This window comes from Mesorhizobium sp. B2-4-7 (genome assembly GCF_006442685.1).
In the GTDB taxonomy this organism is placed as follows: Bacteria; Pseudomonadota; Alphaproteobacteria; order Rhizobiales; family Rhizobiaceae; genus Mesorhizobium.
In genome coordinates, this window is record NZ_VFVH01000004.1 from 227,756 (window position 1) to 284,414 (window position 56,659).

Annotated in this window: 53 protein-coding genes, 1 tRNA gene and 2 pseudogenes (2 of these 56 cut by a window edge); 34 read left to right on the plus strand and 22 right to left on the minus strand. The window is 64.1% G+C overall.

The genetic code is table 11. The features are described from left to right. Positions 1–108, plus strand: the final stretch of a protein-coding gene (locus FJ946_RS14325; RefSeq protein ID WP_140564890.1) for a ligase-associated DNA damage response exonuclease. It extends 903 nt beyond the left edge of the window; 108 of the gene's 1,011 nt are visible here — the last part of the coding sequence; the start codon falls outside the window, past its left edge; the stop codon is at positions 106–108. A 4-nt stretch (positions 109–112) separates the two neighbouring features. After that, complete coding sequence (locus FJ946_RS14330; RefSeq protein WP_140564892.1) at positions 113–1,714, plus strand: cisplatin damage response ATP-dependent DNA ligase; 1,602 nt, start codon at positions 113–115, stop codon at positions 1,712–1,714. Between the two features lie 24 nt (positions 1,715–1,738). Here the strand turns inward: FJ946_RS14330 and FJ946_RS14335 are convergent, their stop codons facing one another. Then, positions 1,739–2,890, minus strand: a complete 1,152-nt coding sequence (locus FJ946_RS14335; RefSeq protein ID WP_140496901.1) for a hypothetical protein — start codon at positions 2,888–2,890, stop codon at positions 1,739–1,741. Between the two features lie 363 nt (positions 2,891–3,253). On the opposite strand from FJ946_RS14335, the gene FJ946_RS14340 reads away from it, so the two are divergent. Continuing rightward, a tRNA-Thr gene (locus FJ946_RS14340) sits at positions 3,254–3,329 on the plus strand. 27 nt (positions 3,330–3,356) lie between these two features. Here the strand turns inward: FJ946_RS14340 and FJ946_RS14345 are convergent. Together FJ946_RS14345 and FJ946_RS14350 are read right to left on the minus strand one after the other, a co-directional pair. Next, a complete protein-coding gene (locus tag FJ946_RS14345) occupies positions 3,357–4,055 on the minus strand; it encodes a hypothetical protein (RefSeq protein ID WP_140559695.1) in 699 nt (232 codons plus the stop codon). Then, entirely contained in the window at positions 4,052–4,690 is a 639-nt protein-coding gene (locus FJ946_RS14350) for a hypothetical protein (protein WP_224618235.1), read from the minus strand. Before FJ946_RS14350 ends, FJ946_RS14345 begins: the two co-directional genes overlap by 4 nt. A gap of 213 nt (positions 4,691–4,903) precedes the next feature. Between FJ946_RS14350 and FJ946_RS31135 the strand changes: the two are divergent. Beyond that, positions 4,904–5,039 (plus strand): annotated as a pseudogene (locus FJ946_RS31135) (IS630 family transposase); the annotation flags it as partial. A gap of 10 nt (positions 5,040–5,049) precedes the next feature. Here FJ946_RS31135 and FJ946_RS14355 read toward each other — a convergent pair. Then, positions 5,050–5,871 carry a membrane-anchored protein gene (locus FJ946_RS14355; RefSeq protein WP_224671420.1) on the minus strand — a complete coding sequence of 274 codons (822 nt, stop codon included), beginning with the start codon at positions 5,869–5,871 and terminating at the stop codon, positions 5,050–5,052. Between the two features lie 543 nt (positions 5,872–6,414). Between FJ946_RS14355 and FJ946_RS14360 the strand changes: the two genes are divergently transcribed. The 9 genes and pseudogenes from FJ946_RS14360 to FJ946_RS14395 all read left to right on the plus strand — a co-directional run bounded on the left by FJ946_RS14360 (position 6,415) and on the right by FJ946_RS14395 (position 11,605). Further along, positions 6,415–6,603, plus strand: coding sequence for a DUF2158 domain-containing protein (locus tag FJ946_RS14360; RefSeq protein ID WP_140496939.1), 189 nt, complete (start codon positions 6,415–6,417; stop codon positions 6,601–6,603). 304 nt (positions 6,604–6,907) lie between these two features. Continuing rightward, on the plus strand, positions 6,908–7,351 hold the full coding sequence (locus FJ946_RS14365) for an EF-hand domain-containing protein (RefSeq protein ID WP_140547746.1): 444 nt from the start codon (positions 6,908–6,910) through the stop codon (positions 7,349–7,351). A gap of 44 nt (positions 7,352–7,395) precedes the next feature. Further along, entirely contained in the window at positions 7,396–7,938 is a 543-nt protein-coding gene (locus FJ946_RS14370; protein ID WP_140564894.1) for an RNA polymerase sigma factor, read from the plus strand. Continuing rightward, positions 7,931–8,077: a hypothetical protein gene (locus FJ946_RS30770; protein WP_181165287.1), complete on the plus strand. Its 147-nt coding sequence runs from the start codon at positions 7,931–7,933 to the stop codon at positions 8,075–8,077. The genes FJ946_RS14370 and FJ946_RS30770 overlap by 8 nt, the downstream gene beginning before the upstream one ends. Further along, positions 8,070–8,519, plus strand: coding sequence for a hypothetical protein (locus FJ946_RS14375; RefSeq protein ID WP_140556767.1), 450 nt, complete (start codon positions 8,070–8,072; stop codon positions 8,517–8,519). The genes FJ946_RS30770 and FJ946_RS14375 overlap by 8 nt, the downstream gene beginning before the upstream one ends. After that, positions 8,516–8,965: a periplasmic heavy metal sensor gene (locus tag FJ946_RS14380; protein WP_140556769.1), complete on the plus strand. Its 450-nt coding sequence runs from the start codon at positions 8,516–8,518 to the stop codon at positions 8,963–8,965. Before FJ946_RS14375 ends, FJ946_RS14380 begins: the two co-directional genes overlap by 4 nt. Positions 8,966–9,072: 107 nt before the next feature. Continuing rightward, positions 9,073–9,369 (plus strand): hypothetical protein, encoded by a 297-nt coding sequence (locus FJ946_RS14385; RefSeq protein ID WP_140556771.1) that lies wholly within the window; start codon positions 9,073–9,075, stop codon positions 9,367–9,369. A gap of 168 nt (positions 9,370–9,537) precedes the next feature. Then, positions 9,538–9,771 (plus strand): annotated as a pseudogene (locus tag FJ946_RS14390) (hypothetical protein); the annotation flags it as partial. Positions 9,772–9,865: 94 nt separating this feature from the next. Beyond that, entirely contained in the window at positions 9,866–11,605 is a 1,740-nt protein-coding gene (locus FJ946_RS14395; RefSeq protein ID WP_246673030.1) for a sulfatase-like hydrolase/transferase, read from the plus strand. A 15-nt stretch (positions 11,606–11,620) separates the two neighbouring features. Here FJ946_RS14395 and FJ946_RS14400 read toward each other — a convergent pair whose 3' ends face one another. The 5 genes from FJ946_RS14400 to FJ946_RS14425 all read right to left on the minus strand — a co-directional run bounded on the left by FJ946_RS14400 (position 11,621) and on the right by FJ946_RS14425 (position 18,537). Next, a complete protein-coding gene (locus tag FJ946_RS14400; protein WP_140564895.1) occupies positions 11,621–13,204 on the minus strand; it encodes an indolepyruvate oxidoreductase subunit beta family protein in 1,584 nt (527 codons plus the stop codon). Continuing rightward, entirely contained in the window at positions 13,197–15,350 is a 2,154-nt protein-coding gene (locus FJ946_RS14405; RefSeq protein ID WP_140564897.1) for an indolepyruvate ferredoxin oxidoreductase subunit alpha, read from the minus strand. Before FJ946_RS14405 ends, FJ946_RS14400 begins: the two co-directional genes overlap by 8 nt. Before the next feature lie 45 nt (positions 15,351–15,395). After that, the gene (locus FJ946_RS14410; protein ID WP_140496955.1) at positions 15,396–15,878 is read right to left on the minus strand and encodes a MarR family transcriptional regulator; all 483 of its coding nucleotides are present in this window, start codon (positions 15,876–15,878) and stop codon (positions 15,396–15,398) included. Continuing rightward, positions 15,878–17,449, minus strand: coding sequence for an NAD(P)/FAD-dependent oxidoreductase (locus FJ946_RS14415; RefSeq protein ID WP_140556773.1), 1,572 nt, complete (start codon positions 17,447–17,449; stop codon positions 15,878–15,880). Before FJ946_RS14415 ends, FJ946_RS14410 begins: the two co-directional genes overlap by 1 nt. Positions 17,450–17,745: 296 nt before the next feature. Further along, positions 17,746–18,537, minus strand: a complete 792-nt coding sequence (locus tag FJ946_RS14425; RefSeq protein ID WP_140496959.1) for a cyclase family protein — start codon at positions 18,535–18,537, stop codon at positions 17,746–17,748. A 118-nt stretch (positions 18,538–18,655) separates the two neighbouring features. On the opposite strand from FJ946_RS14425, the gene FJ946_RS14430 reads away from it, so the two are divergent. From FJ946_RS14430 to FJ946_RS14495, 13 genes are all read left to right on the plus strand, one after another. Further along, on the plus strand, positions 18,656–20,230 hold the full coding sequence (locus FJ946_RS14430) for an NAD(P)/FAD-dependent oxidoreductase (RefSeq protein WP_140564900.1): 1,575 nt from the start codon (positions 18,656–18,658) through the stop codon (positions 20,228–20,230). A 112-nt stretch (positions 20,231–20,342) separates the two neighbouring features. Beyond that, positions 20,343–21,872 (plus strand): ABC transporter substrate-binding protein, encoded by a 1,530-nt coding sequence (locus FJ946_RS14435; RefSeq protein ID WP_140564902.1) that lies wholly within the window; start codon positions 20,343–20,345, stop codon positions 21,870–21,872. An 89-nt stretch (positions 21,873–21,961) separates the two neighbouring features. After that, positions 21,962–22,969 carry an ABC transporter permease gene (locus FJ946_RS14440; RefSeq protein ID WP_140564904.1) on the plus strand — a complete coding sequence of 336 codons (1,008 nt, stop codon included), beginning with the start codon at positions 21,962–21,964 and terminating at the stop codon, positions 22,967–22,969. Then, a complete protein-coding gene (locus FJ946_RS14445) occupies positions 22,962–23,810 on the plus strand; it encodes an ABC transporter permease (protein ID WP_140496967.1) in 849 nt (282 codons plus the stop codon). Before FJ946_RS14440 ends, FJ946_RS14445 begins: the two co-directional genes overlap by 8 nt. After that, entirely contained in the window at positions 23,807–24,685 is an 879-nt protein-coding gene (locus tag FJ946_RS14450; RefSeq protein WP_140513068.1) for an ABC transporter ATP-binding protein, read from the plus strand. The genes FJ946_RS14445 and FJ946_RS14450 overlap by 4 nt, the downstream gene beginning before the upstream one ends. Continuing rightward, positions 24,678–25,514: an ATP-binding cassette domain-containing protein gene (locus FJ946_RS14455; RefSeq protein ID WP_140559702.1), complete on the plus strand. Its 837-nt coding sequence runs from the start codon at positions 24,678–24,680 to the stop codon at positions 25,512–25,514. The genes FJ946_RS14450 and FJ946_RS14455 overlap by 8 nt, the downstream gene beginning before the upstream one ends. A gap of 80 nt (positions 25,515–25,594) precedes the next feature. Further along, on the plus strand, positions 25,595–26,194 hold the full coding sequence (locus FJ946_RS14460) for a VOC family protein (protein WP_140496973.1): 600 nt from the start codon (positions 25,595–25,597) through the stop codon (positions 26,192–26,194). 139 nt (positions 26,195–26,333) lie between these two features. Then, entirely contained in the window at positions 26,334–28,628 is a 2,295-nt protein-coding gene (locus FJ946_RS14465; protein ID WP_140564905.1) for a bifunctional salicylyl-CoA 5-hydroxylase/oxidoreductase, read from the plus strand. Continuing rightward, positions 28,625–29,398: an SDR family NAD(P)-dependent oxidoreductase gene (locus FJ946_RS14470; protein ID WP_140564906.1), complete on the plus strand. Its 774-nt coding sequence runs from the start codon at positions 28,625–28,627 to the stop codon at positions 29,396–29,398. Before FJ946_RS14465 ends, FJ946_RS14470 begins: the two co-directional genes overlap by 4 nt. After that, a complete protein-coding gene (locus tag FJ946_RS14475; RefSeq protein WP_140496979.1) occupies positions 29,392–29,862 on the plus strand; it encodes a MarR family transcriptional regulator in 471 nt (156 codons plus the stop codon). Before FJ946_RS14470 ends, FJ946_RS14475 begins: the two co-directional genes overlap by 7 nt. After that, the gene (locus tag FJ946_RS14480; RefSeq protein WP_140496981.1) at positions 29,859–30,671 is read left to right on the plus strand and encodes an enoyl-CoA hydratase family protein; all 813 of its coding nucleotides are present in this window, start codon (positions 29,859–29,861) and stop codon (positions 30,669–30,671) included. The genes FJ946_RS14475 and FJ946_RS14480 overlap by 4 nt, the downstream gene beginning before the upstream one ends. Before the next feature lie 231 nt (positions 30,672–30,902). Further along, positions 30,903–32,051, plus strand: a complete 1,149-nt coding sequence (locus tag FJ946_RS14490) for an acyl-CoA dehydrogenase family protein (protein ID WP_140496983.1) — start codon at positions 30,903–30,905, stop codon at positions 32,049–32,051. Positions 32,052–32,108: 57 nt separating this feature from the next. Further along, complete coding sequence (locus tag FJ946_RS14495) at positions 32,109–32,504, plus strand: RidA family protein (protein ID WP_140496985.1); 396 nt, start codon at positions 32,109–32,111, stop codon at positions 32,502–32,504. A gap of 71 nt (positions 32,505–32,575) precedes the next feature. Here FJ946_RS14495 and FJ946_RS14500 read toward each other — a convergent pair whose 3' ends face one another. Then, entirely contained in the window at positions 32,576–33,688 is a 1,113-nt protein-coding gene (locus FJ946_RS14500) for an LLM class flavin-dependent oxidoreductase (protein WP_140564907.1), read from the minus strand. 125 nt (positions 33,689–33,813) lie between these two features. Here FJ946_RS14500 and FJ946_RS14505 point away from each other — a divergent pair, with 125 nt between their 5' ends. The 4 genes from FJ946_RS14505 to FJ946_RS14520 all read left to right on the plus strand — a co-directional run bounded on the left by FJ946_RS14505 (position 33,814) and on the right by FJ946_RS14520 (position 37,985). Further along, positions 33,814–34,587: an HpcH/HpaI aldolase/citrate lyase family protein gene (locus tag FJ946_RS14505; RefSeq protein WP_140496989.1), complete on the plus strand. Its 774-nt coding sequence runs from the start codon at positions 33,814–33,816 to the stop codon at positions 34,585–34,587. Positions 34,588–35,026: 439 nt separating this feature from the next. Further along, the gene (locus FJ946_RS14510) at positions 35,027–35,824 is read left to right on the plus strand and encodes an ABC transporter substrate-binding protein (protein ID WP_140496991.1); all 798 of its coding nucleotides are present in this window, start codon (positions 35,027–35,029) and stop codon (positions 35,822–35,824) included. A 158-nt stretch (positions 35,825–35,982) separates the two neighbouring features. Beyond that, complete coding sequence (locus FJ946_RS14515) at positions 35,983–36,657, plus strand: amino acid ABC transporter permease (protein ID WP_140556801.1); 675 nt, start codon at positions 35,983–35,985, stop codon at positions 36,655–36,657. Between the two features lie 47 nt (positions 36,658–36,704). After that, positions 36,705–37,985 (plus strand): cysteine desulfurase-like protein, encoded by a 1,281-nt coding sequence (locus FJ946_RS14520; RefSeq protein WP_140523731.1) that lies wholly within the window; start codon positions 36,705–36,707, stop codon positions 37,983–37,985. Between the two features lie 234 nt (positions 37,986–38,219). Here FJ946_RS14520 and FJ946_RS14525 read toward each other — a convergent pair whose 3' ends face one another. The 5 genes from FJ946_RS14525 to FJ946_RS14545 all read right to left on the minus strand — a co-directional run bounded on the left by FJ946_RS14525 (position 38,220) and on the right by FJ946_RS14545 (position 43,480). Next, a complete protein-coding gene (locus FJ946_RS14525) occupies positions 38,220–39,050 on the minus strand; it encodes a dipeptide ABC transporter ATP-binding protein (RefSeq protein WP_140556803.1) in 831 nt (276 codons plus the stop codon). Further along, positions 39,047–39,904, minus strand: coding sequence for an ABC transporter ATP-binding protein (locus FJ946_RS14530; RefSeq protein ID WP_140564908.1), 858 nt, complete (start codon positions 39,902–39,904; stop codon positions 39,047–39,049). The genes FJ946_RS14525 and FJ946_RS14530 overlap by 4 nt, the downstream gene beginning before the upstream one ends. Positions 39,905–39,906: 2 nt before the next feature. Further along, entirely contained in the window at positions 39,907–40,761 is an 855-nt protein-coding gene (locus FJ946_RS14535; protein ID WP_181165298.1) for an ABC transporter permease subunit, read from the minus strand. Between the two features lie 70 nt (positions 40,762–40,831). Continuing rightward, positions 40,832–41,839 (minus strand): ABC transporter permease subunit, encoded by a 1,008-nt coding sequence (locus FJ946_RS14540; protein WP_140497004.1) that lies wholly within the window; start codon positions 41,837–41,839, stop codon positions 40,832–40,834. A 48-nt stretch (positions 41,840–41,887) separates the two neighbouring features. Then, positions 41,888–43,480 carry an ABC transporter substrate-binding protein gene (locus FJ946_RS14545; protein WP_140497006.1) on the minus strand — a complete coding sequence of 531 codons (1,593 nt, stop codon included), beginning with the start codon at positions 43,478–43,480 and terminating at the stop codon, positions 41,888–41,890. A gap of 448 nt (positions 43,481–43,928) precedes the next feature. Between FJ946_RS14545 and FJ946_RS14550 the strand changes: the two genes are divergently transcribed. Further along, entirely contained in the window at positions 43,929–46,022 is a 2,094-nt protein-coding gene (locus FJ946_RS14550; RefSeq protein ID WP_140564909.1) for a long-chain fatty acid--CoA ligase, read from the plus strand. Positions 46,023–46,030: 8 nt separating this feature from the next. Next, a complete protein-coding gene (locus FJ946_RS14555; protein ID WP_181167619.1) occupies positions 46,031–46,777 on the plus strand; it encodes a methyltransferase in 747 nt (248 codons plus the stop codon). Here FJ946_RS14555 and FJ946_RS14560 read toward each other — a convergent pair. Both FJ946_RS14560 and pgi read right to left on the minus strand, forming a co-directional pair. After that, positions 46,751–47,473: an HAD family hydrolase gene (locus tag FJ946_RS14560; RefSeq protein WP_140497010.1), complete on the minus strand. Its 723-nt coding sequence runs from the start codon at positions 47,471–47,473 to the stop codon at positions 46,751–46,753. The two genes, FJ946_RS14555 and FJ946_RS14560, sit on opposite strands and share 27 nt — an antisense overlap. 5 nt (positions 47,474–47,478) lie before the next feature. Beyond that, complete coding sequence (pgi, locus tag FJ946_RS14565; RefSeq protein ID WP_140564910.1) at positions 47,479–49,122, minus strand: glucose-6-phosphate isomerase; 1,644 nt, start codon at positions 49,120–49,122, stop codon at positions 47,479–47,481. A gap of 260 nt (positions 49,123–49,382) precedes the next feature. Here pgi and FJ946_RS14570 point away from each other — a divergent pair, with 260 nt between their 5' ends. Further along, on the plus strand, positions 49,383–50,876 hold the full coding sequence (locus tag FJ946_RS14570; protein WP_140497014.1) for a PLP-dependent aminotransferase family protein: 1,494 nt from the start codon (positions 49,383–49,385) through the stop codon (positions 50,874–50,876). Positions 50,877–51,069: 193 nt separating this feature from the next. After that, on the plus strand, positions 51,070–52,656 hold the full coding sequence (locus FJ946_RS14575; protein ID WP_140523717.1) for a trimethylamine methyltransferase family protein: 1,587 nt from the start codon (positions 51,070–51,072) through the stop codon (positions 52,654–52,656). A gap of 23 nt (positions 52,657–52,679) precedes the next feature. Here FJ946_RS14575 and FJ946_RS14580 read toward each other — a convergent pair whose 3' ends face one another. From FJ946_RS14580 to FJ946_RS14600, 5 genes are all read right to left on the minus strand, one after another. Next, positions 52,680–53,078 (minus strand): hypothetical protein, encoded by a 399-nt coding sequence (locus tag FJ946_RS14580; protein ID WP_140497299.1) that lies wholly within the window; start codon positions 53,076–53,078, stop codon positions 52,680–52,682. Between the two features lie 107 nt (positions 53,079–53,185). Next, a complete protein-coding gene (locus tag FJ946_RS14585) occupies positions 53,186–53,569 on the minus strand; it encodes a VOC family protein (protein WP_140513038.1) in 384 nt (127 codons plus the stop codon). Between the two features lie 19 nt (positions 53,570–53,588). Next, positions 53,589–54,980 carry a chromate efflux transporter gene (chrA, locus tag FJ946_RS14590; protein ID WP_140497020.1) on the minus strand — a complete coding sequence of 464 codons (1,392 nt, stop codon included), beginning with the start codon at positions 54,978–54,980 and terminating at the stop codon, positions 53,589–53,591. Continuing rightward, on the minus strand, positions 54,977–55,795 hold the full coding sequence (locus FJ946_RS14595) for a sulfurtransferase/chromate resistance protein (RefSeq protein ID WP_140497022.1): 819 nt from the start codon (positions 55,793–55,795) through the stop codon (positions 54,977–54,979). Before FJ946_RS14595 ends, chrA begins: the two co-directional genes overlap by 4 nt. 242 nt (positions 55,796–56,037) lie before the next feature. Next, positions 56,038–56,659: the 3' end of an IlvD/Edd family dehydratase gene (locus tag FJ946_RS14600; RefSeq protein ID WP_140497024.1), read on the minus strand. It continues 1,184 nt past the right edge of the window; only the last 622 of its 1,806 coding nucleotides appear in the window; its start codon lies off the right edge, out of view — the gene reads right to left on this strand; the stop codon is at positions 56,038–56,040.

A 56,659-nucleotide genomic window follows, 5' to 3' on the forward strand; every position in this document is an offset into this window, starting at 1 on the left:
ATCTGGGTGACACACGGCCGCGAGGAGGCGCTGGTGCGCTGGTGCGAACTCGAAGGGATCGCGGCGCGGCCACTGCATCTGGTGGGGTATGAGGACGAGGGCGATTGATGGCATGAATCGCTTCGCCGAACTGCTCGACCGCCTTGTGCTGACGCCGTCGCGCAACGGCAAGCTGACGCTGCTGACTGATTATTTCCGCAGCGTCGAGGATCCCGATCGCGGGCTGGCGCTGGCTGCCATCACCGGCGATCTCAACATCGCCGCGATCAAGCCGGCGATGCTGCGCATGCTGGTGACCGAACGCATGGACCCGGTGCTGTTCGGCTATTCCTACGACTATGTCGGCGATCTCGCCGAGACCGTGTCGCTGGTCTGGCCGCAGACGCCCGGAACCATACCGAACCGTGAGCCGACGCTCGGTGAGGTGGTCGCGAAGCTGCAGGCGGCGAGCCGCTCCGACGGCCCGAAAGTGCTGTCAAACCTGCTCGACAGTGCCGGCATCTCGGCCCGCTTCGCCATCATCAAGCTGGTCACCGGCGGGTTGCGCATCGGCGTGTCGGCGCGGCTGGCCAAGCAGGCACTGGCGGATTTCGGCAAGGTCGACGTCGCCGAGATCGAGGAACTCTGGCACGGGCTGTCGCCGCCGTACACAGCCTTGTTCGCATGGCTGGAAGGCAAGGCCGCAAAGCCCGAGAGGGCCGCGCGGGCACTGTTCCGGCCGGTGATGCTGTCCAACCCGGTCGGCGACGGCGATCTCGACAGGCTCGACCCCGCCGATTACGCGGCCGAGTGGAAGTGGGACGGCATCCGCGTCCAGGCGGTGTCGGAAGGCGGCATCCGCCGGCTCTATTCGCGCACCGGCGACGATGTCTCCGGCGCCTTTCCCGACCTCGCCGAGGCGATGATTTTCTCGGCCACGCTCGACGGGGAATTGCTGGTCGGCGATCCCCGGGAAGCGACAGGGACATTCTCGGATCTCCAGCAGCGGTTGAACCGCAAGACGGTGTCACTGAAGATGCAGCAGCAATATCCGGCTTTCATGCGTTGCTACGACCTTTTGCAGGTCGGCGCGGAGGATTTGCGGGGATTGCCCTTCCGGGAGCGGCGCGTCCGCCTCGAAAACTTCGTGAAAACGCTCGACCCGAGCCGCTTCGATCTTTCGCCATTCGTCGCGTTCTCGGACTGGCAGGCGCTGGAGGAACTGCGCCGGGCGCCGCCGCACCCGATCATCGAAGGCGTGATGCTGAAGCGCTGGGATTCGCCCTATGTCGCCGGCCGGCCGAAGGGGCCCTGGTTCAAATGGAAACGTGACCCGCACACGGTGGACGCCGTGCTCATGTACGCCCAGCGCGGCCACGGCAAGCGCTCGAGCTTCTACTCCGATTACACGTTCGGCGTCTGGTCCGGAGCGGAAGGCGAGGAGGAACTGGTGCCGGTCGGCAAGGCCTATTTCGGCTTCACCGACGAGGAATTGAGGCAGATCGACAAATATGTCCGCGACAACACGATCGAGCGTTTCGGGCCTGTGCGCTCGGTGCGCGCCGACCGTGACAACGGGCTGGTGCTGGAAGTCGCCTTCGAAGGGCTCAACCGTTCGACGCGTCACAAATCCGGCGTTGCCATGCGCTTTCCCCGCATCTCGCGGCTGCGCTGGGACAAGCCCGCCAACGAGGCCGACCGCATCGAGACGCTGCAGGCGCTGCTCGATCGTTGATCGCACCCTCTCCGGTGCCGGCGCTCAAGGCTCGACGGAGACGCGTATCTCGTAAATGTTGACCGCCTTGCCCTGCTTGTCGAAATCGGAGTTGATGGCGATCGTTCCGGCCGAGCCGGGCCGCTTGTCAGGGAATTTCACGTCGAAGAGATATTCGTTGCGCTGCTGGCCGACCGCATAGCGTTTGCGGCCGCAATCACCAAGCTCGCCGAAATTGCAGTCGACCGAGATCTGCGTGTCCTTGCCGTCCTCGGCGCGGGCGACGATATCGAACACGGCGTGCTTGCCGGCGAGCTTCTCCAGCACGCCTTGCCCGACATCGAAGCTGATCGCCGAACCGGAAGCGCCGGACTGGATGCGCAGGAATGGCCCGGAATCGTCCTTCATCGTTTCCGCCTTGGCGTCCGACGGAGCGCTGACATGCGCCGGGTCGGTGGGCGAAAACACGTTGATCCAGTTGCGCGCCTGATCGGCAGCGCCGGGCTTTTCCGGCCCGGTCTCGCCATCGGCCGGTGTGAAATCGTCGTCCTCGACGGTCGGCGGCGCTTCGGGCGGAGCGGTGTCGAGCTGAGCCTGGGTCTTGAAGACGCCGGTCTGCATGGCGAAAAACAGCCCGATGCCGACCGCGGCGAGCAGCGTCACGGTGAGGAAGATGGCGGTCAGCGGCAGCCGCCGGCCCCTGATGCGCCTCTCGTCGCGATCGGGCGCCACTTCAGCCGTCGCCTCGGACGAAGCGGGAGCCGACATGTCGATGGACGGCACGCCGGAAAGGGTCGCGTCGGGCATGATGTCTGGAACGACCGGCAAGACGCGTGAGCGCGGGGCATCGGCAGCCGGCTGCGCAGGCTCGTCGACGGAAACTGCGGGCGGTGCGGCGCTCTCGCCGGTTGCGGCGGGTGCGGCCGGGCTCGCCGGAAGCTCGACCGCCGGTGCATCGGACTCAGCCTGGGGAGCGACATCCGGCACCGCCGGCAGGAATTCGGATTCGATTTCGGTGATCTTGGCCTGTATCGCCTTGCGGCGCTTGATGGCGACTTCCACCGTCACGCCGGGATTGGCCTGGAGCGCGCGGTCGAGCGCGGCGAAAGCCGAGCGATAGACCTTCTCGCGGTATGCGCGGTCCTCGGCATTGCCTCTTTCGAGGGCGTTCCGGATCGCTTTTTCGATTGCGTCCAAGCGAGATCCCTCTGTGCGTTGCCCAAACCTCGCCATGATCGTTAGCCGCAGCCGACCAATCAATCAACGGGCGAGCGTCCGCATTCTGCCTCGTTGGAGTGTCCAAAGTCCATCTTGGCGGTATTCCGGCAACGAAATCAACATGCTTCATCGATCTTTGCCGGCAGGGAGGCACGGCGCCAGGCGCAATGTCCCGGCCGATCGGTAAGGGCGTGGCAGCCGGCTTTGTCGGCGATGCGTCGGGGCGGAACGACGCGCAACACGAATTGCCGGGCCGCATCCTGAATTCGCGATCGCCCATCTTGAATTCGCCGTCGGTTGAGTCTATCACCCAGCCCATCTTGGAGGCCTAACGCTTCCCGGGCCGCTTTAGCTCAGTTGGTAGAGCACATCATTCGTAATGATGGGGTCGCGTGTTCGAGTCACGCAAGCGGCACCACTTCCCCAGCCCCTGCTGACGTCGCCGTCATGGCATCTGTCCCTGCCACAAGGGTAATCCACTTTCGGCCGCGAAGTCTTTATCCTCCGCATAGATCGGTTCGCCTCTTCTCACCACCCGCCCAAGCAGGGCCGCATCTTCGTTGGCGTGATATCGAAAGGCGTTTCGGGTGTCGTATCCGTGCCCGGCCTGGGACAGGGAAAACCCGCTGACGACGACAGGGGCAAAGCCGGCGAAACGCGCCAGTATGATCGCGAAGGCTCCGGTGGAGATCTTCCGGTGCCAGCCGCGGAACATATGATATTTGCCGCTAAGCTGCCAGACGACGTTGGCAAGCTGCCATTTGGTAAGCGCCTGCAAGGTTTCATAACGATAATTGAAGGTGCGACAACCGGCTTTCAGCTTGTCCTCGACATCGGGCCAAACCGGGATGATCAGGTGCTTTGCCTGGCGTCCGTTTAACAGATCACGCTTGTAGAAATCCTGTTCGCTGGCGTCGACAAAAATGCCGCGGCGGATAACGGCGATATCAGGAACGGGGAGGCCGACGGTTTCCGCCAAAAGCTGGGAAGCATTGACGGTCACAAGTGCCCAATCGGCATCATATCCCTGCGGGAGGCGAAAATTCGGCGCCGACCCCATCACCAAGGCGGGACCTGTGGCCCTGGGCAGGCGAAGAATTGGTTTTTGGAAGATTGGCAAGAGATCCGAAAGCGGAGTTTTCATCCGGGAATCTGAACCGCCTGTTCCTCAAACGCGCGCAGGATGCTCTCTTCCCGGCTCCACAATTCGTCCCATTGCGTGGTGCCGGACCAACCCGCAAACCAAGGGCCGCCGAGCGTATAATGCGCCAGCGAGACATCGGCGGGATCGAGTTCGGAAGCCGAAGCCCCGACGAGGTAGTTCCACGCCAGGGGCAATTCGCCGATCTCGTGGTCCTCAAGCCATTTGAAGGCGTGGAGGTCACGTCCGGGCCACGTATTGAGCATCTCGTTGGTCAGCCGCTTGTTGGCGGGATGATCCAGATTCCATAAAACGACCGACGACCAGTTCTTGCGGCGATAGAACGTCTGCGTTTGTCCGTCCATCTTGACCGCTTCGGATTCGCGTTGCTGGTGCTTGACCGCCATGATCGCGTAGGAAGGATCGAGCAGATCGAGCAGTTTGACCGGATCCTTCAGAAACAGGACGTCGCAATCGCAGAACATGGCCCAGCCGCTTTGCCCCATGAACGGAACGGCAAAGCGCGATATGGCAAACTCGGTCGCCATCGGCGCCTCGGAAATCGGGCACCAGAGCTTACCGTCACGTACTTCCATCGGTCGCGTCATGATTCCTTGGGCTACAAGGTCCTTGAGCACGAGCGGCTGTATCTGCAACGGGGTGCTTGTCCGCCGATAGGCGCTCCATCGCGCCACGTCTAGAACTCGGGATTCGCGCGGATCATAGCCAATGTAGATTGGTATCATGTGGCAGTTCTATAATCTGATGTGAATTTAGACGAATCTAGCATGGCAGCACTGCACGCGGAAGACCAGAAGCACATTCGCAATGCCGTGTGTCCGGGTTGCCACGAGCGTTTCATCTCTGAAGGTGTCGATGGTGTTTTTGCGCGACAAGAGCCAAGCAACCGGCATCGCGCCTCTTGACGACGGACCTGTCGAGCGGGTCGTCGCACTCACATTTGAGACAGCTCACCAGCAAGCCACATCGACCGTTGTTATTGGACCTCACATCTCCTGGCCTGGCCCGTCCAGAGTGGCAGACCGAGCGAGTCCGCCACGTGCGGATCGCTCGTATAAAGGGGGAAACCGAGCGCCAACAGCGCCAGCAGGGTGGCACGGTCGGAACCGACGTGCATCCGGTCGATGTTCAGTTTGTTGTACACATGGCCGTGCGAACCTGGGTCAATACCCGTGATGATCACGGCCGGCGCGCCGTTATGCAAGGCGTAAAGGACCGCCGTGATCCCGGTCGAGAACTTCTCCTCCAGATGCATCTCGAAATTGGGCACACCCATCACTGCTTCGTAGAGCGCCATGCGCTGGTGACGGGTCATCGTGCGCAGGTCGCGACAGCGGTAGTTGAAGGCCGCGATGTTGCAGCGCAATTCCTCCATCGTGCGGTGTGCACGCACAATCCAGAGCAGATCGGTCTCCTGGCCGGTCAAGACGGCGCGCACGGCCACAGCGTTGGGCTTGGTCGCGTCAAGTTGGTTGACGTAAAGAAATGTCGCGTCAGGAGTACCCATCCCCCAGCGGGCAGTCACGGTCTGCGAGCCATTCACGGTAAAGAGTGTGAAAGCATCGCGCTGAAAACCCACCGGCGGGTTCGAGACCGGCGCGGAGCCCACGACGAGGACCGGCTTTGTAAGCGGCACAGGGTGCCGTGGCGCCTGGGGGTGCAGCAGGCGATATAACAGTTTCCGCTTAACCACGAGAAGCGGGTGATCGAACAAGCGCTTGCGCAGCGGCTTCTGTGCATCGGGATTCGCTGCGCTATGCTCTGCAATCTCCAGAGCGATCCCCTTGGCCTTCGCCAAACCGGCCTCCTCTCAATGCTTTCCCGGGCATGTACTCCCCCCTGCCAGCCGGCGTTGATCAGCGGCTTGATCGTTGGGGCAGGCAGCAACCATAACGTGACGAATCATTTCCTCCGGCGCTCTGATGGGAACCCTTCGCTTTTCCCCAAGCGCTTCAAGCCTCTCTCACTCAATGTCGCAACTCTACTGTATTCGGCACGAGACTGCATGCGGGTTGCTGTTGTTTGTTGCTTCTGATCACGGTTCGATAGAACTCCGTCCGAAACTCATGGTGCCAGATCGGCAGCATCGCCGAAGCGATAGCCGCGCTCAATACTCAGCAGAGGATCAATCTCCACCAGCCGAACAGGAATTTCAACATCCAATTTCGACAACAAACGGCAAGACACATTGCTGCAACTGCGACCGAATCTGCAACTGCGACCGAGACCCGACCTCAAAACGCCGCCTGGCACTGTGGATCGCGATGCTGGCCGAATGCATCCGCCATTGTCGAGACCGAGGTTTGATGTGAAACTCCCGGCGTCAGCATGGGAGGTCAAAATGCCCAACAGTTTCAAGACCGGAGACGTCGTCAAGCTGAAGTCCGGAGGCCCGAAGATGACGATAAGCGACGGTGCCGCCTCCGGCACATATATGTGCCATTGGTTCAACCGCGAGGGCGATGTATGGACCCCGCAGCATGCCGGCTTCAAGCCGGACCAGCTGGTGGTGGCGGACCAATCGACATAGAGCGGTTCACCGCTTCGCGGAAGCGGCGAAACGCTCTATCTCTTTGTTTTTACGCAATTCCATAGGGAAGCGCTACGCGCTTTTCCCGGGGAAACCGTACACACTTTTCTTGGAATTGCTCTAGTTCCTGCCCTTCGGCTGAAGGGTTCGAACATGGCGCAAGCAGCGCCCGATCGGGCGCGTTGTTGCGGCATGCGCCTGCCGGCACAAAAGTCACCGACGGATTTCTACCGCCGCTGCGTTTAACGGGAGAAGCGTCGCCACGGCACAATGCCATGGCAGCGCGCTAACCGGAGACGCCAGCATGATACGCCGTTCGATCCTTGCCGCTGCCTTGAGCCTGCTGACCGCCACGGCGTTCGCCCAGACGGCGACACAGCCTCCGGCCGCGACGTCCCCTTCTGCACCGCCCCCCGCTGCCGCGCCAGCCACGTCAAAGACCAGGCCCGAAATCACGCTGGCCAAGTTCCAGAAGCGGCGTGAGAAGGCGATCATGGCCGCCGACACGGATGGCGACGGCAAGATCAGCCTGCTGGAATGGGAGGTCCTCCAGGCAAAGCGCGGCACCAAGGGCGACCCGACACAGTCCTTTGCGCGCGCGGACTCGAACCATGACGGCTTCATCGACCGCGCCGAGCTCGATGCGTTCTTCGCCCAGCGCTTCGCCAGGCTGGACAAGAATGGCGACGGCGTTCTGAGCGTCGACGAAATGCCGGGCCATAAAACCGCTCCCAAGGCGGAGCAATGAACGGGGGTAATGGCACGCGATGACCATCAGGGGTGCGCCAGCCGATGAGCGCGGATCCGGACGAGGATCTGGTTCGTCGTATCGGCGCCGGCGATCCGGCGGCCGTGCAAACGCTGGTCGCGCGCAAACTGCCGCGTATCGTGGCGCTTGCCGTGCGCATGCTGGGCGACGCGGCGGAAGCCGAGGATGTCGCGCAGGAGACCTTCGTCCGACTCTGGCGCCATGCCTCGGGCTGGCGGCGCGGCAATGCCCGCTTCGACACCTGGATCCACCGGGTGACGCTGAACCTCTGCTACGACCGGCTGCGCCGCCGCCGCGAATGGGTGACAGACGATCTGCCGGAGGTGGTAGACCCGGCGCCGCTTCCGGATACCCAGCCGCGGGAAGACACGTGGCGCGTCGAACAGGCCTTGCGAGCCATCGCGCCGCGGCAGCGCGAAGCCATCATCCTGGTCTACTATCAGGACATGTCGAACATCGAGGCGGCCACGACCCTGGAGATCAGCGTCGATGCCCTGGAGAGCCTGCTTTCGCGCGGGCGCAGGGCGCTGCAGGCGATCCTGGCCAGGGACGATGTCCATGAATGAAAACCGCGCCGCCATGAAGGCGCAGCGTTCGCGCCTTGCCGACACCGCCTGGCGGCCGGCTCCGATGATCGCCGCGCCGTGCGGGCACGCGATGCCAGCGGGCAAGGGGCCAACAGGCAAGGGAAAGACCGATGTCTGACCGATCCAGGGACGCACCGACGATGGATGCCGAACGCTTTGCCGCGCTGGCGGCAGCCTATGGCGGCGACTTGCGGCGATGGCCACAGGCCGAACGCGCGGCCGGCAGCATCCTTGCCGCAAGCGACGCGGGCGCGGCCATTCTGAGGGATGCCGGCAAGCTCGACGCCCTGCTCGACAGCTATCGCGTCGAGGCGCCCGGCAAGGCGCTGCACGGCGGCATAGTGAGGGCTGCCGACCGGCATCTTGCCCAACGCTCGCGCCAGCGCTTGTGGTGGCTGGGACTGGGACTTGCCGGCATCGGCCTGGCCGGCGCGGTTGCCGGATCGGCTTTGGTGATCGTCGCCACGCCTGAGGTTCAGCCCGATCAGTATGTGCTGGACGCCAATGCGACGGCGTTCGGCGATGCCGGTCCCGACGACACCATCGAGGAAAACCTATGAGCACGGGCCGCAAGCTCCTCATCGCGTCCGTGGCGCTGAACGTCTTCCTGGCCGGCGCCCTTGCCGGCGGGGCCGTCTGGCTGAGAAGTGGCAAGGCGGGCCAGGGCTATTCGCTGGAAGCGGCCGGAGGCCGGCTTCCGGACCAGGAACGCAGGATATTCCGCAAGGCGTTGCGTGAGGTCCGGCGCGAATCCCGCCAGGTCATCCTCGACGGCCAGCAGGCCAGGCGCGAGGCCGCCGACCTGCTGCGGCAGCCCACCCTCGACACGGCAGCGCTGACGGCCGCGCTCGAGCGGGCCCGCAACGCCGACGTCACCATGCGCATGCGGCTGGAGCAGCGCATCGTCGAGTTTGCCGCGGCAAGTTCGGCCGAGGATCGCGCCGTGCTGGCTGAGGCGCTGACAAGACGCGCCGCGTTGCCGCCGGCGCCAAAAAAATCGCCATAAGCACCGACGGAATGCGCCGAAGCCGCCGTTTAAGGCAAGAAGGGCACACCTGCCGGACCGCTTGGTGCGAACAGGTTTTCAACTTCGAGACCATTTGGAGTATCGTCATGAACCGTCTGACACAATACGCGGCCGCCGCCGCGCTTGCCTTGACCGGAACGGCCGCGACCGTTGCGGCGGCATCCGCCACGCCGATGCTGGCCCAGCCAAGCGCCCCGGCGCTGATCGAGCATGTGGCATGGGGTTGCGGCCCCGGCTGGCATCCCAACCACTGGGGGCGCTGCGTGCCCAATCGGGGGGTTGTGTATCAGCGTTATTACCGGCCCGGCCCGGTCTTCCACGTCTGGCACCCCCATCCTGTCTGGCACCCACATCGGGTCTGGCACCGCTGGCGTCACTGGTAAGCGTGCGCGGGGGCCAGCCGCTTCACCGGCCTGGCCCCTCGACCGCAGCAACCGATCCGACCTGAGCGCATCGCGCCGAAAACGGGTTCATGCGCCGCGCTGGGCCTGAACAAGGAGCTGACGTGGCTATCCCGGCCAAAGGCTCCATGCCGCCGGATGCCGCCCTGGTCGGTGGTGCTGCTCGCCGGCGGCGCGATCAAGGGCGGCCGCGTCATAGCCGACTGGCCGGGCCTGAAGCCGGCCCAGCTCTACGAGCAGCGCGACCTGGCGCCGACCAGCGATGTCAGGGCGGTGCTGAAAGGCCTGCTCGCCGACCAGTTCGGGCTTTCGGCGGCGGTGCTCGGCGACAAGGTGTTCCCGGAGTCCGCGACGGTGAAGCCGATGCGCGATCTGGTCGTCTGAATTCCGGTTGCAGATGGCGATTAAGGTTAAATTTACTATGGAATTGTTCGAAAGCTGCAAATGACACAAAGCTCCCCCAAAGGAACGCAAAGACATGTTCGTGGGGAAAGCCATATCTCGACCTCAAGGGCCTTTGCGGGCCTTCTGCCATCCGCTGGCGTTGGTGCTGATCAGCCTTGCGGGCGTTTTTGGTGCCGGCCGAGCCGAGCATGAATGGCTGTCGGTGCCGTTCTCGCTGACATTGGTGGCGGCGCTCGCGGGAGCGGTGTTCCTGACATCGGGGCGTCTCGCCTTTTCCGTCTATCTCGCCTGGATGGCCGTTGCCCTGGTGACGCTGATCTCGGCGGTCAAATTCCGGATGAAGGGGTTCTCGCTGCACTTCTACGACACGATCTTCGTGTCCACGGATCCGGGAGTGTATCGCTTCCTGCTCGGCTCCTATCTCCACCTCATCCTGCCTGTCGCCGCGGCGTTGGTGCTTGGCATCGCCGCAGCGATCCTGATCTTTCGCGCCGACCGGAAGCTCGGCTGGCCCGCATCGGCGCGCGCCCTGCTTCTGGCCGTCCTCGTCACGCTGGTGCCGCTGACCTTTCCGGCCGAGGCTTCGAAGGACCGGTACTTCTACTATATGCAGGGCCGGCACATGTCGGCCTTCTTCATCTCACTGATGGATCTGCGTAACCTGGTCGTCGAGCCGGCGTTCGAGCAGCGGCTGCAGGCCGTCGCGCCACAGCCACCCTTCGCCGACACGGTCGACTGCGGCGACCGGGCAGCGCTTCCCGATATTTTCTTCGTGTTGAGCGAAAGCCAGTCCGATCCAAGCTATTTTCCGCAGATCGCCGGTGGCCCGGGATTCCTGCAGCGATTTGCACCTGCCGCTGGCGAGCCCCGCCCGATGCAGGTCGAGACGTTCGGCGGCGGCACCTGGATCAGCAATTTGTCCTTGATGACCGGGGTTTCGGCCAGCGATTTCGGCTGGCGAAGTCCCTATCTGACGATCACGCTACAGGACAAGGTCGCCGGCGTGTTGCCGGAGTTGCTGGCGCGCTGCGGCTATCGAACGGCCGTCATGACGCCTATGGACTTTACCTTCGTCAACGAGGGGCCTTTCTTGAAGTCGATCGGGTTCGAGAACGTCCTCGACATCAAGGATATCGCCGCGCCCTTCTACCATCTGCGCGACCGTTTCTATTACCACGCGGCGGAGGCATTCATCGCCAGGCACCGCCGGGAAGACGGCCGGCCACTGTTCCTCGAAATCCAGACCATGTTTCCGCACTCGCCCTATGAGGGGCGGATGGAGCCGGGATTGAAGATGGAAGGCGAGCCTTTCGCGAACGATTTCCAGGCCGGCGAATATCTGCGCCGCATGGCGATCGCGCGCGGCGACCTTCAGGATTTTCTCAAGCAGCGGGAAGCGGAGGCCGGCAGGCGCGGCGCCGTGGTGCTCGAATTCGGCGACCACCAGTCCTCGGCGACCAAACCGTTTGTCGATGCGACCGCAGGCAGTGACGCGCTGGCCAAGCTTGACTCGCTCGCCTATCGCACCTTCTACACCCTCACGACCTTCCATCATCCACTGCGTCACCCGATGCCCGATATGGCGTCGCTCGATCTTGCCTTTCTCAGCGCAAGCCTGCTCGATGCCGCCGGCCTGCCGATGTCACCCGTCATGTCTGATCTGGTGCGGTTGCGTAACCATTGCGGCGGCAGGTTCCATGGCTGTGCTGACCGGGCCGAGGTGGATGCACATCTGCGCCGCCGCGCCGATTCAGGACTGCTGCATCTTTTCCCGCAAGCTGCGCCGCTTCATTCACAAGTCGAAACACGGTGACGGCGCGACGCGGCCTCAGTGTGTCGGCCCGGCCCCCAGCGTCGCCACCGTCTTGAGGGCGCCGTCGAGCATGTCGCCCTTCTCGTCCTTCAGCGCCGCCTCGCGCAGCCGCCTGATCCAGTCAGCGGCGTCGGCGCGCCCCTTGAGCAGGTCGAGCGCCGACAGCACGCGGTCGAACTTCGACTGGGCACGGACATGGGTGTCGCTGTAGCCCTTGATCAGCCGGCGGCAGTTCAGGATCTCGACGGCCAATGCATAGTCCTCACGCGCATGGCCCAGCGCCAGCGCGTACCAGCTCTCCAGATGTGCGGCTTCCACCTTGTGGCGCAGCAGGCGGCGGCGCCAGCGGCGCAGGCCGCCGATGAACCACAGAGCGGTGAAGCCGGCAAAACTATCGGTACGGATGCGTCGGCCGCGATTGATGCGACGGTCAAGGAAGGCGGCGAGCTTCGGCCGGTTCTCGATGTAGCTGCCCAGCCCCGCCGGCAGCGTGCCGCAGAACTCCTCGATGCGCGGATGGAAATACTCGGTCACCTGCAGGACCGAGCCATCCCTGACGCCGACCTCCTTGCGCACGCGCCTGTCGCGGGTCGAGCGCGTCTTCAGGTCGGCGACGCGGATCATGTCGTCGTAGCATAGGGCGTTCGCCAAATGCTTGGCGGCGGCGATCGAGAGGGCATAGGCTCGATCAGGCCCGTCCAGCACGACGGCTTTGTCCAGGCGGTCGAGATATTCGCGTCCGTAGGCAATGTCCTGATAGTCCACGACCTTTCGCAGACCGCGCAGCGCCATGTCGCGCACCGCCACGGGCATCACGTCGATGCGGGCGGCCAGGGCCTGCCAGCCTCGCAGGAGGTCTTGCGGGCCACTCACCTGTCCAGCGGCCAGGGCGGAGCCGACGACAGCCGCTTCCGCCGGCTTTGGCGCAGCCGATGATGCCGTGCCGCGCGCGCGATCATAGGCGGCGGCGAAGGCGGCGAGGCTGGCCTTGACGCCGCGGCCACCGGCGCCGATCGCCTCCTGGTAGCTTTCGCGCGTGAACGGCAGAGCGTCGGAGCCGGCCAGCGCGCCAAGCAGACTGGCCGAGATCATCGAGCCGCTGTCGGCGGCGATCTTTTCCATATCGAAAGCGATGAAGCGCTTCGATGCGGCTTCAGCCGTCGCGTGCACCTTCGACGACGACGCCCTGCCGTCGCCGGGCTCGATCTTTTCCGACACGGCGGCGATGCGGTGCGAAGAGGTGATCAACGTCGTGCGGTCGGGAGTGACAAAGCCGCGGATGATGGCGCGGCCGGCTTCCATCAGCTCGGCGGCGATCAATATGTCGACGTCGCCTTGCGAGGGCGACAGCGCGAAGACCGGCAGGCGGCCGGTGTCACGGGCCATCTCGACATAGTAGATGGTGGCGCCGGTGCGCTGGGCGACGCCGGCCACCGAGGTCGATTGCGCCACGTAACCGTTGCGCTCGGCGACGTCGGTGATCCAATCGGCAAGCACGCCGCCGCCCTGGCCGCCGACGGCAAGCACCGCAAGCTTGATAACGCGTTCGTCGTCGGCGGCGCCTGTCTTCGGGCGTAATGAGGCGTTGTGATCAAGCATCGGCGAACACCAGACGGCGGCCTTCGCGGCGACGCTGCAAAAGACCGATGACGGCGCGCCGGGCGCTCTCGAGGAAACGGTCCCAGCGGCTCGAATTGTGCACGACATCGGCGCGATAGAAGGACGGGCACAGCACCGCCGCATCGGCGACTTCGCCGCAATTGCCGCAGCCGACGCAGTTCTGGTCGATGCTCGCGACGGGATCGTCGCGCAGCGGATCGTCGAGCGACTTCACCGACAGCGACGGGCAGCCGGACAGCCGCATGCAGGCGTGGTCGCCGGTGCAGATATCCTCGTCGACACCGAACTTCGGCTTGACGACGCGCGTCCCACCCTTGATCGCCTTGTCGACCAGGGGCTTTTCGCGGCGCTGGCGGTTGAGCATGCATTCCGACGAGGCGACGATGACTTTCGGGCCTTTCTCGTCCGTGGTCAGCGCCTCGCGCAGCGTGTCCTGCATCTTGCCGACGTCATAGGTGCGGTCGACATGGCGCAGCCACTTGACGCCCATACCTTTCACGGCCTCGGTGATGGGATGCTTCGTCGACTTGGTCTTGTTGCCGGCGCGAGACGACAGGATATCCTGTCCTCCCGTCGCGGCCGAGTAGAAATTGTCGACGATGACGATGACGCCGTCGTTCTTGTTGAACACCGCATTGCCGATCGAGGAGGTCAGGCCGTTGTGCCAGAAGCCGCCATCGCCGACGAAGGAGATCGAGCGGCGCTTGGCGTCGGGTGAATTGAAGGCCGAGGCCGAGGCCGGGCCGAGCCCGTAGCCCATTGTGGTGGCGCCGAGTTCGAAGGGCGGCATGATCGAGAACAGGTGGCAGCCGATGTCGGACGCGATGTGGTGCTTGCCGAGTTCCTGTTCGACCAGTTTTGTCGCGGCAAAGATCGGCCGCTCCGGGCAGCCGATGCAGAAACCGGGCGGTCGACCTGGAACGACATTGATCAGGTCCGCCGTGTCGACGCCGTCGCCGACCTTGTTGGGAGCCCGCACTTCGCCGGGCAGAAGATGCGGCGCCTCGGTGCGCAGGAAGGCGCCGATGCCGTCGAGCATGACCTGGCCGGTATATTCGCCGGCCATCGGCAGGTGCTCCTTGCCGACCAGGCGGGTGCCACGCCCGGCCTTGTGCAGCATGGCGGCAAAGGCCTGTTCGATGTAGTTGGGCTGGCCTTCCTCGACGACCAGCACCGCCTGCTTGCCTTCGCAGAAGGACAGAAACTCGTCGTCGATCAACGGATACACGGCATTGAGCACGTAGAGCGGCACGTCGGTCTCGCCATAGGTGTCGGCAAGGCCGAGCCGCTGCAAAGCGCGGATGACGGAATTGTACATGCCGCCCTGCATGACGATGCCGACGGAGCCGTGATCGGAACCGAAGATCTCGTTGATCTTGCGGCTCTTGATGAAATCCACCGCCGCCGGCCAGCGCTTCGCGACCTTCTCCTTCTCGTGCAGGAAGGAAGCGGGCGGCAGCACGATGCGGCCGGTGTCGCGGCGGGGCGCCTCCAGCGCATCGGCCACCGTCATCGGCGGCCGCTTGTTGTCTTTGGCGGTGAAATGACCGTGGACATGGCAGCAGCGGATGCGCACCTGCAGCATGACAGGCGTGTTGGAGGCCTCGGACAACTCGAAGCCGTCTTCCACGGCCTTGACGATCGAGGGCAGGTTCGGGCGCGGATCGAGCAGCCAGACCTGGCTTTTCATGGCGAAGGCATGGCTGCGCTCCTGCATGATCGAGGAGCCCTCGCCATAGTCCTCGCCGACGATGATCAGCGCGCCGCCGGTGACGCCGCCAGATGCCAGATTAGCGAGCGCGTCGGAGGCGACATTGGTGCCGACCGTCGACTTGAAGGTCGCCGCGCCGCGGATCGGATAATGCACCGAGGCCGCCAGCATGGCGGTGGCGGTGGCTTCCGAGGCGCTCGCCTCGAAATGCACGCCGAGTTCGCCCAGAATGTCCTGTGCGTCGGCCAGCACGTCCATGAGATGGCTGATCGGCGCACCCTGGTAGCCGCCGACATAGCCGACGCCGCATTGCAGCAGCGCCTTGGTGATGGCGAGGATGCCTTCGCCGGCAAATTCCTCGCCCGCGCCGAGCCTCAGCTTTTCGACTTCCTTGGCAAAAGACCGTTCGGCCATTTTTGGCCTCCTTCCGTTGCCGCCCGGCTTCGGCGGCGCGTAGCTCTAGATGTCGTGCTTGCGAATGTTCTTCAGCATCTTCTGCAATGTCGCGATCAGCGCTGCATATTCGGCATCGTCGACATCGTCGAACATGGCCTCGAAAGCGTCATGCATGGCCGGCCAGGCACGGGTGAACTCGGTGCGGCCCTCGTCGGTCAGGAACACATGGCGGATGCGACTGTCGCTAACCCCCTGCTCGCGCCGCACAAGCCCCTGCCCCTCAAGGGTGTCGAGCGTGCGGCTCAAGGTCGACTGCTCGATCACCGTATAGACCGAGAGGTCGTTGACGGTGACGCCGTCGGTGACCGACAGCACCGCGAGCGCCCGCACCTGCGAAATGGTCAGGCCCTGCTTGCGGAAATCGTCGCGCAAGGTGGCGTTGTAGCGGCCCATGATGCGGTTCATCAGATAGGGCGCGAATTGCTGCAGGCCGATCTGGCCCAAGGTCGAAATGCGCTGGCGCTTTTCCGCGATTTTCTGCTCCATCACAGTCTCCCCGCCAGGAGAAAGCCGGAGCCGCCGCCGAGGCCCGCGCCCGGATGGGTCGAGGCGCCGATATGGTAGAGGTTCTTGATGCCGGTCTGGTGATTGCGGCTGGTCTTGAACGGCCGCCACAGGAAGGACTGGTCGACGGTCGAGGACCCGCCATAGGGGTCGCCGCCGACCAGATTGATGTTCATCGCTTCGAGATCAGCAGGCGAATAGGCGCGGCGCGCGATGACGCTGTCCTTGAAGCCATCGATATGACTGGCAAGGATCGCTTCGGCGCGATCGGCATAGGCCTCGCGCAGCGCGTCGGTCCACTGCCCGTCCGCCGGTGCCTGCAGCTTGCCGGCGGCATCACCCTTGATGTGACGGGGAGCCTCGGGCAGTTGCAGCCACAGGATCGCCTTGCCTTGCGGGCAACGCGAGGGATCGAGCGCGTGCGGCTGGCCGACGCAGATGGTCGGCACTTCGGGCAGCATGCCCCGCACCGCCTCGTTGCAGGCCTTCGATACCCCGTCCAACCCAGGCGTCAGATGCAGCAGCGCCACCTTGTCCAACCCCTGGCCTCGCCATGAAGGCGGCTTGTCGAGGGCATAGTGGATCTGGAAATTGCCTTTGCCGTAGCGGTATTTTTGCGTCGCTTCGACGTCGGTTTTGGGGCCGTCACTGCCGAGCAGCCGACCGTAAAGCTGCGTTGGCGTGACCGAGCAGATGACGCTCTTCTTCGCATGGACGGTTTCGCCCGAGGCCAGCCGCACGCCGGTGGCGCGACCTTCGGTCAGGATGATCGAGGCAACGTCGGCCTCGGTGGAGATGACCCCGCCGCGCTCTTTGACAAGCGCCTCGAAGGCCGACAGCAGGTTCTTCGCCCCGCCCTTGACGATCGGCGCGCCCGCAGCTTCCAGCGCGAAGGCGATGACCTTGGCGATCTGGCCGGAGAAAGCATCTTCCGGCCCAAGTCCGGCATGCAGGACCCACGGTGCCCACAGCGCGCGTATGGTTTCGGACCGATAGGTGCTCTCCAGCCATCCGCGCGCCGGCACCAACGCATCGCCGAGAAAGGCGGCCAGCCCGCGCGGGCTCCGCCGCCAGGCATCACCGGCGAGCAGCTTCGCCGTCGGGTAGGTCCACAGGCTGCCGCCGAGCAGGCCGAACAGCAGCCCGGCATTGCGCTCGATGCCGCCGACATCCTCGGCGTGCTGGTCGCCGTCGCCTGCGGCGATCGCATTGAAGGCGGCGATGTTGGCGGCGCGGTCGGTGCTGAGCACGGCATGGCTGCCGTCGGGCCGCAGCACCCCCGTCGGGGTGGCCGCGTGACAGAACTCCAGGCCATGCCGGGCCAAGTCCTTGCCCAGCGCCGCGTAAGCCGGCGAGGTAATGAACAGCACGAAGGTCGTCGCCATCACATCATGGATGAAACCGGGCGCGGTGATTTCCTCGGTGCGCATGCAGCCGCCAATGCGGTCGTTGCGCTCCAGCACGAGTACCTTGGCGCCCTTGCCGCCGAGCAACGCCGCGCAGACCAGCGCGTTGATGCCGCTGCCGACGATGATGTGGTCGGGGGCGTTCATTGGCGGTGGCTTTTCGTCGGCGGGTGGGATTCAATTGCGTGGGACAGCGCTCTACGGCGCCCCCCTCTGCCCTGCCGGGCATCTCCCCCACAAGGGGGGAGATTGGCCGTCATCTCGGCTTTCGCCAATTTCCAACGTCGCAGGATGGTATGCGGCGCCCGAGCCGCCAATCTCCCCCCAAGTGGGGGAGATGCCCGGCAGGGCAGAGGGGGGCGCCGTAGAGCGCGAGCGCCGCCAGTCTGCCTCCCTATCGCATCGCCCGCGCGCATGATCTTCTCCCGAAGATCCACTTCGCCCTATTTGCCCGGCACCAGCGCCAGGGCGCGGATCGGGCTGCCGGTGCCGTGCTCGATCTTGAGCGGCGCGGCGATCAGGATGGCGCCCTTCGGCGGCAACTGGTCGAGGTTGCACAGGCTGGCCAGACCATAGCGGTTGGCCTTGTGCATCAGCGTGTGGGCCGGGAATGGCGGCTCCATGCCGCCGGCCTTGCCGGCATCGGTGCCGATCGTCTCCGAGCCCCAGCCCTTGATGTCCTTGCTGATCAGGAACTGGATTGCTTCCGCCGTCGGGCCGGGCGTGTGTGGGCCGGTCTCGTTGGCGTTGAGGAATTCGGCTTCCGAGCCGTTGCGCTTGTACCAGTCGGTGCGCATCACCACCCATTCGCCGGCGTTGATGGCGCCATGCTTGGCTTCCCACGCCTTGATGTGATCGACGGTGAGCAGGAAATCATGGTCTGCGGCGGCTTCCTTGGAGCAGTCGATGACATTGACCGGACCAATAAAGTTCTGCGCCGGAATGGTGTCGGTGGCGCCATCCGGATAATCCTTGCCGCTGATCCAGTGCTGCGGCGCGTCGAAATGCGTGCCCGAGTGTTCGCCGAGCTTCAGCCAGTTCCAGGCCCACCAGGGACCATTCTTGTCGTAACGGGAGATGTTATGGATCTCGACCTTCGGCGTGTCGACGGCAAGTTCCGGCGGCAGCTTGATCAGCGGCGTGTCAGGACCGAGCGGCGCCGACAGGTCGACCACCTTGATGGCGCCTGAAAGAAGCTGGCCGGCGACTTCGCCGAGGAGTTGTTGCGTGTCCATGGTCTCTGTTCCCTCTTGTCTGATGTGCTGAAGGCTCGTTTCGGCCCTTAATATCCTACTAGACGAAAACATATGCATCTGCAATTATCTTTAAGCATAAAGGAAATGGGTGCGGGGCGTGAGCGAGTTCGACGCCATCTTTGTCGGGGCGGGCCACAACAGTCTGGCTTGCGCCGCGCATCTGGCACTCAAAGGCTGGAAAACCGGGGTTTTTGAGCGCAGTGCAACGATCGGCGGCGCCGTCCAGACCCGCGAGTTCACGCTGCCGGGTTTTCGGCACGATTTCGGTGCGATGAATCTGAGCCTGTTCGCCGGCTCGGCCTTCCACCGGAAATATGCAAATGAATTGAACGCCCACGGGCTGGAATTCGCGCCGGTCGCCGACTGTTTCGCCAGCGCCTTCCCGGACGGACGCTGGTTCGGCGTCAGCAACGATCTGGAAAAGACGGCCGCGCGCATGGCTGCCTTCTCCGCCGCCGATGCCGCCACGTGGCGCAAGCTGGTCGCCGCCTTCCCGGCGGAAGCAGAGCATCTGTTTCGCCTCTTGGGATCACCGATGAGCGCCCGCGCCCTTGCCGGCACGGCGTGGAACCTTTGGCGCAAGAAGGGCCTTACCGGCGCGCTCGATACCGGGCGCCTGCTGCTTTCCTCGCCCCGCGCGTGGCTGGAGGAGACTTTCGAGTCGCCCCATGTGCGGGCGACGCTCGCCACCTGGGGCATGCATCTCGACTTTGCGCCCGACATCGCAGGCGGTGCCGTGTTCCCTTATCTGGAATCCATGGCCAACCAGAGTTTCGGCATGGTGCTGGGCAAGGGCGGCGCCCACACCATCATTCGTGCCTTATCGGGGATGGTCACGGGCGCCGGCGGCAAGATCTTCACCAACGCCGAGGTGGCCGAAATCACGGTTTCGGCCGGCAAGGCGACGGGTGTGCGGCTCAAGTCCGGTGAGACGCACACGGCCACCAGGGCGGTCATTGCCGGCGTTGCACCCAAGGCGTTGGCCGGCACGCTTTTGCCCAACGGTTCCGGCGACGCCGGCTTCAACACGGCGATGCAAAAATTCCGCCACGCGCCGGGCACCATGATGATCCATCTGGCGCTGGACGATCTGCCGGACTGGCGCGCCGGCGCCGAGTTGCGGCAGTTCGCCTATGTGCATCTGTCACCGTCGCTCGACGCCATGTCGCGCACCTATCAGCAGGCGATGGCGGGCGTGCTGCCGGACGAGCCGGTGCTGGTCCTCGGCCAACCAACCGCGGTCGATCCGTCGCGCGCGCCTCAAGGCAAGCATGTGCTGTGGGTGCAGGTGCGCATGCTGCCGGCAGAAATCCTTGGCGACGCCGCCGGCAAGATCACGCCCGCGCATTGGGATCAGGTCAAGGATCGCTATGCCGAGCGCGTGCTCGACATCGTCGAAACCTACGCGCCCGGCCTGCGAGCCAAGATCCTTGGCCAGGCCGTGTTCTCGCCCATCGACCTCGAGCGCGAGAACCCGAACCTCGTCGGCGGCGACCAGGTTTGTGGTAGCCACCACCTGGCACAGAATTTCCTGTTTCGCCCGGCACGCGGCTACGCCGGTTGGAACACGCCTGTGGCCAATCTGCATCTCACCGGTGCCGCCACATGGCCGGGCGCCGGCACGGGTGCCGCCTCGGGCTTCATGCTGGCGCAACAGCTTGGCGGGAGGTAGCAGCCGAAAGGCATTGGGGTGGAGCAAGGCAAGGTACGGTTGCCCAGGGAACCCACTGATCAAACAACGAAGCCGTGCACGGAAAACAGAAAAACCAACAAGGGGAACGACCATGACAATCAACAGACGCGAATTGCTCGGATACGGTGCCGCCGCACTCGGGGCGACGGCCATCGGCCTGCCGAAGATCGCCGGGGCGGCGGCCGGCGAACTGACCATCGCCTACAATGTCAACCTGCCGTCCTGGGATCCGACCACCGGACCTTCGGCGGTCAACCCGACCATCCAGGGCCTCTACCAGTCGGTGTTCGATCAGTTCATCCCGCAGAAGCCGGACCTGTCCTTCGCGCCGGGGCTGCTCACCGAGTGGGGCTGGAATGACGACCGCACCAAGATCATGATGACGGTGCGCGAGGGCGTAACCTGGCATGACGGCTCGCCGTTCACGCCCCAGGACGTGGTCTGGTCGTTGCAGCGGGCCGGCGATGAAAAGACCGGCAACCCGATCCAGTTCGTGTGGAAGAACGTCAACAACTTCAAGATCGAGGGCAACAAGATCACGGGCGATGTCGTGCAGTTCGACCCGGTCTACTTCAAGTGGATGTCGTTCCTCACGGGCTACATCATGCCGAAGGCCTATTACGAGAAGGTGGGCGCCGAAGGTTTCGAAAAGGCTCCGATCGGCACCGGCCCGTACATGGTCGAGAAGTTCGAACGCAACGCCTTCCTGCGGCTGAAGGCCAATCCGAAGTACTGGGGCGGCAAGCCGGCATTCGAGAACGTGACGATCAAATTCGTCACAGACGCGGCGAGCCGTGTCGCCGAAATCGAGTCCGGCTCCTCGCAGGTGACGCTCGAGATTCCCTATGAGGAGTATGACCGCCTGATCGCCAAGGACGGTCTTGCCGGCTCGATCAAGAATGTTTCCGACATCGGCATGATCTTCTTCAACGACGTCGAGGCGATGCTGGACAAGAACGTGCGCCAGGCAGCCGTCATGGCGGTCGACAAGGAGCTTCTGGTCAAGCGGCTGCTGCGCGGCTACGGCCAGCCGCTCGCCACGCTGGAAACGCCGGAATACGCGGCCTACGACGCGTCGATCAAGGTCGAGCACAATCCGGAAAAGGCCAAGCAATTGCTGGCCGCTTCCGGCTATTCGCCGGAAAAGCCGGTCAAGTTCACCATCCAGACGACCAAGGGCTTCAAGCCCAAGGACTACGAGATGATCCAGGCGATCGTCGGCATGTGGCGCAAGGTCGGCATCGAGGCGACGATCGAGGTCTACGAGATCGCCAAGCACTACGAACTGCGCGCCGCCGACAAGCTGGCGCCGGCGGCCTTCTACAACTGGGGCAATGCCATCGGCGACCCGACCACCTCGACCGGTTTTGCCATGTATGGTCCGAGCCCGCACTCGGTGTGGGACAGCCAGGATCTGATCGACATGATCAACCCGCTGTGGGGTGAGAAGGACGAGGCCAAGCGCATCGCCGGCTGGAAGGCGGTGGACAAATATATCGCCGAGCAGGCCTATGTGCTGCCGCTGATGCAGTACGCGCAGCCAATCGTTCATGCCAAGGGTGTCAACGTCGTCCAGCATGTGTCCGGCGCGCTGCTACCGGCCCTGATGACCCCGGCCTAATATCGGCCCGGGTTTGCCGCGCGCCGTCCATAGCGACGGCGCGCATCTTCTTTCGGCATACGAGCCTCCGGGCTCCAGCAAAGATTTACATGCTCCTGCAACGATTCCTGATCCGTCTTTTGACGATGCTGATCACGCTGTTCGGCGTGGCCGTCGTCGTCTTCGTCGTGATCCGCATCGCTCCCGGCGATCCGATCGCCATGATGCTGCCGCCCGGCGCGACCGATGTCGACATCGCCCGGCTGCGGGCGCTCTACGGCCTCGACAAGACGATTGTCGAGCAGTTCTTCATCTGGCTGTCCGGCGTCGTCAAAGGCGATTTCGGCACCTCGATCTCGCTGCGGCAAGACGTGCTCGGGCTTGTCTTCAACCGGCTGCCGGCAACGCTGGAACTCGCCATCGTCGCGCTTATCATGGCGGTGGCGATCGGGGGGACGACGGCCATCCTCGGCGCCCGCGAACGAGGCACGGCGGTGGAAGCCGGCATCGACATCGCCAGCGGGGCGGCACTTTCCATTCCCGACTTCCTCTGGGGCCTGGTGCTGATCCTGCTGTTCGGGGTGCTGGTGCCGATCTTCGACATTTCCGGCCGGGTCTCGCCGCAACTCGACCTGCCCTTCGTCAGCCAGTTCTATCTGTTCGAAAGCTTGCTTCGGCTCCGCCTCGATCTCACATGGGATCTCCTGAAGCACATGCTTATGCCGGCAGTGGCGTTGGCATTGCCGCTGGCGGCGATCATCTCGCAGCTACTGAAACAATCGCTGAAGGAAGTGCTCGACCTCGACTATGTCGTGCTGGCGCGGGTGAAGGGTTTTTCGGAAACGCAGGTCATCCTGCGCGAGGCGCTGAAGAATGCCGCCCTGCCCACGCTGACGCTGGTCGGCGTGCAGTTCACCTTCCTGATCGGGGGCACGGTCATCGTCGAGCGGCTGTTTTCCTATGAGGGTCTCGGCAACATGGCGATCGACGCGGTCATCAACCGCGACCTGCCGCTGATCCAGGGCATCGTGCTGGTCTTCGCGCTGTTGTTCGTGCTGATCAATCTCGCGGTGGATATGATGTACGCCCTGCTCAATCCGAGGCTGCGCCATGGATGAGAGCCGCATCTCGAGACACGGCTCAAGCGCCAGGCTTTGGCTGGCCGGCGGCTGGCTGCTGCTGGTGCTGCTGGCGGCGATCCTGGCGCCGCTGGTCGCGCCGCGGGACCCGCTCGCGCAGGATCTTATGCTCGAACGTTTGCCGCCGTTCTGGCTCGATGGCGCGGAGCCCGGCTATTGGCTGGGCACCGACAGCCTCGGCCGGGATCTCTTGTCACGCCTGATCTTCGGCGGGCGCATCGCCTTCATCGTTGCGTTCGCCGCCGCCAGCGCCGCCTGCCTTGTCGGCTCGACCCTGGGCTTGATCGCTGGCTATTTCGGCGGCTGGGCCGACCGCATCATCTCGCGCATCGTCGATGTCTGGATGGCATTCCCGCCGGTGCTGTTCGCCATCCTTTTGGTTGCCGTGCTCGGCACGGGTTTGAGCTCTGTCATCCTGGCGATCGCGATCATCGACTGGACGCGTTTCTGCCGGGTCATCCGCGCCGAGGCGATGGGCCAGTCGCGCATGGACTATGTCGAGAACGCCCGCATCGCCGGCTATGGCCGCATCGGCATCATGCTGCGCGAAGTGCTGCCCAATGTGGTGCCATCGATCGTGGCGCTGCTGTCGCTGGAAATGGGCATCGCCGTCATCGTCGAGGCGATCCTGTCCTTCGTCAACCTGTCGATCTCGACCGACGACCCGACCTGGGGCGGCATCATCGCCGAGGGCCGGCTGTCGATCCACCAGGCCTGGTGGGTGCTGGTATTCCCGCTGATCACACTGATCCTGACCGTGCTGTCGTTCAGCCAGTTCGGCGAGGCGCTGAAGACACGTTTCGATCCGGTGCTGCGATGAGCGCCTGTCTCGATATCAAGGAGTTGAGCGCCGTGCTGCCGAACGGCCAGCGCGTGCTGCGCTCGGTGTCGCTTGCCGTGCAGCCCGGCGAAGTGCGAGCACTGGTCGGTGAAAGCGGCGCCGGCAAGACGATGATCGGCAAGGCGGTACTTGGCGTCTTGCCGTCGAGCGTGCGCATCGTCGAGGGCGATATGCGGCTCGAGGGCGAAGACCTCGGCAAGCTCAACCCGAAGGCACGGCGCACGCTGATCGGCGCGCGCACCGCACTGATCCCGCAGGATCCGCTGACCGCGCTCAACCCGTCGCGCCGCATCGGCCCGCAAACGACCGACCGGCTGGTGCGCATCCTCGGCTGGAGCGGCGAGAGGGCCGAAACCCGCATCCGGCAATTGCTGGACGAGGTGCAGATCCGTGACCCCGACCGGGTACTGAAAAGCTACCCGCACGAGCTTTCCGGCGGCATGCGCCAGCGCGTGCTGATCGCCGCAGCCTTCGCCGCCGAGCCCCGGCTGATCGTCGCCGACGAGCCGACCACGGCGCTCGACGTCACCGTGCAGAAGCAGATCCTGCGGCTCATCGCTGCGTTGCAGCGCGAGCACGGCACGGCGATCCTGTTCGTCACCCACGACCTCGGCGTCGTCGCCAAGATCAGCCAGAAGGTCTCGGTGCTCTATGCCGGCAAGGTCGTGGAAGAGGCCGAAACAGCTGCCCTCTTCGCGGCACCGCAGCACCCCTACACACGGGCACTGATGGCGGCAACGCCGCGCTACACCGATCCCCTCGCCTCGCTAAAGCCGGTCGACGAGGCAGTGCTGGCCGGGCTTGCCGCGGAGATTGCGGCCGCGGACCAGGCGTGGAGGCGACCGCATGGCTGAGCCGCTGTTTTCCGTGCGCGGCCTGAAAGTCGCGCTGCCCGACATGACCCGCAAGCCGCTGATCGGCCGCGCGCCGCTGGCGGAAATCCTAAAAGGCCTGGACTTCGACCTGCCCAAGGGATCGGTGACCGGCATCGTCGGCGAGTCCGGATCCGGCAAGTCGACGCTCGGCCGTGCCCTGGTACGACTGCTGGAGCCCAGCGCCGGCAGCATCAGCTTCGACGGCATAGACATCACGCATCTGCCGGAGGCGGAGTTGCGGCCGCTGCGCCGCGATCTGCAGATGATCTTCCAGGATCCTATGTCGTCGCTCAACCCGCGCCGCACCATTGCCAGCATCATTGCCGCGCCGCTGAAGCAGAACGGGCTTGGCGACAATCTCAGGGACCGCGTGGCCGAGGCCTTGCAGCGCGTCGGCCTGCCGCAGAGCTTCGCCGGCCGCTACCGCCACGAACTGTCGGGCGGCCAGCGCCAGCGCGTCGGCATAGCGCGCGCGCTGGCGCTGGCGCCGAAATTCGTGCTGGCCGACGAGATCGTCTCCGGCCTCGACGTCTCGACGCAGGCGCAGATCCTCACCCTTCTGGAGAAACTGGCGGAGGAGATGGGGCTGACGGTCGCCTTCATCAGCCACGATCTGTCGGTCATCCGGCGGCTGTGCCGGCAGGTCATCGTCATGCGCGAAGGCAGGATCGTCGAAGCGAGCGCGACGGACGCTCTCTTCGAAAATCCCCGACAGACCTACACGCGCGACCTGATCGCGGCCATCCCACTGCCCGAAATCGACGACGGCTGGCTGGATATTCCTTCCGCTGCCAAGGCTCCGACATGAATGCATACGCACGCCGAAAAGCGGGCTCGGATGTGCGACCGGCCAATGACAAAGCCCCGCCAAATGGAGGAGAAACTGACATGAAGACAATAATTCGAAATGCAGCACTCGCTGCCGCCATCCTCGGCAGCACCGGTATGGCGGCAGCAAGCTCGATCCCCGGCATGCGCGGGCACGACCACACCGGCATCACGGTTCCCGACATGAAGCAGGCGGTCGATTTCTTCACCGACGTGGTCGGCTGCAAGAAGGCAATGTCGTTCGGCCCGTTCGCCGACGACAAGGGCACCTTCATGCAGGATCTTCTCGGCGTCGATCCGAAGGCTGTCATCGAGCAGGTCACCATGGTTCGCTGCGGCACGGGGTCGAACATAGAGCTGTTCAAATACACCGCGCCGGACCAGAAGGACCTGACACCGAAGAACAGCGACATTGGCGGTTTTCACATCGCCTTCTATGTCGACGACGTCGCGGCGGCGAAAGCCTATCTCGAGGCCAAGGGCGTAAAGACCAGGTTGGGGCCGCTGCCGGTCAAGGAAGGACCCGCCGCCGGCCAGACCATCCTTTACTTCCAGGCGCCTTGGGGCTTGCAGCTGGAAGCGATCAGCTATCCCGACGGCATGGCTTACGAGAAGGGTGCCGAGACGGTGCTGTGGAGCCCGAAGAACCCGGAAAAGTGACCCCACGGGCCGCGCGCGGCGATGCGCGAGCGCGCGGCCCGCTATTTCGCATAATCGTTTCGATATAAAACTTTAAGCTTGAAATATCTTGGCCCCGGCGCGATACTGAAACCAAGCAAGCGAAGAGGAGATCGCACAGATGAAGGTTGCGGTTCTCGGCGGCGGACCAGCCGGCCTTTACTTCGCCATTTCGATGAAGCTGAGGGACGCCGCGCACGATGTGACGGTTTTCGAGCGTAATCGCGCCGACGACACGTTCGGCTGGGGCGTCGTTCTGTCAGCCGAAACGCTCGAGAATCTGGCCAGGAACGATCCGGTCAGCGCCGTCTGGATCAAGAAGCATTTTGCGTATTGGGACGACATCGCCGTGGTCCATGACGGCGTGCGCACTGTATCCTCAGGCCATGGCTTCTGCGGCATCGGCCGCAAGCGGCTCTTGATCCTGTTGCAACGGCGCGCACGCGAGCTCGGTGTCAGGCTGGTGTTCGAGACCGACATCGCCGATCCCCGGCCCTATATGGAGACGCATGACCTGGTCGTCGCCGCAGACGGGCTGAATTCCAGGGCGCGCAACAGCTTCGTCGACATCTTCAAGCCCGACATCGACACGCGCAAATGCAAGTTCGTGTGGCTCGGCACCCACCAGAAATTCGACGACGCCTTCACCTTCATCTTCGAAAAGACCGAGCATGGCTGGGTGTGGGCGCACGCCTACCAGTTCGACAGCGACACCGCGACCTTCATCGTCGAGTGCAGCGAACAGACCTGGGCCGCCTTCGGCTTCGGCGCCATGACGCAGCAGGAATCCATCGCCGTCTGCGAGCGCATCTTCGAAAAGCATCTTGGCGGCCACAAGCTGATGACCAATGCCAACCACATCAGGGGTTCGGCCTGGATCAATTTCCCGCGCGTGCTGTGCGAGCGCTGGTCGTCTGAGAATCTGGCGCTGATGGGCGACGCGGCGGCTTCAGCGCATTTCTCGATCGGCTCCGGCACCAAGCTGGCGCTGGAAAGCGCGGTTGCGCTGGCCGAGTATGTCGAAACCGAACCGGACCTCGACGCCGCCTTCCGCAAATATGAGGATGCGCGCCGCACCGAGGTGCTGAAGCTGCAGTCGGCGGCACGCAATTCGCTCGAATGGTTCGAGGAAGTCGAGCGCTATCTCGGCCTCGATCCGGTGCAGTTCAACTATTCGCTGCTGACCCGTTCGCAGCGCATCAGCCACGAAAACCTACGGCTGCGCGACGCGGAGTGGCTTGAAAGCGCGGAGGAATGGTTCCAGCGCCAGGCGGGCGCCGGCGCCAACAGGCTGCGCCGCGCGCCAATGTTCGCGCCCTTCAAGCTGCGCGACATGCGGCTCAGCAACCGCGTGGTCGTCTCGCCGATGGCGCAGTACAAGGCCGTCGACGGCTGCCCGACGGACTGGCATTTCACGCACTATGCCGAGCGTGCCAAGGGCGGCGCCGGGCTCATCTATATCGAGATGACCTGCGTCAGCCCCGAAGGGCGGATCACGCCCGGCTGCCCGGGCTTCTATGCGCCCGAACATGAGGCGGCGTGGAAACGGCTGGTCGATTTCGTCCATACCGAGACCGAGGCGAAGATCTGCGCACAGATCGGCCATTCCGGCGCCAAGGGTTCGACCCAGGTTGGGTGGGAAGGCACGGACGTGCCGCTCGCCTCCGGTAACTGGCCAGTCATGGCGGCATCGGCGGTGGCGTGGTCACCTGAGAATCAGGTGCCGAAGGCGATGGACCGCGCCGACATGGACAGAGTGCGCGACGGGTTCGTGGCTTCGGCTGAGATGGCCGACCGCTGCGGCTTCGACATGCTCGAGATCCACGCCGCGCACGGCTATCTCCTGTCGTCCTTCATCACGCCGGTCACCAACCGGCGCACGGATGCGTATGGCGGTTCGCTGGAAAACCGCATGCGATATCCCCTTGAAATCTTTCGCGCCGTACGCGCCGCCTGGCCGGCGCAGAAGCCGATCTCAATGCGCATTTCGGCCAATGACTGGGTCGGCATCGAAGGCGTAACACCCGCCGACGCCGTCGAGATCGCGCGGCTGTTGCATGAGGCCGGCGTCGACATTTGCGACGTCTCGGCAGGACAAACTTCGGTGCTGGCAAAGCCGGTCTATGGCCGCATGTTCCAGACGCCGTTTTCCGACCGCATCCGCAACGAGGTCGGCATGGCGACGATGGCGGTCGGCAACATCTATGAGCCGGACCATGTCAATTCGATCCTGATGGCCGGCCGCGCCGACCTGGTGGCGCTGGCACGGCCGCATCTCGCCGATCCCTACTGGACGCTGCATGCGGCGGTGGCGCTCGGCGACCGTGGCGTGAAATGGCCGGATCCTTATCTGCCGGGGCGCGACCAGATCTACCGACTGGCCGAACGCGACGCCGCAGCGGGGCTGAAAGTATGACGGCCGCCGCGATGATCGCCGGCAGCCATGCCCTTGTCACCGGCGGCGGGTCTGGTGTCGGCCGAGCGATCGCTCTGGCGCTGGCTGGTGCCGGCATCGACGTCACCATATGCGGCCGCCGCGAGGCGGAGCTGGCCAAGGTGGCTGGCGAAAGCAAAGGCGTTTTCGCCATCACTGCCGATGTCACCAATGAGGCGGCGATGGCATCGCTTTACGAGACGGCGGAGGCCGCGCGCGGGCCGTTCGACATCGTCGTCGCCAATGCCGGCATGGCGGGCAGCACGCCGGCGCACAAGACCACGCTGGCCGACTGGCAGCGGACGCTGGACGTCAACCTGACCGGCGCTTTCCTGACGGTGAAGCCGGCGCTCGCCGGCATGGCCGCGCGCAAGGCGGGCCGCATCGTCTTCATCGCGTCTACCGCCGGACTGAAAGGCTACGCCTATGTTGCGCCTTACGTGGCGGCCAAGCATGGCGTCGTCGGCCTGATGCGGGCGCTGGCTGCCGAGACGGCGAAATCCGGCGTGACCGTCAATGCGGTGTGCCCGGGGTTTGTCGAGACGGACATGCTGGACGAGTCCATTGAGCGGATCGTGGAAAAAACCGGCCGCTCGACTGAACAGGCGCGGGCGAGCCTTGCCGCGACCAATCCGCAAGGCCGCTTCATCCGGCCGCAGGAAATTGCCGCTGCCGTGCTGTGGCTCTGCGGCGATGCGGCAGCGTCGATCACCGGACAGGCAATTTCGATCTCAGGAGGCGAAACATGGTAGCCGGCCCCCTGCCCGCGCCGTCGGGACCCGGCAAGGACCGCTTGCGGCTGTGGATCAGGCTGCTGCGCGCCTCGCGCACGATCGAGGCCGAACTGCGCGAGCGCCTGAAGAAGGAGTTCAACACGACGCTGCCGCGCTTCGACGTGATGGCCGCGCTCTATCGCGCGCCCGAAGGCATGCTGATGAGCGATCTGTCGCGTTTCCTGCTGGTGTCCAACGGCAATGTCACGGGCATCGTCGATCGGCTCGTATCCGAGGGGCTGGTCGCCCGCGCCCGGCGCAATGGCGACCGCCGTACCTCGATGGTGCGGCTGACGGATGAAGGCTCCAAATCCTTCGCCGTCATCGCTGCCGCACACGAGGGCTGGGTCGGCGAATTGCTGGGCAAGGTCAGCGAGGACGAGGCACGCCGTCTGACCGGCATGCTGACCTCGTTCCGCAGCAACTGGGAGGGACGCGAATGAGCAAGATGGCCGGCTTCAAGCCGAAGCATTTCCTCTGGCAGGTCGAAGGCCGGATCGCCAAGGTCCGGCTCGACCGGCCGGAGCGCAAGAACCCGCTGACCTTCGACAGCTATGCGGAACTGCGCGATACATTCCGCGACCTCGTCTATGCCGACGATGTCGATGCCGTGGTGTTCCTGTCCAATGGCGGGAATTTCTGCTCCGGCGGCGATGTCCACGATATTATCGGCCCGCTGGTCAAGATGGACATGAAGCAGCTCCTGGCCTTCACCCGCATGACCGGCGACTTCGTCAAGGCGATGCTGAACTGCGGCAAGCCGATCATCGCGGCGGTCGACGGCGTGGCGGTCGGCGCCGGCGCCATCATCGCCATGAGCTCCGACATCCGCATCGCCACGCCGGACGCCAAGACGGCATTCCTGTTCACCCGCGTCGGTCTTGCCGGCTGCGACATGGGAGCCTGCGCTATCCTGCCGCGCATCATCGGCCAGGGCCGCGCCGCCGAACTGCTCTACACCGGCCGCAACATGACGGCTGCCGAAGGCGAGCGCTGGGGGTTCTACAACAGGTTGGTCGATGCCGCATCGCTCGAGGCCGACGCGCTCGACATGGCGGCGCGCATCGTCTCCGGCCCGACCTTCGCCCACGGCATTACCAAGACGCAGTTGAACCAGGAATGGTCGATGGGCCTTGACCAGGCGATCGAGGCGGAAGCTCAGGCGCAAGCGATCTGCATGCAGACGCGCGATTTCGAGCGGGCGTACAAGGCGTTCGTTGCCAAGGAAAAGCCGGTGTTCGAGGGGAATTGAGGATGAGCGGGTTGATGGAGACGTTGGCGGGACAGCGCCCCCCTCTGGCCTGCCGGCCATCTCCCCCTCTAGGGGGGAGATTGGCAGCTTCGGCGGCGGCAGCCATCCTGCGGCGCAGGCGATTCGCGAAAGCCGAGATGAGGATCGATCTCCCCCTTAGAGGGGGAGATGTCCGGCAGGACAGAGGGGGGCGCCGTAGAGCACGGACTCTGGAGAATAGCGGAGGCAGAAATGCCTGACCGCTCCTTCCTCGACTGGCCCTTCTTCGAAGACCGTCATCGCGAACTGGCCGAGCACCTCGAAGCATGGTGCGCGAAGAACCTACCCGTCGATCACCATGACGTCGACGCCGCCTGCCGCGAGCTGGTGCAAAAACTCGGCCGGGACGGCTGGCTGAAACCGACGGCGCTCGACACCGACAATCCGGGACCGCTCGACGTGCGCACCTTGTGCATCACGCGCGAGACGCTGGCGCGGCATGACGGGCTCGCGGATTTCGCCTTCGCCATGCAAGGGCTCGGCACCGGAGCGCTCAGCCTGTTCGGCACGCCGCAGCAGCAGCAATGGCTTTTGAAGACGCGCGCCGGCAAGGTCATTTCCGCCTTTGCGCTGTCGGAGCCGCGCTCGGGATCGGATGTCGCCAATATGGAGATGACAGCGACCCGCGATGGTGACGGCTATGTCCTGTCGGGCGAAAAGACCTGGATCTCCAATGGCGGCATCGCCGATCTCTATGTCGTCTTTGCCCGCACAGGCGAGGCACCCGCCGCCAAGGGGCTATCAGCCTTCATCGTGCCCGGGGACAGCAAGGGCCTCGGCATCGCGGAGCGCCTGGAAGTTATAGCGCCGCATCCGCTGGCACGACTGTCTTTCGATCAGGTCCGCCTGCCCGCCTCGGCGCTGATCGGCAAACCGGGCGACGGCTTTCGCATCGCCATGTCGGTGCTCGACGTGTTCCGCTCGACCGTCGGCGCGGCGGCACTCGGCTTTGCTCGCCGCGCACTCGATGAAAGCATCAAGCGGGTGGCCGAACGCAAGCTGTTCGGCGCGCCGATGGCCGAGCTGCAGATGGTGCAGGGCCATATCGCCGACATGGCGCTCGACGTCGATGCCGCGGCGCTTTTGGTCTACCGCGCCGCCTGGACCAAGGACATGGGCGCGGCGCGGGTGACGCGCGAGGCGGCGATGGCCAAACTGTTCGCCACGGACAAGGCGCAAGAGGTGATCGATAAAGCGGTGCAACTGCATGGCGGCGACGGCGTCCGCAAGGGTCATATCGTCGAAGGCCTGTATCGCGAGATCCGCGCGCTGCGCATCTATGAGGGTGCTTCCGACGTGCAGAAGGTGGTGATCGCGCGACAGGTGATGGGGGCGGCCTGACTCCGGTCACGTCAAGGTTTGGACGGTTTCGAACGCGGATATTGCGGAGAGTTTGAAATGCACGAGATTCTGCAGCCGGATGGCTGGGCCAAGCCGGTCGGTTACTCCAATGGCGTAGCGGCTCGCGGGCGGCTTGTCTTCGTCGGCGGACAGGTCGGCTGGAATGGGCAGTGCCAGTTCGAGACCGACGATTTCGTCGGCCAGGTGCGGCAGACGCTTCAAAATATCGTCGCGGTGCTGGCGGAGGCCGGAGCTGAGCCGCGGCACATCACGTCAATGACGTGGTATTTCACCGATAAGAGCGAATATCTGGCCAATCTCAGGGGTATAGGCGAGGCCTATCGCAAGGTGATCGGCCGGCATTTCCCGGCGATGGCCGCGATGCAGGTGATGGCACTGGTCGAGGACCGAGCCAAGGTGGAGATCCAGGCCACCGCGGTTATTCCGGAATAATCGGCCGTCGCTTCGTCATCCTGGGTGCAGCAAGGAGCGTAGCGATACGGCGCAGACCCCAGGATGAGAAATCAGGAAGGCATCGGCCAGACTATTTTCCGAAGGCCGGCCCGCTCCAGCAGCGGCAGCACGTGATCGCAGAAATAGGGGAGTTCCTGCGTGTAGTTGACGAAGGACAGCGCAATGCCCTGGTAGCCATGCCCGGCAATGGCGACCATATCGGCGGCGATCGTTTCGGGCGTTCCGACCAAGGGATAGGTGCCGGCGCCGCCGGCGAAACGCTGGCGGTAGCGGTCATAGGCATACGGATCGTGCGACCGCGAGAACTCCTTCTTGCCGGCCATATGGGCATCGACCGCCTCACGGTCGGCCAGATCGACGGCATAGCGCGTGTAATAGGCCTGCGCCTCCTCCATCGTCGGCCGGCAGACGACATGCGCCACGGTGTAGACGCCGACCTCGCGGCCAGCCTTGTCGGCCCGCTCGCTGATATCGGCGACATGTTTGCCGGCATCGGCCATCTCGGAAAAGGTGGTGAACAGATAGTCACATCTGGCGGCAGCGAAATCGCGGCCCGGACCGCCGAAAGCCGCGTTCATCGTCACCGGTCGCGGAACTTGCAGGCTGGCCGGCCGGCTCACGGCTTCCTTGAGACGATAATAAGTGCCCTCATAGTCGAGAGGTTCAGCCGACGCATACAGCCTTTCCAGAATTTCGATCCATTCGGCGGCCTGATCATACCCCTTCTCGACCAGCGGCGTGCCGAACATGCCGAATTCCTTCGGGTTCCAGCCGCAGACGATGTTGAGGCCGGCGCGGCCCTGGCTGATATGGTCGACCGTCGCCAGCGCCTTGGCGGCGTAGAGCGGATGCACGAGCGGCACATGCACGGTCATGAACAGCCCGATCTGCTCGGTGGCCACACTGAGCGCCGCCGCCCAGGTGAAGGTCTCGAACGACCATTCGCGCACCCTGTTGCGGCCACCAAAGCCGCGCCAGCGCGCGATCGGCAGCAGGAATTCCAGCCCCGCCCGGTCGGCGATCTGCGCCGCCGTCAGATTGTCGTGCCAGCTTGCCGTCCAGCGTTCAGGCACATCCGATATGGCAAGGCCGCCGTCGGCATTGGTGGAGAAGACGCCGAGCTTCAGTCTGTTTGGGCCGTGCAGGGGGTGCGCTTTGATCATGTCCGGAACTCGCGGCGGGAGATCGACACGCTAGGCCCGCGCGAAAATATTTCAAGCCTGAAATAGCTTCGCCTCGCGGCTGTTTGCGGATATGAATTCCGGCACGACAACAAAGGGATGGAGCGATGAGCGGGTTTCGCCACAAATGCATCGGCAGGGAAAGCCTCGTCGGTTCCTTTGCCGCCATTCCGCATCCCGTTGCGGTCGAGGTGATGGCCCAGTCCGGTCTCGATTTCCTCTGCATCGATTGGGAACATGCCCAGATTTCGCGCGACATGATCGAGGCGATGGTGCGCGCGGCCGACATCCATCGCGTGCCGGCCATTGTGCGCGTGCCCGGCCATGCACCGGAAGCGATCGCCGCGGCATTGGACAGCGGCGCGCAAGGCGTGCTCGTCCCGCGCGTCTCGACCGCCGCCCAGGCGCAGGCGGCGGTGAAGGCCTCGCGTTATCCGCCGACCGGCGAGCGCGGCGTCGGGCCCGGACGGGCCGCCGGCTATGGCTACCGCATCTCCGAATATCTCGCTCAAGCCAATGACAGCATCGTCGTGGCGGTTCAGGTCGAGACATCGGAAGGGCTGGCCAATATCGAGGCGATCACCGCCGTCGAGGGCGTCGACGTGATCTTCGTCGGGCCCGGCGATCTCTCCGTATCGATCGATGCGATCGGCCCCAAAGGCGCCGACAAACTCGCGCAAGCGATCCACAGGATCATCGATGCGACAATCGCGCATGGCAGGACATCCGGGATCTTCTGCGCGAAGCCGCAAGATGTCGCCCGATGGGCAGCACTCGGCGCCAGTTTCTTCATCCTGGCCAGCGACACGATGCTTCTGGGGGCTGGCGCTGCTGCCGGCAAAGCCGGCGCGGATGCCGAACTGGGCAGGAGCGGCCGCTAGCGCTATCGAAAGGTATGCCAGGCGCCGCCGCTGCCAACTTTTTAAGCTTAAAACTTTTGCCTTGAAAACTGCCGCGGTTTGGATAAGCATTCCTCGATCGATGGCGACTGCCGTTCCGGACGGGCTTGCCGGACATCCATCGTGGTGCATCGGGTGGGATCAAAGGGTTTCAGTCCTTGTCGTTCATGCTGCCCCCAGTCATCCTCCAGCACGCGCCATGCGTGCGAGGGCGTGCGCGCGCCAGATCCGCGATCCGCATACCGAGAGCATCGCCAACCTTGCCTTCCCGCCGATGTGCGTCTGCCGCGACCGGACAGCGCCCGACCGTATGGCAGCGAGCATGAATTGACGCCCCGCTGGGAGGTGGGGCGGCAAGAAACCGTGCGGGCATCAGCCCGCCCGATCAACAACCAGAGGGAACACCCCAGAGGGACCAACAATGAGCCTGACCCGTCGCAATCTCATCCTTCTCGCGGCCGCCATCGGCATCGCCGCCGGACCGGCAACCGCCTATGCCGCCGATGTGCTCAATGTCGGCGCCTACCCGACCAACCCGCCCTTCGAGTACAAGAACGAGAGCGGCACTTTCGAGGGCTTTGAAGTCGACATCGTCAACGAAGCGGCAAAGCGCGTCGGCATGACCACCGACATCGCCGATCTCGGCTTCCAGGCGCTGTTCGCCGCCACCACCTCGAAGCGCATCGATGTCGCCATCTCGTCGATCACCATCACGCCGGAGCGGCTGAAGTCGCAGTCGTTCACGCAGCCTTACTATGATTCCGACATGGGCATCGCCACCAAGACCGACAGCCCGATCAAGGCCGAGGCCGACCTCAAGGGCAAGATCGTCGGCGTGCTGTCCGGCTCGACCGGCGAGACCTGGGTCAAGGCGCATCAGGAGGCCGATGGCCTCAGCGACGTAAAGGGCTATGACACACAGCAGAACCTTTTGCTCGACCTCAGCGCCGGGCGCATCGACGCGGCTGTCAGCGACATTCCGGGCATGCAGTACTCCTTCACCAAGATGAAGGATCTCACCGTCAAGGAACGCATCAAGACCGGCGAACAGTACGGGCTGATGATGACCAAGGACCACCCGCTGCTCGGCAAGCTCAACGACGCGCTGACGGCAATGAAGAAGGACGGCACGCTGGCCGCGATCCACAAGAAGTGGTTCGGCAGCGACGCGCCCGCCGATTCCTCGACCGCCAAGGAAATGCCGGTGCCGAAGGCCTGAGCGGCGGCCGCCAAGGAGAACGTGCCGGCTCGAAAGGCCGGCACGTTCCGTTTGATACATAGTCTCCCGGAACCAGCGCGGCGCGGCAAAACCGCTTTCGCTGTTCCGGACCTCTGCTCCGGCGTCAAGGGACGCCAAACGGTTCGGGAAAGCCTCCCATGTCGCTGCTCGATACCTTCTTCAACGCCGACGTCATCGCGTCCAGTCTGCCGGCGCTGCTGCGCGGCTTTCTCAACACGCTGCTGCTCGGCCTGCTCAGCATCGGCATCGGCATCCCCATCGGCCTGGTGATCAGCCTGTTGCGGCTTTATGCGCCGAAGCCGCTCCGGTGGCTGGCGGTCGGCTACACCGATATCTTCCGCGCGCTGCCGGTGCTGGTCGTGCTGATCCTGATCTATTATGCGCTGCCCTTCCTCGGCATCCGCCTATCGTCCTGGGCTTCCGCCGTAACGGCCTTCGCCATCATCATGTCGGCCTATTCGGCGGAAGTGTTCCGCTCCGGCATCGAAAGCATTCCGCGCGGCCAGTTCGAGGCGTCGCAGGCGCTCGGCCTGCCGTTCCTTTTGACCTTGCGCAAGGTGGTGCTGCCGCAGGCGGTGCGCGTCGTCATCCCGCCGATGACCAGCAACTGCGTCTCGATGTTCAAGGACACCTCGCTCGCCTCCACCGTGGCGCTGCCGGAACTCCTGAAGGAAGCGACCAATGCACAGTCGCTCTATGCCAATCCCTCGCCGCTGATCGGCGCAGCCCTGGTCTATCTCATCTTCCTGTGGCCGATGGTTCGCCTCGTCAGCCTGCTTGAAGGCCGTTTCAAAACCGAGAAGACGCGCTGACCGCGCCTTCAACTTCCCCTCTACCGAGCACTTCGCAGGAGACGACCATGAACAAGCATCAAGCCGCCAATGCGACCGGCACTTCCGGCGCATTCCCTGTTGAAAGAATCCGGGCGATGTTTCCGGCCTTGCAGCGGGCAGGCGACTTCATCTTCCTGGACAACGCCGCCGGCGCGCAGATTCCGCAGAGCGTGCTCGATGCGGTGACCAACCATCTGGTATCGCACAATGTGCAGCGCGGCGGCCGCTATGGCCGCAGCGTCACCGTTGACCAATCGGTCGCCGATGCGCGGACAAGCGTGGCACTGCTGATCAATGCCTACAGCCCATCCGAGATCTGCTTCGGCATGAACGCCACCTCGTTCATCCGCCTAGTCAGCCTCGGCATCGGCCAGATGCTTGGAGAGCGCGACGAGATCGTCGTCACCGACATGGACCATGACGCCAACATCGCGACATGGCTGGCACTCGAATCCGCCGGCGCCAAGTTCAAGTGGTGGCGCATGCGCGAGGACGGCAACCTGCATATCGACGATCTGCGCCCGCTTGTTTCCGATCGTACCCGGCTTGTCGCCTGCACGGTGACGGCGCATTCCATCGGCTCGATCGTCGACGTCGCTTCGGTGGCAGGGATCGCGCACGCCGCCGGCGCCGAAGTGTTCCTCGACTGCGTGCATTACGGGCCGCATGGGCTGATCGACGTCCAGGCATGGGATTGCGACTATCTCGTCTGTTCCGGCTACAAGAATTTCTCGCCGCATATGGGTTTCCTGTGGGGCCGCTTCGAAACGCTGAAGCGACTGCCGACCTTCCGCGAGGACTTCATCCCCGACGAGCCGCCCTACAAGGTCGAGGCCGGCACCTTCATTTACGAGAACGTGTCGGGCATGGATGCGGCCGTGCAGTATCTCGAGCTCATCGGCCGCAATCTTGCTCCGTCCAACAACCGCTCGCGGCGCGAAAACATCGTCGCCGGCATGGGCGCCATCCGCGACTACGAGCTGGTGCTGGCGCGCGAGATGCTGGCTGTGCTGAAGAGCTGCGGGGCAACAATCTACGGCGTTTCCGAGGAGGCCCGGATCAACGAACGCGTGCCGACCTTCTGTTTCAACATCGGCAAATTGTCGCCGCAGCGGATCGTCGAGGAAATGGCCGAGATGCAGATCGGCATTCGCGACGGCCACATGTACGCCCCGCGCCTGATGAAGCGCCTCAACCTGTCGATGGACAGCGGCGCCATCCGCGCCTCGCTGGTGCACTACAATACGGTCGAGGAAGTCAGGCGTTTCGGTGAAGCGCTGCGGGCTGTCATCGCGAAGCTGTCGTAGCGCTCGACCCTTTTCGCGAGAGAAACCGGAGGCGTGACTGCCTCCGTTTCGTCATCCACGGGCGGAGCAAGGAGCGGAGCGACGCGGCGCAGACCCGAGGATTCATGCCGTGATATGCGAGCGTTACCACGGTGCACAACCTGCTCCGCAGCGCTTTTCGGCTGAGATAACGGCATGGATCCTAGGATCTCCGCACCGCGTTGCGGCGCTCCGCCCTAGGATGACGAATTGGAGTCACGCCGCCTTCTTCTTCGCCAACCTCGCCTTGATGCTGGCCACATCGGCGCGCGGCGTCGCTGCGAACAGCGTCCTGGTGTAGCTGTGCTTGGGGTCTGAAAAGACCTCGTCGCGCGAGCCGTATTCGACCGCCTCGCCGAAATACATCACCATCACGTCGTCGGCGATGTAGCGCACCACGGAGAGATCGTGGCTGATGAAGACATAGGTCAACTGGAATTCGTCCTGCAGGTCGGCGAGCAGGTTGAGCACCTGTGCCTGCACCGAAAGATCGAGCGCCGAGACCGGCTCGTCCAGCACCAGAAGGCTCGGGTTCAGCATCAATGCGCGGGCAATGGCGATGCGCTGGCGCTGGCCGCCCGAGAACATGTGCGGATAGCGGTTGTAGTGCTCGTGACCGAGGCCGACCTTCTTCAGCATCTTCATGGCGAGGTCGCGCCGCTCGGCGGCCGTCTTGTCGGTGTTGATCAGCAGCGGCTCGCCCAGCACGTCGCCGATCTTCTGGCGCGGGTTGAGCGATCCGTAGGGGTTCTGGAAGACGATCTGCACCTTGCGGCGCATCTCCTTGGTCAATCCGCCCCTGGCGATGTCGACCTTGTTGCCGTCGATGAACAGTTCGCCCGATGTCGCCGGATCGATGAGCGTGATGATGCGGGCGAGCGTGGACTTGCCGCAGCCGCTTTCGCCGACGATGGCGAGCGTCTTGCCCTTGTCCACGGTGAACGAGACGCCCTTGACCGCGTGCACCGTGCGCGGCCCGCTGAACAGGCCGCCGCCGATATGGTAGTCGCGAACGATGTTCTTGCCTTCGAGGACGGTGGTGCTCATGCGGAGGCTCCCGCGGCCGAGGGCGCCGGCTCGAACAGCATGTCGGAAACGGTCGGCAGCCGGTCGCCGACCGCGTTCTCCGGCAGCGCCGACAGCAGCGCGCGCGTGTAGTTGCTTTTCGGGCTCTCGAACAGCGACAGCACGTCGGCCTCTTCCATCTTGCGGCCCTTGTACTGAACGATGACGCGGTCGGCTGTCTCGGCCACCACGCCCATATTGTGGGTGATCATGATCAGGCCCATGCCGTATTTGGCCTGCAGCGAAACCAGGAGATCAAGGATCTGCTTCTGGATGGTGACATCGAGCGCGGTGGTCGGCTCGTCCGCGATCAAGAGCTTCGGATTGCAGGCGATGGCGATGGCGATCATGACGCGCTGGCACTGGCCGCCCGACATCTGGTGCGGAAACGAGCTCAGCCGTTCTTCCGGATCGGCAATGCCGACGAGCTTAATCAATTCGATGGCGCGCGCGCGGCGCTGGGCGCGGTCCATGCCCATATGGAAGCGCAGCACCTCCTCGATCTGGAAGCCGACGGTGAAGCACGGGTTGAGGCTGGCGATCGGCTCCTGGAAGATCATGGAGATATCCTTGCCGACGATCTTGCGCCGCTCGGACGGGCTGAGCTTCAGCAGATCGACGCCGTCGAAGGCCATGCGGTCGGCCTTGACGGTCGCGGTGTTGGGCAGCAGCCCCATCACCGCCAGCATCGCCACCGATTTGCCGGAACCGGATTCGCCGACGATCGCCAGCACTTCGCGCGGCTCGATCGACAGGTCGATGCCCTGCACGGCCATGAACGGACCGGCGGCGGTGTCGAAGGAAACGGTGAGATTCTTGATCTCGAGCAGGGACATGCTCACGACCTCTTCAGCTTGGGGTCGAGCGCGTCGCGCAGGCCGTCGCCGATCAGGTTGATGGCAAAGACGGTGATCAGGATGGCAAGGCCCGGGAAGGTCACCACCCACCAGGCGCGCAGGATGAACTCGCGTGCTTCGGCCAGCATCGTGCCCCATTCCGGGGTCGGCGGCTGCGCGCCCATGCCGAGGAAGCCCAGCGCCGCGGCCTCGAGGATGGCGTTGGAGAAGGACAGCGTCGCCTGCACGATCAGCGGCGCGATGCAGTTGGGCAGGATGGTGACCAGCATCAGCCTGAAATGGCTGGCGCCCGCGACCTTGGCCGAGATGACATATTCGCGGTTCTTCTCCGCCATCACGGCGGCGCGGGTGAGCCGGGCGAAGTGCGGCTGCAGCACGAAGGCAATGGCGATCATGGCGTTGACCAGCCCAGGTCCGAGAACGGCGACCAGCACCAGCGCCAGCAGCAGCGACGGGAAGGCCAGGATGATGTCCATGATGCGCATGATGAGCGTATCCACCCAGCCGCGGCAGTAGCCGGCGAGCAGGCCGAGGATGACGCCGGAGATCAGCGCCGTGGTGACGACGACGAAGCCGATGGCGAGCGAGAAGCGCGAGCCGTAGATCAGGCGCGAGAGAATGTCGCGGCCGACGGCGTCGGTACCGAGCAGGAACTGGGCGTTGCCGCCCGCCTGCCAGGCCGGCGGCGTCAGGAAGAAGTCGCGGAACTGGTCGTCCGGCGAATGCGGGGCGAGCAGCGGCGCGAAGACGGCGATCAGGATCAGCAGCGCGAAGACGAAGAGGCCGATCACCGCGCCCTTGTTGATCGAGAAATAGTGCCAGAACTCGGCGAACATCTGCAGCCGGGCGTCCTGCGGCCTGACGACGGTCGCGGCTTCGATTGTGGCAGGGCCTTCGTTGGTCATGTCAATTCGCCCGGATACGCGGGTTGATGACGGCATAGAGCACGTCGACGATGAGGTTCACCGACATGACGATGAGCGCGATCAAAAGCAACCCGCCTTGCACGGTGAAATAGTCGCGCTTGGAAATAGCGTCGATCATCCATTTGCCGATGCCTGGCCACGAAAAAATGCTCTCGGTCAGGATGGCGCCGGTCAGGAGCGTGCCGACCTGCAGGCCAATGGTGGTGACGACCGGGATCAGCGCATTGCGGAAAGCGTGCAGCCCGATGACGCGGCGAGGCGCCAGGCCCTTGGCGCGCGCGGTGCGCACATAGTCCTCGCCGAGGACCTCGAGCATGGCCGACCGCGTCTGCCTGGCGATGACGGCAAGCGGAATGGTGCCGAGCACGATGGTGGGCAGGACGAGGTGCGACAGGGCCGAGCGGAATGCACCCTTCTGTCCGGAGATCAGGGAATCGATGGTCATGAAGCCGGTTACCGGCTTGAAGAAATAGAGAAGGTCGATGCGGCCGGAAACCGGCGTCCAGTGCAGCATGCCGGAGAACACGATGATCAGCAGCAGCCCCCACCAGAAGATCGGCATGGAATAGCCTGCCAGCGCCGTTCCCATGGTCAGTTGGTCGAACCAGGAGCCGCGGCGGATCGCGGCGAAGATGCCGAAGGCGACGCCGATGACGATAGCGAAGATCATGGCGAAGATGGCAAGTTCGACCGTCGCCGGGAACCGCACCAGGAAATCCTTGAGCACCGGCGTCTTGGTGGAAAACGAGGTGCCGAAATCACCGCTGAGGATATTGGCCAGATAGGTCAGGTACTGTCGCCAGATCGGCAGGTCGAAGCCGAACTGGTGCATCAGCGCAGCGTGACGTTCGGGCGACAGGCCGCGTTCGCCCGCGAGCACCAGCACCGGATCACCGGGCAGGATGCGCACGAAGCCGAAGGCGAGGATGGTTATCCCGATGAAGGTCGGGACGATGAGGGCGAGCTTGCCGAGGATATAACGCAGCATGGCGGGCGAGGTGGGACGGCGCTGTGGCGCCGCCCCGTTTCGCGAACCTTATTCGGCGATATCGACGCCGTCGAAGCGATGGATGCCGAGCGGATCCATCGCAAAGCCGGAGACGGTCTTCTGCATCGGCATGAACACCTTGGAGTGTGCGAGCGTCGCCCACGGTGCCTGTTCCTTGAAGATGACCTGCGCCTGTTCGTAGAGCTTGGTGCGCTCGGCCTGGTCGGAAACCGTCTTGGCCTTGTTGATGAGCGCATCGAAGTCCTTGTTGCACCATTCCGCGCGGTTGTTCGAACCGACGGAAGCGCAGCTCAAGAGCACACCGAGGAAGTTGTCCGGATCGCCATTGTCACCGGTCCAGCCGACGATGACGGCGCCGTCGTGATCGACCGCCGAAGCGCGCTTGAGGTATTCACCCCAATCGTAGCTGACGATGTTGACTGTGACGCCGACCTTGGCGAAGTCGGCCTGGATCAGCTCGGCGGTGCGGCGCGCGTTCGGCATGTAGGGGCGCGACACAGGCATGGCCCAGACATTCATCTTGAGGTCCTTGACGCCGGCCTCTTCGAGCATCTTCTTGGCCGCATCCGGATCGTACGGATCGTCCTTCACGTCCTTGTTGTAGGACCACATGGTCGGCGGGATCGGGTTGACGGCCACCTGGCCGGCGCCCTGGAAGACCGCGTCGATGATAGCCTTCTTGTTGATGGCCATGTTGAGCGCCTTGCGCACGCGCACGTCGTCGAACGGCTTCTGCTGGGTGTTGTACATCAGCGCACCGACATTGAGGCCTTCCTGCTCGTCGACCTTCAGGTTCGGATCGGCCTGCAGGCCGGCGATGTCGGCCGGCGCCGGGTAGGACATGATGTTGCATTCGCCGGCCTTCAGCTTCTGCGCACGGACCGCCGGATCGGTGGTGATGGCGAAGACAAGGTCGTCGATCTTCTGCTTGCCGCCCCAATAGTCGGGGTTGGCCTTGTAGCGGATGGCAGCGTCGGTCTGGTAATCGACGAAGATGAACGGGCCGGTGCCAATCGGCTTCTGGTTGAACAGTTCAGGCGTCTTGTCCGCCTGCAGCTTGTCGGCATATTCCTTGGAAACGATTGAGGCGAAGTCCATGCCCAGCGTCGGGATCAAAGTGATCGCCGGCTCCTTGAGGGTGAACTTCACCGTCAGGTCGTCGACCTTCTCGACCTTGGTGATGTTGTCGCCGAACTGGTCATTGTAATACTGGTAGGCAATGCCCGGTATGTACTGGAACCAGGGGCCGTTCTTGTCGACCTGACGCTGGAACGAGAACACCACGTCGTCGGCGTTGAAGTCGCGCGTCGGGGTGAAATAGTCGGTAGCGGCGAACTTCACGCCCTTGCGAAGCTTGAACGTGTATTCCTTGCCATCGTCGGAAATGGACCAGCTTTCGGCCAGGCCCGGCGAGACCGTCGTCTTGCCATGGTCGAATTCGACGAGGCGGTTGAAGACCGTACGCGAAGACGCATCGAACGTCTGTCCCGCGGTGTAGGGCGCCGGGTCAAAGCCTTCCGGCGAAGCTTCGGCGCAGTAGACCAAGGTTTTTGCGTTGGCCACGCCGCCCAGGACGCTTGCAGCCAGCAACGCGGCTGCAAAAGTCAGTTTCTTCCTCATTGAGCACTCCCTGATGTTTTTCCAAGCCCCTCTATCAGGCTCGCGAAGCGCGCATATAAGCACCGTTTCTCCGGCTTTGGAACACCCAGTTTGCCTACCCCATGGTAAGCGGGAAAAAAATCCTCCCTCCCGCGAAAAAATGGAAAAATTCAGTATTTTTTTCTATTCACAACATTATTAACGACCGCATTTTTTTATTGATCACCAATCTCACGAGATCGACGTCGCACCCGCTTTCATATGACCGGGGACGCCGGACGATGCAGGGCCGCTGCGCCCATGGCGAGAAAGATTTTCGGCGGCAAATCTTTCGACGGCTTGCCGCTTGGGCAAGGCTTGCACGCCCGCCGATAGAGGCCATACATAGACAAGGCACCAGCGGCAGCGGGGGACGCCTCTGTTGTCAGGAGGCGAGCGCGGCAGGGACGAACAAAACAGGGAGGGACGGTTGGCAAAAGCATCGAACAGGACGGCTCCGCCGAAGACGGCCAAGGCGACCCTGAAGCCGGCCGCGGGCGCCGACAAGCAGCCAACGCCCCCTGCCAAGAACACAAAGGGCGCAAAGGCAAGGGCCGCAGGGAAACCTTCCGCCGGCAAGGCGGACGCTGTTGTCAAACCGGCCGCGAAGCCGGCGGCCAAAGCCGTCCCCGCAAAGACGTCGGCGAAGGCCGGAACTGCTAAAACCGGGACGACAAAGACCAGTTCGACCAAGGCCGGGACGACGAAGACTGGCGCGAGCAAGACCGGGGCGACCCGGACTAGCAAGACTGGGGCCGCACAAGCCGCATCCGTGGCCAAGCCGGCACCGGCGGCCTCGAGACCGGCGGCCGCCAAGCGATTGCCGAAAGCGCTCACCGCCCTTGCCGCAGGCTTGCCGGAAAAGCCCTGGCTGGAAAGCTACCCGAAGAACATGCCGGCCGAGATCGGCGCCCTGCCCTACAGCTCCATCGGCGATTTCCTCGTTGCCGCCTGCAAGCAATTTGCCGGCCAGCCGGCCTTCACCTGCATGGGCAAGTCGATCACCTATGCGGAACTCGAACGGCTTTCGGCGGCGTTCGGCGCCTACCTGCAATCGACCGGGTTGCCCAAAGGCGCACGCGTCGCCCTGATGATGCCGAACGTGCTGCAATATCCGGTGGCGATGATGGCGGTGGCGCGCGCCGGCTACACGGTGGTCAACGTCAACCCTCTCTACACGCCGCGCGAGCTGGAACACCAGCTCAAGGATTCCGGGGCACAAGCGATCATCATCCTGGAGAACTTCGCCAGCACCTTGCAAGCGGTGATCGCCAGGACGTCGGTCAAGCACGTCGTCGTCGCGGCCATGGGCGACATGCTCGGCGGGCTCAAGGGAAGCATCGTCAATCTGGTGGTGCGCCGCGTCAAGAAGATGGTGCCGGCCTGGTCATTGCCCGGCCATGTCAAGTTCAACGCGGCGCTGAAGGTGGGCAGCGGCATGGGTTTCAAGCCGGCCAAGGTGGCGGCCGACGATATCGCGTTCCTGCAATATACCGGCGGCACCACGGGAATCTCGAAGGGTGCTATCCTGCTGCACAGCAACGTGCTGGCCAATGTCGCGCAGAATTCGCTGTGGCTGCAGGACGCTTACACGGTCAAGCCAAAACCCGCCCATCTCAACCTCATCTGCGCACTGCCGCTCTATCATATCTTCGCGCTGACCGTGAATGCGCTGATGGGCATGCAAATGGGTGGACAGAACATACTGATCCCCAACCCGCGCGACATCCCCGGCTTCGTCAAGGAAATGGGCAAGTATCCGATCCATATCTTTCCAGGCCTCAACACGCTGTTCAACGCGCTGCTCAACAATGAGGATTTCCGCAAGCTCGACTTCAAGCCGCTGCTCCTGACGCTGGGCGGCGGCATGGCGGTGCAGAAGGGCGTCGCCGAGCGCTGGAAGGCGCTGACGGGCTGCCCGGTCAGTGAAGGCTACGGCCTGTCGGAGACGTCGCCCGTGGCAACGGCCAACAAGTTCAGCTCCGGCGAATTCACCGGCACGATCGGCCTGCCGCTGCCGTCTACCGAGATCGCCATCCGCGACGAGGAGGACAACAATTTGCCGCTCGGCGAGGTCGGCGAAATCTGCATCAAGGGGCCGCAGGTGATGGCGGGCTACTGGAACCGGCCTGACGAGACCGCCAAGGTGATGACCAAGGACGGCTTCTTCAAGTCGGGCGACATGGGCTTCATGGACGAGCGCGGCTACACCAAGATCGTCGACCGCAAGAAGGACATGATCCTCGTTTCCGGCTTCAACGTCTATCCGACCGAGCTCGAGGAAGTCGTGGCGCTGCATCCCGGCGTGCTCGAAGTGGCGGCAATCGGCGTGCCGGACGAGCATTCGGGCGAAGTGCCGAAACTGTTCATCGTCAAGAAGGACCAGGCGCTGACCGCCGAGGCCATCACCGCCTATTGCCGTGAGAACCTGACCGGCTACAAGCGGCCCAGATACATCGAATTCAGGACAGAACTGCCGAAGACGCCGGTCGGAAAGATCCTGCGGCGCGCATTGCGCGAATAGGAGCCGGCTTGGACCACGATCTTGCCGGCGACGATGCGCCGGACCGGCGCCAGCGCCTCGACCCGGCCGAGTTCATCAAGGCCAACATGCGCCTTGTCCCTGCGCCTGCGCTTCCAGAAATCCGGTTTTACACGGCGCACCCCAGCAGCGGATTGAGACGGCTCGTCGAGCCCGAAGGCGATGCGGAAGATGCGCCGGAGCCACAACCGCCCTACTGGGCCTATGCATGGGCCGGCGGCACCGTGCTCGCGCGCTATGTCCTCGACTATCCGATGACCGTGGCGGGACGCCGCGTGCTCGATCTTGGTGCCGGCTCCGGCATTGTCGGCATCGCTGCCGCGAAGGCCGGGGCCCGCGAAGTGATCGCCGCCGAGATCGACCGCAACGGCGTCGCCGCGCTCGGTCTCAATGCAAAAGACAACGGCGTCACGATCTCGGTGATCTGCAAAGACATTACCACCGGTCCGCCACCGGCGGTCGACCTTGTGCTGGCCGGCGACGTGTTCTACGGACCCGATGTCACCCAACGTATGATCCCCTTCCTCGACCGCTGCCTTGCCGCCGGCGTCGAGGTCCTGATCGGCGACCCGCGCCGCTCCGATCTACCATTGTCGCGGCTCAGGCTGCTCGCCGAATATCAGGTGCCGGATTTCGGCGACGCGAAGGGCGCCGCAAGCAGGCCGAGCGGCGTCTTTTCCTTCGAAGCCGAGACGCCGCTAGCGACGAGATCAGATCGTCTCCTTGACCCGCGCTGAAAGGAAATCCGGCAGGTCGACAACCGAATCCAGGATCACGTCGGCAATTCCGGCCAGAGATTCACGCGTGCCGGTGCCCGAGAGCACGCCGACCGCCAGGCCGCAGCCGCCGGCACGCGCCATTTCGAGATCGTGGCGGTTATCGCCGATCATGGCGACCTGCGTCGGCTTCAGGCCGGTGAGATCGCAGAAGGCCTGGATCGTATCCGGTGCCGGCTTGGGATTGGCCACCGCGTCATAGCCGTAGGCGGCGTCGAACAGCTGCGCGACGCCGAGCGTCACCAGCGTTTTTTCCGCGCCGCTGGTCGAATCGTTGGTGGCGACGCCGAGCCGATAGGACCTTGCGTGCAAGGTGCCGAGCGTTTCGACGATGCCCGGCAGAGCCACCGCCATCGCCGAGCCCTGCACCGAGGTGATCTGGTTGAAGCGGGCGACGGCCAGCATCTGGTCTTCGTCGGACAGGCGCGGAAACCACAATTCGACGACGTCGAGATTGGTGCCGGAGGCAAAGATGGAGTCGGGCTTGAAGCGCCTGTTGGCGAAATCGAAGCCCGCGGCCGCAAGCAGCCTGTCGGCCTTCCAGCGGTCGCCTTCGGAGGCGTCCATGGCCATGAAGTCGGCAACCCCGAGCCAGGTCGCATTGAAGTCGACAAGCGTTCCGTCCTTGTCGAACAATATTCCCTTGATGTCTGCCAACTCAGTCACTCCGAACCACGCAATTGGTGGATGTGTTCCACCAGGCCGGCGGTCGAGGCATCCCGCTTTGCGGCACTTTCCTTGCCTTCCACGACTGGCAGAAGGCCGGTGGCCAGTTCCTTGCCGAGCTCGACGCCCCACTGGTCGAAGGAGTTGATGTCGAACAGCGTTCCCTCGACGAAGACGCGGTGTTCGTAGAGAGCGATCAGGCGGCCGAGCGTGCGCGGGTCGAGCTTGCGATAAAGAATGGTCACCGAGGGCCGGTTGCCGGAGAAGACGCGGTGCGGGGCAATGCGATCGACATCGGCCGGCTTCATGCCCTTGGACAGCATCTGCGCGCGCGCTTCCTCCAGCGTGCGGCCCCTCATGAAGGCTTCCGACTGCGCCAGGCAGTTGGCGAGCAGCAGGTCGTGATGGTGCTTCAGCTCCGGCTCGTGGCCGTTCGCCGCGGCGAGGAATTCGACCGGAATGAAATCGGTTCCCTGGTGCAGGAGCTGGAAGAAGGCGTGCTGGCCGTTGGTGCCGGGCTCGCCCCAGACCAGCGGCCCGGTCGGCGTCGCCACGGGGCCGCCGTCCAGGGTGACGCTCTTGCCGTTCGATTCCATGTCGAGCTGCTGGAGATAGGCCGGCAGCCTGGACAGGCGCTGGTCATAGGGGATGACCGCGCGGGCCGGGTATTTGCAAACGACGCGATGCCACCAGCCGACAAGGCCAAGCAGCACCGGCAGGTTTTTGGCCAGCGGCGCGGTGCGGAAGTGTTCGTCCATTTCGTGCGCGCCATCGAGGAAGGCGCGGAAATTCCCCGGGCCGACGGCCATCATCACGGGAAGGCCGATGGCGCCCCACACAGAATAGCGGCCGCCGACCCAATCCCAGAAGCCGAAGACGCGGTCCGGCTCGATGCCGAACTTCGCCACCAGGTCGAGTGCCGTCGAGACAGCGGCGAAGTGCTTGCCGATCGCTTCCTTGCCGAGCGCCTTCTGGACCCAGTCGCGCGCCGTCTGCGCATTGGTCATCGTTTCGACCGTGGTGAAGGTCTTGGAGGCGACGATAAAAAGCGTGCTCTCGGCGGAAAGGCCCTTCAGCGTGTCGTGGATATGGGCGCCGTCGATGTTGGAGACATAGTGCGCGCGCGGACCGTCATGATAGGGCGCCAGCGCCAACGTCGCCATGGCCGGGCCGAGATCGGAGCCGCCGATACCGATATTGACGATGTCGGTGATCTTCTTGCCGGTGGCGCCCGTCGCCTTGCCGGAACGCACCGCGTCGGCGAAGGCGCCCATCGCGTCCAATACGGCAATGACCTCCGCCTTCACATCCTGCCCGTCGAGCATGATGCCCTTGCCGGTCAGGTTGCGCAGGGCGGTGTGCAGAACAGCGCGGCCCTCTGTAACGTTGATCTTCTTGCCGGCGAACATGGCGGCGCGGCGGCCTTCGAGATCGGCGGCGTCAGCCAGATTCTCCAGCAGGTCCATCGTGCGCGCATCGACGGCGCATTTCGACCAGTCGAGCAACAGGTCGCCGTCGCTGGCGGAGAACGTCTTGAACCGCTGCGGATCGGCGGCGAAGGCCTGGCGCATATCGCCGGCTGCCGCGGCGCGATGGTCGCGCAAGGCGGCAAGCTGTTTTTGGAAGGCTGACTGATCCACCGGCGGGCTCCTGGGACTGTTAAATTATCTTAGCAGACCGGATGTTTCCGGCGCGTGTCGTCGCGCCAAACTATTGAGCCGAATTCCGTCCGGTCAATACGCGGCGATGACGCACAGCGTTACACGGGATGCGAAGGCCGAAAGATCACTGGCATAAATCCCAAAGATCAGAAAAATTGATTGGCGCAACCCCTTGTGCCACCGTTACATTCGACTGGTCCAGCCAAACGAAAAAAGCTGGCCATCGAGGAACATTTCCCATGCCACAGCGCAACGACACGGCCATATGGTCCGGCCTGTTCCGGATTTCGGCCGAATCCGGCCAGACTTTGCAGGCACAGATCCGCCAGGCGATCGTGGCCGCTATTCTCGACCGCCAGATCGCCGCTTCGATGCCGCTTCCGTCATGCCGGATATTGGCCGAAAAACTCGGCGTGGCGCGCGGAACCGTGGTGCTGGCCTTCCAGCAACTGGTCGACCAGGGCTTCCTGGTGGCGCGCGAGCGGCGCGGCCATTTCGTCAATCCCGACGTTTTGGCGACGCCGGCCAAGCCGCACCAGAAGGCGCCCGACCAGGCCAACGAGATCGACTGGAAGGCACGCCGGCAGATCGCGGCCAGCGACATGCCGCCGCCGGCCAAGCACGAGAACTGGATCAAGTCGTCCTACCCCTTCGTCTATGGCCAGTTCGATCCGGCGCTGTTCCCGACCGCCGAGTGGCGCGAGTGCAACCGCATGGCGCTTGCCGTGCTGGAGATCCGCAACTGGGCCTCCGACATGGTCGATCGCGACGATCCGCTGCTGATCGAGCAGATCCAGGCGCGGCTGCTGCCCAGGCGCGGCATCTTCGCCAACCCCGACGAGATCATCGTCACGCTGGGCGCCCAGAACGCGCTCTACATGCTGGCGACGCTTTTGATGACCAAGGGCTCGAAGGTGGCGATGGAGGATCCGGGCTACCCCGACGCACGCTCGATCTTCCGGCTCGCCGGCGCCGACATCCAGCCGGTGCCGGTCGACCAGTCCGGCATCGTAACCTCTTCGATTCCCAACGATTCCGGCTTTGTCTTCGTCACGCCCAGCCATCATTGCCCGACCATGGTGCCGCTGTCGGCGGAACGCCGGCAGGACCTTCTGGCGCGCGCCAACCGCTACAACCAGATCATCATCGAGGACGGCTATGACAGCCAGCTTCTCGACGAGGCGCCGCAGCAAGCCTTGAAGAGCCTCGACCGCTCCGGCCGCGTGATCTATGTCGGCTCGATGTCGAAGACGCTGGCTCCGGGCCTGCGGCTTGGCTACATCGTGGCCTCGGCTGGACTAATCGCCGAACTCAGGGCGCTGCGCCGCTTCATGCTGCGCCATCCGCCGGCCAACAACCAGCGCGCGGTCGCGCTGTTCCTGTCGCTCGGCCACCACGAAGCGCTGGTGCGGCGGCTGTCGAGCGCCTTCGACGAGCGGCGCAAGCGCCTGGTCCATGCGATTTCCGCTTTCCTGCCCGAGTGGCGTTCGACCGACTCGGCCGGCGGCACGTCGCTGTGGCTGGAGGGACCGCGCGGCACCGATTCCCGCGGACTGGCCGAGGCCGCCGCCTCGCGCAGCGTCATCATCGAGCCGGGCGACCGCTTCTTCGACCGCACCGAAAAGCCTTCGCGTTTCATGCGCTTGGGCATCTCCTCGATCGCGCTGCAGCATATCGAGCCCGGTATCCGCGAACTTGCAACCGCCGCGGGCCGCAGGCCGGCCGCCGCCTGATCACCTGGGCCTGACCACCTCCCGGGAGCCGCGCAACAGCGGCTCCTGCTTCTTTAGCACTGGCATATGCAACCGGACCGGCTGGCTCATAGGCTGTGCCAATGCCGGCGGCATAGTCGAGGCCTAAAGGGGACGAAGCAGCCGATGGTGGACCAACCGCCGCCCTGCTTCCGAGAAAAGGTGGAGTGCTTCCATGTCAGTGGCTGTCGAAAAGCAGGAAGCGGCCGACCAGCGTTCGCGCCGCTCCGGCGGACGCGAAGCGCGTCGCGCCATGCGGGCGGCGCCGCTCGCCGACGACATCAGGCCGGTTCGCGCCGGCCTTGAGGGGGGGAGCTATGGCCCCCTGCGCGGCACTGATTGCGAGCGCATCCACGAAGCGGTGCTGACCCTGCTGGAGACGGTCGGCTTCGCCAACGCAATCCCGTCCTGCATCGAGGCGCTGACCGAGGCCGGCGCCAGCCATGGCGACGACGGCCGTATCCGTTTCCCGCGCGCACTGGTGCTCGACACGATCAAGCGGGCGGCGCGGCATTTCACGCTGCACGGCCAGGACCCGAAGCACGACATGGTGATCCAGGGCAAGCGCGTGCATTACGGCACGGCGGGTGCTGCCGTGCATCTTGTCGACGTCGAGAAGCGCGAGTATCGCGAATCCTTGCTGCAGGACATCTATGATGCCGCGCGCATCGTCGACGGGCTCGATAACATCCATTTCTTCCAGCGGCCCATGGTGCCGCGCGATATTCCCGATCCGCTCGAAATGGACTTCAACACGCTCTATGCCTGCGTGATGGGCACGTCCAAGCATGTCGGCACGTCCTTCACGGTGCGGGAGAACGTGCAACCGGCGCTCGAAATGCTCTACGCGATCGCCGGCGGCGAGGAGAATTTCCGGGCCCGGCCGTTCGTGTCGAACTCCAACTGTTTCGTCGTGCCGCCGATGAAATTCGCCGAGGACGCCTGCGGCGTGCTCGAGGCCTGCGTCGAAGGCGGCATCCCGATCCTGCTGCTTTCGGCCGGACAGGCCGGGGCCACCGCTCCGGCGGCGATCGCGGGTGCGGTGGTGCAAGCCGTGGCCGAAGTGCTGGCCGGCCTTGTCTATGTCAACACCATCAAGCCGGGCCATCCGGCGATCTTCGGTACCTGGCCGTTCGTGTCGGATCTGCGCACCGGCGCCATGTCCGGCGGCTCGGCCGAACAGGCGGTGCTGACCGCGGCCTGCGCGCAGATGGCGCAGTTCTACGACCTGCCAGGCGGTTCGGCCGCAGGCATGACGGATTCGAAACTGCCCGACATCCAGTCCGGCTATGAAAAAGGCATTACCAATGTGATGGCCGGCCTTTCCGGCCTCAACCTGGTCTACGAATCGGCCGGCATGCATGCGTCCCTGCTCGGCTTCTGCCTGGAAAGCCTGATCATCGACAACGACATGCTGGGCCATTGCCTGCGCTGCGTGCGCGGCATCGAGGTGACGGACGACGCGCTGTCGATCGACACCATTGCTGATGTCTGCCTGAAAGGCCCGGGCCACTATCTCGGCAACGAGCAGACGCTGAAGCTGATGCAGACCGAATATTTCTACCCCGCCGTCGGCGACCGGTTTTCGCCGAAGGAATGGAACGAGAAGGGCCGACCCGACATATTGCAGCGGGCGATCGTCGAGAAGAAGCGCATCCTCGCCGAACGCTTCCCGCGCCATGTGCCGAAGCCGCTCGACGACAGGCTGCGCGCCCGCTTCGGCGACATGATCAAGCTGCCGCGCAACGGCATGGGCGGCTGAGAACGCCCCCCTTTGAAAATAGGTTAATCCGCGCTCAGCCCATAATGTTCGACGACCTCGGTATTGACCAGCTTGGCGTGTAGCGCCATCAGCACGATCTGGGCGTCGAAACTGTCTCCGGCATCGACCGCGGCCTCTATCCGACGCTCCACGTCCTGCCGCGGCTGCGCGCCATGAGAGCGCTCGAATGCCTCAGGCCCAGCAATACAATAGCTGAACAAACACGCCACTTGCGCATAAGCCTGCGGCGGCGGCTCGTCGGGCCAGTGATCCTTCATCAGGTTGACGATGGTGAGCTTTACGCCCTCCGGCACAAGGGCGGGATGCAAGTCGGCTCCGCGCAATGCGGCATCGAGCTGCCTGAGGTCGCTTGAACGGCCGAACATGCCGAGGAAACCGAGGGAAGAGCGTCGTTTGGCCATCATGGTCCAATCTGTTTCCCAGCAAATTGAGTGGCCTGGCAACGGAATGCAAATGCCGTGCAGGTGGTTTCTGCCCATGTCAGCTGGCTATTCGTGACAGCGACGCATTATCTGCGCCCCGGTTCGAACAGTTCCACCAGATTGCCGGATGGGTCCCGCAGCAATATCTGGCTGCCGCCCATGCCCTTGACGACGTCGTTCCTGAAAGCCTGGCCGGCAGTTTTCAGCTTGCGAACCACGCCTTCGAGATCCTCGACCTCGATCTGAATGCGGTTCCAGCCACCGGGTTCGGGCACGCTGCCGTCGGGCATCGGCTGCGACGCCCCACCAGGGCCGCCAGCGGCATTGAGCAGAAGCCGCAGGTTGCCCCTGGAAAGCATGGCGAAGGACGGCGCCGGGTGCATGGCGACCGTGAAGCCGAGATGGTCGCGGTAGAAGGCGATCGCCCTGTCGACGTCATTGACGATATAGCGAACGTTGACCGTTTCCATGGTCTCCTCCGTGCCGAAGCTACCCACTCGCCGCAAGCAATAAGACACCCGCCAGGGCCGATCCGGCAAGCGTCGGCAGCATGCCGATTTTCAGCTTGAGGATGGCGATCATGGTAGCGCAGGACAGCAGCGCGGCACGCCAGTCGATCGAGGACAGCACCGGCATCTCCATTCCGAGCCCCGTCGCGCGCACGTCGCGGAAGATGACGTGCAAGGCGAACCACAGGGCCAGATTCATGATGACGCCGACGACCGCCGCGGTGATCGCGCCCAATGCCGCCGACAATGCCTTGTTGCCGCGCAGCGCCTCGATGTAGGGCGCGCCGAGGAATATCCAGAAGAAGCACGGCGTGAAGGTAACCCACAGCGTAAGCAGCGCTCCAAGCGATCCGGCAAACAACGGATATGGCGATCCGGAATGGCGCAAGCCTGCAAGGAAGCCGACGAACTGCAGGACCAGGATGAGCGGTCCTGGCGTGGTTTCGGCAAGGCCCAGGCCATCGACCATTTCGCCTGGCGCAAGCCAGCCAAGAGAACCGACGGCCGCTTGCGCGACATAGGCCAGAACGGCATAGGCGCCGCCGAAAGTGACGACCGCCATGAGGCTGAAGAAGCCGCCGATCTGCGTCCAGACGCTGTTTGCCGATGTGAACGCCCAGATCAGCACAACCGGTCCAAGCCAGATCGGCAGCCAGATCGCGATGGTGCGCGGCGCGTGCCATCGCGTCGGCCTGGTGTGGGCCAGTTCGCCGCGCTCGAACATCAGATCGACCGCGCCCGTGGCGTCGGGAGCTTCGTCCTTGCCATGCGCGGCGCCAGAAAACAGGGCCGGCGCGATGCCGTTTCCGACCCATCCCACCAGTCCTGCAAACAGGACGAGGAGCGGAAAGGGGACGTTGAGCACGTAGATGCCGACAAAGGCGCAAAGCGCGATCGCCGCCATAACCCGGTTCTTCAAGGCGCGCCGGCCGATGCGGATCACGGCCTCGACCACGATCGCCAGCACCGCCGCCTTCACCCCGAAAAACAGCGAGTCGACCAGCGGCGCATCGCCATAGAGCGCATAGAGGATGCTCAAGGTCAGCATGACGACCGCCCCGGGCACGACGAAGAGGATGCCGGCGACAAGACCGCCGATCGTCTTGTGCAGCAGCCAGCCGATGTAGATGGCGAGTTGCTGGGCCTCGGGGCCAGGCAGCAGCATGCAGTAGTTCAGCGCATGCAGGAAACGCTGCTCGCCGATCCATCGCTTTTCCTCGACCAATTCCCTGTGCATGAGCGCGATCTGCCCAGCCGGTCCGCCGAAACTGAGCAACCCGATCTTCGCCCAGAGTTTCGTGGCCTCGCGGAAGCTCGGGACCGCAGGCGCCTCGATGAGGTCAGCACTTTCCTCGGAAAGGAGGGAGCTCATGACGCCTTCGCCCCGGCCGGCCAATTGTGCGTTTCGTCGGTGGCATCGCGGCACCAGCGGAAGAACGCGTCGTAAAGCAGCATGCCGGCATCCAATTGTTGCAGGTCATCCCGAAACATGCGCGACAAGCCAAGCGAGGCGGCGAGAAATCCCGCCGCCTGCGGAACCAGGTCGAGGCTGGCCGTGTCGGCTGCGCGCACGATCACGGCGAGGCGGTCGAGCGCTTCGGATTCGAGCCCGAACTCCTCGAGCATCGTGTCGAAGGTGCAGCGCTCGCCGCGATGGCTCCAGAACGCATTGTCGATGTCGAAAGGCACGGCCTGAAAACGATCGGCGACATCGGGCACTTCCGCGGCGTCGACGAACAGGAAGACCGCTTGAGGATCGACGAAACGGCGGATCAGCCAGGGGCAGGCAATGCGATCGACTTTGGGCCGGGCCCGCGTCACCCAGACGGTGCGGCCCTTGTCGTCACGAGGCGGCATCCTGTCGGCACGGACCAGAAGGCCGTGGGCGTCCCGCCAGGCTTCGAAGCCGCCTTCGAGCGATTCGGCGGCAATCCCTTCATGACGCAACCATGCGGCGACGCCTTGCGAGAGCTTTTTTCCCTGCTGGCAGACGACCGCCACGCGGCCACCGGCGAAGTCGGCTGCCCAAGTCTGGACGGTTTTGAAATCGCGCCGGTACGACGCCGGCAGCAAACGTGGATCGGCGTTGTAGTCGTCCTCGGTACGGATATCGAGGATTGCAGGCGCGCCCGGCAAACCGACCATACGGATCAGTTGCGGCACGGTGACAGCGGTTGTTGACGGCATGGCGTCCACCTCCTGAAAGAGAAGCCTGGACGCGAACGTTGGGCTGACGCCTCACGGGGTCGTCGCGATGAACCCCTTGCAGCGATGGTGGATTTGTTGGGCAGGCTTGTCAAGGACGCAATGTCCCCGGCCTGTGGCAGGCCGCGAAACGGAAAGACGACCGGCGGCCGATCAGGCCGCCGATCGGCGATCGCTATCCGTCAATTATCGCTTGAAACGATCGATGATTGTCCGGGGAATAATCAGTGATTGTCCCGGGGCACGCCCTTCGTATGAGCGACGTCCTGGTATTTCACCGCCGGTTTCAGCACCATGCCGCCCGAGAACTGGTCGACCATACCGCGCTGGATTTCCTGCCATGGTGTCTGGTGCTCGGGATAATGGTAGCCGCCATTGTTCTGCAGCTCGGCGCGGCGGCGGGTGATCTCGTCATCGGTGACGAGAATGTTGGCCGTGCCCTTTTTCAGGTCGATGCGAACGCGGTCGCCTGTCTTGAGCAACGCAAGCCCCCCGCCGATGGCGGCTTCCGGCGAGGCGTTGAGGATGGAGGGCGAGCCTGACGTGCCGGACTGGCGGCCGTCGCCGATGCAGGCCAGCGCGTGGATGCCCTTCTTGATGAGATAGGCCGGCGGCTGCATGTTGACGACCTCGGCGCCGCCGGGATAGCCGACCGGACCGGCGCCGCGCATGAACAGGATGGTGTGCTCGTCGATCCCTTGCGCCGGGTCGTCGATGCGGGCGTGGTAATCCTCCGGACCGTCGAAGACCATGGCATTGCCCTCGAAGGCCTCGGGGTCCTTCGGGTTGGAGAGATAGCGCTCGCGGAATTCGGGCGAGATGCCGCTGGTCTTCATGATTGCCGAA

What these genes read in the sequence shown, in the direction of transcription:
- FJ946_RS14330 (WP_140564892.1), top strand. Translation starts at nt 113, where the DNA reads ATGAATCGCTTCGCCGAACTGCTCGACCGCCTTGTGCTGACGCCGTCG.
- FJ946_RS14345 (WP_140559695.1), bottom strand. Translation starts at nt 4,055, where the DNA reads ATGAAAACTCCGCTTTCGGATCTCTTGCCAATCTTCCAAAAACCAATT.
- FJ946_RS14360 (WP_140496939.1), top strand. Translation starts at nt 6,415, where the DNA reads ATGCCCAACAGTTTCAAGACCGGAGACGTCGTCAAGCTGAAGTCCGGA.
- FJ946_RS14365 (WP_140547746.1), top strand. Translation starts at nt 6,908, where the DNA reads ATGATACGCCGTTCGATCCTTGCCGCTGCCTTGAGCCTGCTGACCGCC.
- FJ946_RS14370 (WP_140564894.1), top strand. Translation starts at nt 7,396, where the DNA reads ATGAGCGCGGATCCGGACGAGGATCTGGTTCGTCGTATCGGCGCCGGC.
- FJ946_RS30770 (WP_181165287.1), top strand. Translation starts at nt 7,931, where the DNA reads ATGAATGAAAACCGCGCCGCCATGAAGGCGCAGCGTTCGCGCCTTGCC.
- FJ946_RS14375 (WP_140556767.1), top strand. Translation starts at nt 8,070, where the DNA reads ATGTCTGACCGATCCAGGGACGCACCGACGATGGATGCCGAACGCTTT.
- FJ946_RS14380 (WP_140556769.1), top strand. Translation starts at nt 8,516, where the DNA reads ATGAGCACGGGCCGCAAGCTCCTCATCGCGTCCGTGGCGCTGAACGTC.
- FJ946_RS14385 (WP_140556771.1), top strand. Translation starts at nt 9,073, where the DNA reads ATGAACCGTCTGACACAATACGCGGCCGCCGCCGCGCTTGCCTTGACC.
- FJ946_RS14395 (WP_246673030.1), top strand. Translation starts at nt 9,866, where the DNA reads ATGTTCGTGGGGAAAGCCATATCTCGACCTCAAGGGCCTTTGCGGGCC.
- FJ946_RS14400 (WP_140564895.1), bottom strand. Translation starts at nt 13,204, where the DNA reads ATGCTTGATCACAACGCCTCATTACGCCCGAAGACAGGCGCCGCCGAC.
- FJ946_RS14405 (WP_140564897.1), bottom strand. Translation starts at nt 15,350, where the DNA reads ATGGCCGAACGGTCTTTTGCCAAGGAAGTCGAAAAGCTGAGGCTCGGC.
- FJ946_RS14410 (WP_140496955.1), bottom strand. Translation starts at nt 15,878, where the DNA reads ATGGAGCAGAAAATCGCGGAAAAGCGCCAGCGCATTTCGACCTTGGGC.
- FJ946_RS14415 (WP_140556773.1), bottom strand. Translation starts at nt 17,449, where the DNA reads ATGAACGCCCCCGACCACATCATCGTCGGCAGCGGCATCAACGCGCTG.
- FJ946_RS14425 (WP_140496959.1), bottom strand. Translation starts at nt 18,537, where the DNA reads ATGGACACGCAACAACTCCTCGGCGAAGTCGCCGGCCAGCTTCTTTCA.
- FJ946_RS14435 (WP_140564902.1), top strand. Translation starts at nt 20,343, where the DNA reads ATGACAATCAACAGACGCGAATTGCTCGGATACGGTGCCGCCGCACTC.
- FJ946_RS14440 (WP_140564904.1), top strand. Translation starts at nt 21,962, where the DNA reads ATGCTCCTGCAACGATTCCTGATCCGTCTTTTGACGATGCTGATCACG.
- FJ946_RS14445 (WP_140496967.1), top strand. Translation starts at nt 22,962, where the DNA reads ATGGATGAGAGCCGCATCTCGAGACACGGCTCAAGCGCCAGGCTTTGG.
- FJ946_RS14450 (WP_140513068.1), top strand. Translation starts at nt 23,807, where the DNA reads ATGAGCGCCTGTCTCGATATCAAGGAGTTGAGCGCCGTGCTGCCGAAC.
- FJ946_RS14455 (WP_140559702.1), top strand. Translation starts at nt 24,678, where the DNA reads ATGGCTGAGCCGCTGTTTTCCGTGCGCGGCCTGAAAGTCGCGCTGCCC.
- FJ946_RS14460 (WP_140496973.1), top strand. Translation starts at nt 25,595, where the DNA reads ATGAAGACAATAATTCGAAATGCAGCACTCGCTGCCGCCATCCTCGGC.
- FJ946_RS14465 (WP_140564905.1), top strand. Translation starts at nt 26,334, where the DNA reads ATGAAGGTTGCGGTTCTCGGCGGCGGACCAGCCGGCCTTTACTTCGCC.
- FJ946_RS14470 (WP_140564906.1), top strand. Translation starts at nt 28,625, where the DNA reads ATGACGGCCGCCGCGATGATCGCCGGCAGCCATGCCCTTGTCACCGGC.
- FJ946_RS14475 (WP_140496979.1), top strand. Translation starts at nt 29,392, where the DNA reads ATGGTAGCCGGCCCCCTGCCCGCGCCGTCGGGACCCGGCAAGGACCGC.
- FJ946_RS14480 (WP_140496981.1), top strand. Translation starts at nt 29,859, where the DNA reads ATGAGCAAGATGGCCGGCTTCAAGCCGAAGCATTTCCTCTGGCAGGTC.
- FJ946_RS14490 (WP_140496983.1), top strand. Translation starts at nt 30,903, where the DNA reads ATGCCTGACCGCTCCTTCCTCGACTGGCCCTTCTTCGAAGACCGTCAT.
- FJ946_RS14495 (WP_140496985.1), top strand. Translation starts at nt 32,109, where the DNA reads ATGCACGAGATTCTGCAGCCGGATGGCTGGGCCAAGCCGGTCGGTTAC.
- FJ946_RS14500 (WP_140564907.1), bottom strand. Translation starts at nt 33,688, where the DNA reads ATGATCAAAGCGCACCCCCTGCACGGCCCAAACAGACTGAAGCTCGGC.
- FJ946_RS14505 (WP_140496989.1), top strand. Translation starts at nt 33,814, where the DNA reads ATGAGCGGGTTTCGCCACAAATGCATCGGCAGGGAAAGCCTCGTCGGT.
- FJ946_RS14510 (WP_140496991.1), top strand. Translation starts at nt 35,027, where the DNA reads ATGAGCCTGACCCGTCGCAATCTCATCCTTCTCGCGGCCGCCATCGGC.
- FJ946_RS14515 (WP_140556801.1), top strand. Translation starts at nt 35,983, where the DNA reads ATGTCGCTGCTCGATACCTTCTTCAACGCCGACGTCATCGCGTCCAGT.
- FJ946_RS14520 (WP_140523731.1), top strand. Translation starts at nt 36,705, where the DNA reads ATGAACAAGCATCAAGCCGCCAATGCGACCGGCACTTCCGGCGCATTC.
- FJ946_RS14525 (WP_140556803.1), bottom strand. Translation starts at nt 39,050, where the DNA reads ATGAGCACCACCGTCCTCGAAGGCAAGAACATCGTTCGCGACTACCAT.
- FJ946_RS14530 (WP_140564908.1), bottom strand. Translation starts at nt 39,904, where the DNA reads ATGTCCCTGCTCGAGATCAAGAATCTCACCGTTTCCTTCGACACCGCC.
- FJ946_RS14535 (WP_181165298.1), bottom strand. Translation starts at nt 40,761, where the DNA reads ATGTTCGCCGAGTTCTGGCACTATTTCTCGATCAACAAGGGCGCGGTG.
- FJ946_RS14540 (WP_140497004.1), bottom strand. Translation starts at nt 41,839, where the DNA reads ATGCTGCGTTATATCCTCGGCAAGCTCGCCCTCATCGTCCCGACCTTC.
- FJ946_RS14545 (WP_140497006.1), bottom strand. Translation starts at nt 43,480, where the DNA reads ATGAGGAAGAAACTGACTTTTGCAGCCGCGTTGCTGGCTGCAAGCGTC.
- FJ946_RS14570 (WP_140497014.1), top strand. Translation starts at nt 49,383, where the DNA reads ATGCCACAGCGCAACGACACGGCCATATGGTCCGGCCTGTTCCGGATT.
- FJ946_RS14575 (WP_140523717.1), top strand. Translation starts at nt 51,070, where the DNA reads ATGTCAGTGGCTGTCGAAAAGCAGGAAGCGGCCGACCAGCGTTCGCGC.
- FJ946_RS14580 (WP_140497299.1), bottom strand. Translation starts at nt 53,078, where the DNA reads ATGGCCAAACGACGCTCTTCCCTCGGTTTCCTCGGCATGTTCGGCCGT.
- FJ946_RS14585 (WP_140513038.1), bottom strand. Translation starts at nt 53,569, where the DNA reads ATGGAAACGGTCAACGTTCGCTATATCGTCAATGACGTCGACAGGGCG.
- chrA (WP_140497020.1), bottom strand. Translation starts at nt 54,980, where the DNA reads ATGAGCTCCCTCCTTTCCGAGGAAAGTGCTGACCTCATCGAGGCGCCT.
- FJ946_RS14595 (WP_140497022.1), bottom strand. Translation starts at nt 55,795, where the DNA reads ATGCCGTCAACAACCGCTGTCACCGTGCCGCAACTGATCCGTATGGTC.